General features: G+C 59.4%; 49 protein-coding genes (2 of these 49 only partly in view). 18 read left to right on the plus strand and 31 right to left on the minus strand.

Annotation, left to right across the window (positions count from 1 at the left end):
• On the minus strand, positions 1-315 hold the beginning of the coding sequence (locus L1A08_RS17245) for a tetratricopeptide repeat protein (protein ID WP_238757763.1). Its footprint begins 927 nt before the window's first position; the window shows 315 of its 1,242 coding nt (coding positions 1-315); its start codon is at positions 313-315; its stop codon lies off the left edge, out of view.
• Positions 316-601: 286 nt separating this feature from the next.
• Here L1A08_RS17245 and L1A08_RS17250 point away from each other — a divergent pair, with 286 nt between their 5' ends.
• The gene (locus tag L1A08_RS17250) at positions 602-1,414 is read left to right on the plus strand and encodes a LysM peptidoglycan-binding domain-containing protein (RefSeq protein ID WP_238757764.1); all 813 of its coding nucleotides are present in this window, start codon (positions 602-604) and stop codon (positions 1,412-1,414) included.
• Here the strand turns inward: L1A08_RS17250 and L1A08_RS17255 are convergent.
• Positions 1,362-1,904, minus strand: a complete 543-nt coding sequence (locus L1A08_RS17255) for a transposase (protein ID WP_238757765.1) — start codon at positions 1,902-1,904, stop codon at positions 1,362-1,364. The two genes, L1A08_RS17250 and L1A08_RS17255, sit on opposite strands and share 53 nt — an antisense overlap.
• Before the next feature lie 479 nt (positions 1,905-2,383).
• Between L1A08_RS17255 and L1A08_RS17260 the strand changes: the two genes are divergently transcribed.
• Positions 2,384-3,019, plus strand: a complete 636-nt coding sequence (locus L1A08_RS17260) for a helix-turn-helix domain-containing protein (protein WP_238757766.1) — start codon at positions 2,384-2,386, stop codon at positions 3,017-3,019.
• A 416-nt stretch (positions 3,020-3,435) separates the two neighbouring features.
• Here L1A08_RS17260 and atpC read toward each other — a convergent pair whose 3' ends face one another.
• The 9 genes from atpC to L1A08_RS17305 all read right to left on the minus strand — a co-directional run bounded on the left by atpC (position 3,436) and on the right by L1A08_RS17305 (position 11,369).
• Positions 3,436-3,837, minus strand: a complete 402-nt coding sequence (atpC, locus tag L1A08_RS17265; RefSeq protein ID WP_238757767.1) for an ATP synthase F1 subunit epsilon — start codon at positions 3,835-3,837, stop codon at positions 3,436-3,438.
• Positions 3,838-4,043: 206 nt separating this feature from the next.
• Complete coding sequence (atpD, locus tag L1A08_RS17270) at positions 4,044-5,492, minus strand: F0F1 ATP synthase subunit beta (RefSeq protein ID WP_238757768.1); 1,449 nt, start codon at positions 5,490-5,492, stop codon at positions 4,044-4,046.
• A 67-nt stretch (positions 5,493-5,559) separates the two neighbouring features.
• Complete coding sequence (gene atpG / locus L1A08_RS17275) at positions 5,560-6,441, minus strand: ATP synthase F1 subunit gamma (RefSeq protein ID WP_238757769.1); 882 nt, start codon at positions 6,439-6,441, stop codon at positions 5,560-5,562.
• A gap of 71 nt (positions 6,442-6,512) precedes the next feature.
• Complete coding sequence (atpA, locus tag L1A08_RS17280; protein ID WP_238757770.1) at positions 6,513-8,060, minus strand: F0F1 ATP synthase subunit alpha; 1,548 nt, start codon at positions 8,058-8,060, stop codon at positions 6,513-6,515.
• Positions 8,011-8,655 (minus strand): ATP synthase F1 subunit delta, encoded by a 645-nt coding sequence (gene atpH / locus L1A08_RS17285; RefSeq protein WP_238757771.1) that lies wholly within the window; start codon positions 8,653-8,655, stop codon positions 8,011-8,013. Before atpH ends, atpA begins: the two co-directional genes overlap by 50 nt.
• An 80-nt stretch (positions 8,656-8,735) precedes the next feature.
• On the minus strand, positions 8,736-9,443 hold the full coding sequence (gene atpF, locus L1A08_RS17290) for a F0F1 ATP synthase subunit B (RefSeq protein WP_238757828.1): 708 nt from the start codon (positions 9,441-9,443) through the stop codon (positions 8,736-8,738).
• Between the two features lie 83 nt (positions 9,444-9,526).
• Complete coding sequence (atpE, locus tag L1A08_RS17295; protein WP_238757829.1) at positions 9,527-9,739, minus strand: ATP synthase F0 subunit C; 213 nt, start codon at positions 9,737-9,739, stop codon at positions 9,527-9,529.
• Positions 9,740-9,884: 145 nt separating this feature from the next.
• Positions 9,885-10,817: a F0F1 ATP synthase subunit A gene (gene atpB / locus L1A08_RS17300; protein WP_238757772.1), complete on the minus strand. Its 933-nt coding sequence runs from the start codon at positions 10,815-10,817 to the stop codon at positions 9,885-9,887.
• Positions 10,818-10,919: 102 nt separating this feature from the next.
• Positions 10,920-11,369 carry a hypothetical protein gene (locus L1A08_RS17305; RefSeq protein ID WP_238757773.1) on the minus strand — a complete coding sequence of 150 codons (450 nt, stop codon included), beginning with the start codon at positions 11,367-11,369 and terminating at the stop codon, positions 10,920-10,922.
• A gap of 333 nt (positions 11,370-11,702) precedes the next feature.
• Between L1A08_RS17305 and L1A08_RS17310 the strand changes: the two genes are divergently transcribed.
• Together L1A08_RS17310 and L1A08_RS17315 are read left to right on the plus strand one after the other, a co-directional pair.
• On the plus strand, positions 11,703-12,587 hold the full coding sequence (locus tag L1A08_RS17310; RefSeq protein ID WP_238757774.1) for a hypothetical protein: 885 nt from the start codon (positions 11,703-11,705) through the stop codon (positions 12,585-12,587).
• Positions 12,588-12,765: 178 nt separating this feature from the next.
• Complete coding sequence (locus tag L1A08_RS17315; RefSeq protein WP_238757775.1) at positions 12,766-14,157, plus strand: DUF1501 domain-containing protein; 1,392 nt, start codon at positions 12,766-12,768, stop codon at positions 14,155-14,157.
• Positions 14,158-14,407: 250 nt separating this feature from the next.
• Here the strand turns inward: L1A08_RS17315 and trpB are convergent, their stop codons facing one another.
• Positions 14,408-15,637 (minus strand): tryptophan synthase subunit beta, encoded by a 1,230-nt coding sequence (gene trpB / locus L1A08_RS17320; RefSeq protein WP_238757776.1) that lies wholly within the window; start codon positions 15,635-15,637, stop codon positions 14,408-14,410.
• A gap of 237 nt (positions 15,638-15,874) precedes the next feature.
• Between trpB and L1A08_RS17325 the strand changes: the two genes are divergently transcribed.
• Complete coding sequence (locus L1A08_RS17325; protein WP_238757777.1) at positions 15,875-17,857, plus strand: ATP-dependent DNA helicase; 1,983 nt, start codon at positions 15,875-15,877, stop codon at positions 17,855-17,857.
• A 10-nt stretch (positions 17,858-17,867) separates the two neighbouring features.
• Here the strand turns inward: L1A08_RS17325 and L1A08_RS17330 are convergent, their stop codons facing one another.
• Positions 17,868-18,854: a cupin-like domain-containing protein gene (locus L1A08_RS17330; protein ID WP_238757778.1), complete on the minus strand. Its 987-nt coding sequence runs from the start codon at positions 18,852-18,854 to the stop codon at positions 17,868-17,870.
• 824 nt (positions 18,855-19,678) lie between these two features.
• Positions 19,679-20,794, minus strand: a complete 1,116-nt coding sequence (gene hpnH, locus L1A08_RS17335) for an adenosyl-hopene transferase HpnH (protein ID WP_238757779.1) — start codon at positions 20,792-20,794, stop codon at positions 19,679-19,681.
• Between the two features lie 461 nt (positions 20,795-21,255).
• On the opposite strand from hpnH, the gene csrA reads away from it, so the two are divergent.
• The gene (gene csrA / locus L1A08_RS17340) at positions 21,256-21,456 is read left to right on the plus strand and encodes a carbon storage regulator CsrA (RefSeq protein ID WP_238757780.1); all 201 of its coding nucleotides are present in this window, start codon (positions 21,256-21,258) and stop codon (positions 21,454-21,456) included.
• A 42-nt stretch (positions 21,457-21,498) separates the two neighbouring features.
• On the opposite strand, the gene moaC is transcribed toward csrA, so the two are convergent.
• The gene (moaC, locus tag L1A08_RS17345) at positions 21,499-22,026 is read right to left on the minus strand and encodes a cyclic pyranopterin monophosphate synthase MoaC (protein WP_238757781.1); all 528 of its coding nucleotides are present in this window, start codon (positions 22,024-22,026) and stop codon (positions 21,499-21,501) included.
• Positions 22,016-23,737, minus strand: coding sequence for an ArnT family glycosyltransferase (locus tag L1A08_RS17350; protein WP_238757782.1), 1,722 nt, complete (start codon positions 23,735-23,737; stop codon positions 22,016-22,018). Before L1A08_RS17350 ends, moaC begins: the two co-directional genes overlap by 11 nt.
• A gap of 303 nt (positions 23,738-24,040) precedes the next feature.
• Between L1A08_RS17350 and L1A08_RS17355 the strand changes: the two genes are divergently transcribed.
• Positions 24,041-25,420, plus strand: coding sequence for a lactate utilization protein B (locus tag L1A08_RS17355; protein ID WP_238757783.1), 1,380 nt, complete (start codon positions 24,041-24,043; stop codon positions 25,418-25,420).
• Positions 25,421-25,904: 484 nt separating this feature from the next.
• Here the strand turns inward: L1A08_RS17355 and L1A08_RS17360 are convergent, their stop codons facing one another.
• A complete protein-coding gene (locus tag L1A08_RS17360) occupies positions 25,905-27,071 on the minus strand; it encodes a glycosyltransferase family 4 protein (protein WP_238757784.1) in 1,167 nt (388 codons plus the stop codon).
• A 314-nt stretch (positions 27,072-27,385) separates the two neighbouring features.
• Between L1A08_RS17360 and L1A08_RS17365 the strand changes: the two genes are divergently transcribed.
• From L1A08_RS17365 to L1A08_RS17380, 4 genes are all read left to right on the plus strand, one after another.
• Positions 27,386-28,444, plus strand: a complete 1,059-nt coding sequence (locus L1A08_RS17365; protein WP_238757785.1) for a Gfo/Idh/MocA family protein — start codon at positions 27,386-27,388, stop codon at positions 28,442-28,444.
• A gap of 318 nt (positions 28,445-28,762) precedes the next feature.
• Positions 28,763-29,401 (plus strand): OmpH family outer membrane protein, encoded by a 639-nt coding sequence (locus L1A08_RS17370; protein ID WP_238757786.1) that lies wholly within the window; start codon positions 28,763-28,765, stop codon positions 29,399-29,401.
• Positions 29,402-29,544: 143 nt separating this feature from the next.
• On the plus strand, positions 29,545-30,417 hold the full coding sequence (lpxC, locus tag L1A08_RS17375; RefSeq protein ID WP_238757787.1) for a UDP-3-O-acyl-N-acetylglucosamine deacetylase: 873 nt from the start codon (positions 29,545-29,547) through the stop codon (positions 30,415-30,417).
• A 76-nt stretch (positions 30,418-30,493) separates the two neighbouring features.
• Positions 30,494-31,549: a Gfo/Idh/MocA family oxidoreductase gene (locus L1A08_RS17380; RefSeq protein WP_238757788.1), complete on the plus strand. Its 1,056-nt coding sequence runs from the start codon at positions 30,494-30,496 to the stop codon at positions 31,547-31,549.
• An 889-nt stretch (positions 31,550-32,438) separates the two neighbouring features.
• Here L1A08_RS17380 and L1A08_RS17385 read toward each other — a convergent pair.
• The 4 genes from L1A08_RS17385 to L1A08_RS17400 all read right to left on the minus strand — a co-directional run bounded on the left by L1A08_RS17385 (position 32,439) and on the right by L1A08_RS17400 (position 38,632).
• Positions 32,439-33,647 (minus strand): inositol-3-phosphate synthase, encoded by a 1,209-nt coding sequence (locus tag L1A08_RS17385; RefSeq protein WP_238757789.1) that lies wholly within the window; start codon positions 33,645-33,647, stop codon positions 32,439-32,441.
• Between the two features lie 80 nt (positions 33,648-33,727).
• Positions 33,728-35,710 carry a phospho-sugar mutase gene (locus L1A08_RS17390; RefSeq protein ID WP_238757790.1) on the minus strand — a complete coding sequence of 661 codons (1,983 nt, stop codon included), beginning with the start codon at positions 35,708-35,710 and terminating at the stop codon, positions 33,728-33,730.
• 63 nt (positions 35,711-35,773) lie between these two features.
• Positions 35,774-36,502, minus strand: coding sequence for a Bax inhibitor-1/YccA family protein (locus tag L1A08_RS17395; RefSeq protein WP_238757791.1), 729 nt, complete (start codon positions 36,500-36,502; stop codon positions 35,774-35,776).
• Positions 36,503-37,321: 819 nt separating this feature from the next.
• A complete protein-coding gene (locus L1A08_RS17400) occupies positions 37,322-38,632 on the minus strand; it encodes a glycoside hydrolase family 15 protein (protein ID WP_238757792.1) in 1,311 nt (436 codons plus the stop codon).
• Between the two features lie 195 nt (positions 38,633-38,827).
• Between L1A08_RS17400 and L1A08_RS17405 the strand changes: the two genes are divergently transcribed.
• Both L1A08_RS17405 and L1A08_RS17410 read left to right on the plus strand, forming a co-directional pair.
• A complete protein-coding gene (locus tag L1A08_RS17405; protein ID WP_238757793.1) occupies positions 38,828-39,058 on the plus strand; it encodes a hypothetical protein in 231 nt (76 codons plus the stop codon).
• A 21-nt stretch (positions 39,059-39,079) separates the two neighbouring features.
• On the plus strand, positions 39,080-39,718 hold the full coding sequence (locus L1A08_RS17410) for a hypothetical protein (RefSeq protein ID WP_238757794.1): 639 nt from the start codon (positions 39,080-39,082) through the stop codon (positions 39,716-39,718).
• Positions 39,719-39,734: 16 nt separating this feature from the next.
• Here L1A08_RS17410 and L1A08_RS17415 read toward each other — a convergent pair whose 3' ends face one another.
• The gene (locus L1A08_RS17415) at positions 39,735-40,649 is read right to left on the minus strand and encodes a formylglycine-generating enzyme family protein (protein ID WP_238757795.1); all 915 of its coding nucleotides are present in this window, start codon (positions 40,647-40,649) and stop codon (positions 39,735-39,737) included.
• A 125-nt stretch (positions 40,650-40,774) separates the two neighbouring features.
• Here L1A08_RS17415 and L1A08_RS17420 point away from each other — a divergent pair, with 125 nt between their 5' ends.
• The 3 genes from L1A08_RS17420 (at position 40,775) to L1A08_RS17430 (ending at position 44,209) form a co-directional block, all read left to right on the plus strand.
• Positions 40,775-41,272: a 3-hydroxyacyl-ACP dehydratase FabZ family protein gene (locus tag L1A08_RS17420; RefSeq protein WP_238757796.1), complete on the plus strand. Its 498-nt coding sequence runs from the start codon at positions 40,775-40,777 to the stop codon at positions 41,270-41,272.
• A gap of 77 nt (positions 41,273-41,349) precedes the next feature.
• Positions 41,350-42,756, plus strand: a complete 1,407-nt coding sequence (locus tag L1A08_RS17425; RefSeq protein ID WP_238757797.1) for a sulfatase family protein — start codon at positions 41,350-41,352, stop codon at positions 42,754-42,756.
• A 136-nt stretch (positions 42,757-42,892) separates the two neighbouring features.
• Complete coding sequence (locus tag L1A08_RS17430; protein WP_238757798.1) at positions 42,893-44,209, plus strand: NAD(P)/FAD-dependent oxidoreductase; 1,317 nt, start codon at positions 42,893-42,895, stop codon at positions 44,207-44,209.
• A gap of 479 nt (positions 44,210-44,688) precedes the next feature.
• Here L1A08_RS17430 and L1A08_RS17435 read toward each other — a convergent pair whose 3' ends face one another.
• From L1A08_RS17435 to L1A08_RS17450, 4 genes are all read right to left on the minus strand, one after another.
• Complete coding sequence (locus tag L1A08_RS17435) at positions 44,689-46,197, minus strand: aldehyde dehydrogenase family protein (RefSeq protein ID WP_238757799.1); 1,509 nt, start codon at positions 46,195-46,197, stop codon at positions 44,689-44,691.
• A gap of 162 nt (positions 46,198-46,359) precedes the next feature.
• Complete coding sequence (locus L1A08_RS17440) at positions 46,360-46,524, minus strand: hypothetical protein (RefSeq protein WP_238757800.1); 165 nt, start codon at positions 46,522-46,524, stop codon at positions 46,360-46,362.
• Between the two features lie 136 nt (positions 46,525-46,660).
• The gene (locus L1A08_RS17445) at positions 46,661-46,828 is read right to left on the minus strand and encodes a hypothetical protein (protein ID WP_238757801.1); all 168 of its coding nucleotides are present in this window, start codon (positions 46,826-46,828) and stop codon (positions 46,661-46,663) included.
• Between the two features lie 118 nt (positions 46,829-46,946).
• Positions 46,947-48,635, minus strand: a complete 1,689-nt coding sequence (locus L1A08_RS17450) for a tetratricopeptide repeat protein (protein ID WP_238757802.1) — start codon at positions 48,633-48,635, stop codon at positions 46,947-46,949.
• Between the two features lie 176 nt (positions 48,636-48,811).
• On the opposite strand from L1A08_RS17450, the gene L1A08_RS17455 reads away from it, so the two are divergent.
• A complete protein-coding gene (locus L1A08_RS17455) occupies positions 48,812-49,750 on the plus strand; it encodes a leucine-rich repeat domain-containing protein (RefSeq protein ID WP_238757803.1) in 939 nt (312 codons plus the stop codon).
• Positions 49,751-49,758: 8 nt separating this feature from the next.
• On the opposite strand, the gene L1A08_RS17460 is transcribed toward L1A08_RS17455, so the two are convergent.
• Complete coding sequence (locus tag L1A08_RS17460; RefSeq protein WP_238757804.1) at positions 49,759-51,285, minus strand: FAD-dependent oxidoreductase; 1,527 nt, start codon at positions 51,283-51,285, stop codon at positions 49,759-49,761.
• Positions 51,286-51,686: 401 nt separating this feature from the next.
• Between L1A08_RS17460 and polA the strand changes: the two genes are divergently transcribed.
• Positions 51,687-54,467, plus strand: a complete 2,781-nt coding sequence (gene polA, locus L1A08_RS17465) for a DNA polymerase I (protein WP_238757805.1) — start codon at positions 51,687-51,689, stop codon at positions 54,465-54,467.
• A 219-nt stretch (positions 54,468-54,686) separates the two neighbouring features.
• Here polA and L1A08_RS17470 read toward each other — a convergent pair whose 3' ends face one another.
• The 4 genes from L1A08_RS17470 to L1A08_RS17485 form a co-directional block, all read right to left on the minus strand.
• Entirely contained in the window at positions 54,687-54,911 is a 225-nt protein-coding gene (locus L1A08_RS17470) for a DUF5989 family protein (RefSeq protein ID WP_238757806.1), read from the minus strand.
• Between the two features lie 6 nt (positions 54,912-54,917).
• Positions 54,918-55,328 carry an SxtJ family membrane protein gene (locus tag L1A08_RS17475; protein ID WP_238757807.1) on the minus strand — a complete coding sequence of 137 codons (411 nt, stop codon included), beginning with the start codon at positions 55,326-55,328 and terminating at the stop codon, positions 54,918-54,920.
• Positions 55,329-55,332: 4 nt separating this feature from the next.
• Positions 55,333-57,099 (minus strand): carbamoyltransferase family protein, encoded by a 1,767-nt coding sequence (locus L1A08_RS17480; protein ID WP_238757808.1) that lies wholly within the window; start codon positions 57,097-57,099, stop codon positions 55,333-55,335.
• Positions 57,100-57,185: 86 nt separating this feature from the next.
• Positions 57,186-57,671, minus strand: the end of a protein-coding gene (locus L1A08_RS17485; RefSeq protein ID WP_238757809.1) for an arylsulfatase B. It continues 900 nt past the right edge of the window; the window shows 486 of its 1,386 coding nt (coding positions 901-1,386); its start codon lies off the right edge, out of view; it ends in the stop codon at positions 57,186-57,188.

Here is a 57,671-nt window from a genome sequence, read left to right on the forward strand (position 1 = left end):
CGTCTGCTGCCCGAGTCTGTCGTAACTCACGGAGAGATCGTCGTAGAGCGGAAGACGCAGTTCCGTTTCGGGCGGGAGCTTTTCGAGTCGTTGCAGGCGATCGGCGATTCGCCATTCGTCATAAGCCCGGGAGTGAACCGGCATGAACCCGATCACCGCTTCATGCACGCCCGGCATGCGGGCCCGCTCTTCGGCCAGTGTATCGTGATCCCAGCGACAGGCGTGGGCGGTTGATGCTGTCAGCGACAGGCAAAATACGCCGCAACTGAAAAGCAGAAACGAGAGACCAAAACGGTCCGAAACGCGATGGGACATGGTTTCCTTCCTCAGACGGGGGGATCTATCGATCATGCTGATTCAGCGCACGGGTGTCAATCACAATCCAACAGGAGGTGAGGAGTTGTCGCTGGGACTTGAACAACCGGCACGATCGTCAGGATGTCTGCAGAGCGAGCCGCAGAACGCGTTCATTCCGTTCGTTCGCACCGATCTTCGGCGGGCAGGTTTCGGAGGTCCGGTCGCATTGATGACGTGTGCGCGGACAGCCGATTGAAGAAGAGAATCGTTCCGTTGTTTCGCAGTTCTGAATGTTGTCCCTGTTATGCCTCGCGAACAGAAAGTCGGCCTCACGATGATCATCATGATCGTCGGTTTTGCCGGAGCGTTCTGCTTCCGCAAGCCGACTGAGGATCAGGCTGCGCCCCCCGAGTTGCAGCGGGAAGGGATGATCAACGAACAGATCGCCGAGTTCCGCACGCGACCCTATCTGCCGGGGCTCGATCAACAGCGGGAACAGGCCGCCCCTGCTCAGGACGATCCTCTTCGCCAGCAGCTGGCCGCCTGGAACCTCGAAGCCGAACGCGATCCGCAGAGTCCGCTGCCGGCACCGATTGGCATGCTGATTCCGGTCGATACGCCCGGGGCGGAACGTCCGGCCAGACGGCCAGCACCGACTCCGCCCGCTCCGATGCAGACCGTTTCGCGCGACGAGCCGACTGTTCCCGAGCCTCAGGAACCAGCGACCGCGACACATACGGTGCAGCCGGGAGAGACACTGAGCGGAATCGCTTACCAGTACTATGGCTCGGCCTCCAAATATCTCGCGCTGTACGAACTGAACCGGGATGTGCTTTCCAGCCCCAACGATCTTCGACCGGGGATGACGCTGAAGATTCCGACCAAATCGTCGAAGACTTCCCAGCCGGAAGAAGTGCGGGAAGCGAAGACACCTCCCGCGCCTCAGGTCTCCCAGCAGAATACGGCTCAGGGCCGCTTCATCGTCGATACCTGGCAGGAGCCCGCAGCAGAGCCGAACGTGGAACCTGCCGAAAGCATGTTCGTCCCTGCTCGGACGAATCCGTTCAATCAGGCACGCGGCGAGAGCCCGTACTGGGGAACGCCGACTTATCGCTGACAGCGCCCGCCTTCGGGCCGCGATCTCTCTGCGAGACCTTCAAGTCAGGTCGACACGGCTGGACTCCTCGAGCCTCTCCGTCGCGCGGCCGAGAAGCACCGGCGTGAGGACTGGAGTCCGCCGGCTGCCACGGCTTCTGTGTTCTACGTTTCCCGGAGCGATCCCGTACCCGATCGCCCTCGCGGGGATCCTGCTTCGGGTCGAGCGGAACGTACGGAGAACGTCGGAGGAGAATCTCGCGAATCCGCCAGAGCTGGCCCTGTTTCCGCCAGCGGTCGAAGTACGTGTAGCACGTTTCCCAGGCGGGAAAATCGTGGGGCAGCATCCGCCACGTGCAACCGGTGCTCCAGCGATAGTTGATGGCGTTGATCACTTCCCGCAGATCCGTACTCCGTCTGCGGCCGCGTGACTGCGATTCTTCGACCAGCGGGCTGATCAGTTGCCAGCGGGCATTCGTGATGTCGCTGGGATAAGACTTACGTCGAGACATAATTACAACTCCAACACCGGTCGATCGTCCCGACCAGCGGCTGTGAATCCAGGATCAAATGGCATCCCTGCCGGCCAATTCCGTCGGTTCTGTTCTCTACTGTCGTTGACCGGCTACGCCGAACCCTCGCCCGGCGGGGTCTGCCTCAGTCGTTCCATTTCCGGTTTCATCCACCGTCGGCAGAGTTCCGTCATCGGAATCTGATTCCGAGCCGCCTCGTGACGGATCGCCCGCCAGTCTGAGACGGGGATGAAAATGGAAATCTGCTTGCGCGCTTCGCTCCGACCTGCCACCACTTCGTCACCCACTGCTCAGCCCTCCTCGTTCCGCTGAAACCCATTGACAAAGATATCGTATCAGTGTACAGATGTTAGAACTGGTAGAGAGTGGCTGTCAATAAAAACTTTACATTTGTATACAAATTGGCAGGGGCCAGCGGATTTTTCTTTGAGATCGCGTCAATTGACGGATGGTGAGCAATGGAAGACAACAAAGCTGGACAAAGTCAGACAGATCCAGACAGGCTGCTCTGGTCGAGGATCGAGCGCTATTGCGTCGAGCATGGCTGGACGATCAGTCGGCTGGCCGAAGAATCGGGCGTGTCGCGGGCGACGCTGCATCAGTGGCAGCAGAAAGGCCGCTGCAAACCGCGCAATACAACGCTTTACAAGTTGGCGAATGCTCTTTCCGTTTCGCCAGCCGTCCTGAAGAGTGAAGCGGCGGGGACAGAAGTCCGTGCGCCGGAACCGCTGCTGGATAACAGCTGGAATCCCCTCTGGCCTCCGCTGCCGGGCGAGCTGATGTCGGCTGACTTGCAGCGGGAGTTCGACCGGCAAACGAACGGGACCATTGAAGATGTCTGCAGGGAGCGACCGGAATTGTTCGCCGGCTGGTCGGAGAATGAATGGGATGAGCTGTTCAGCACCTTCGGCGTCGGCGGCGAGCTGAATGAGGACGGCGTGCGGATGCAGGCGGAGTTCATCAACCGAAAGCGGGAAACGCTCTATCAGGTGCAGATCCTGCTGGAAACGCATCTCGCCGACGCGGCTCGTGCAGTGATTCAATCGCTTTACGACTCTGTGCAATGCGCCACCGACGACGCAGCACAACAGTAGGACCGGTTTCCAGCCAGCCGGAGGTGATGATCTGGCAGGTCGCCGTTGTCATTGTTTCGAGCGGATGGCACAACCGCGTGCGTCTCAGTGGCGTAGCCCCAGGAGGTTCGTGTTCCACGTTACGCGAGAAACTGTCTCGGTGCATCTACAGAGAGACTGATCATCGTTCTTTCAACGAGCAACAGAGCATTCTCACGCTTCTCCTGCAGTCGAAGCGTGAATTTGCTCGAGCCTCTTCCTGTGACTTCGTCAGCCGGACGTGCACGTCCGGGCCATCCGTTGAACGCTGTCAACGTGAGTGGATGAGGTCAAACGCATGCTGGAGGGACGGCTTTTGAGCAGGCACGCCTCTTGCCGCACAGGAATGTCTGCGCCGCCCTGTCGGAGGGCGTCATCATTCAAGAGCAGGGCGGCGTTTATCGCTTGAGGATGGCGAGCAGGCGGCGGTTGCGTTCGAGGTCCTGATCCTTGGCGGTCTGCTCGGCAGCCGTGGTGACGGAACGGTTCAGGGCTTCGTTGAACGCGGCTTCGACTTTCGCAGTTTCGAAGGAGCCGAGTTCCTGAGCACGGTTGGTCAGCAGGGTCACGGCATGCCCTTTCACCTGGGCGAAACCGCCTTCGATGAAGTAACGATGCAGACCGGTTTGCGTCTGCACCTGGAGTTCACCGGTGCCGAGACGTCCGACCATGGGAGCGCGACCGGGGAGGATCCCGATCTGGCCATCTTCCAGCGGGAACTGCAACGATGTCGCGACCGTGCTGAGCAGGGTCTTCTCCGGCGTGACAACGGTCAGTTCGATGGTATTGGCTGCAATCATGGGAACAGTCTACTAATGCTTGCTGGCTTGACGGGCCGGTCGATTCACCACTTGGCGTGCTCGCGGCCGATGGGGCCGCGACAAGGTTCGGTTTCAAAAACACACATCCATTGAAACGGACGTCGTCTCATGGTGCTACAGCAGTGTTTCGCCGGATGTGTGTTAAACGTCTTGTGCCGGTCCACGGCAACGAATCTTCGGGTCGCTTACTGCTGTTCAGCCATCTTCTTGGCCTGCTCGGCAGCTTCCTGAACACCCCCGACGTACAGGAAGGCCTGCTCCGGCAGGTGGTCCCAGGTTCCGTCGCAAATCTGCTCGAAGCTTTCGATCGTTTCCTGCAGCGGGGTAATCTTACCCGGCTTGCCGGTAAACGGTTCGGCCACGAGGAACGGCTGCGACAGGAAGCGTTCGATGCGGCGTGCCCGGTGCACGATCAGTTTGTCTTCTTCGCTCAGTTCTTCGACACCGAGAATCGCGATGATGTCCTGCAGTTCGCGATAACGCTGAAGGATCTGCTGAACACGCTGAGCGACGGCGTAGTGCCGTTCGCCGACATACTGCGGGTCGAGAATTCGGCTCGAAGAGGCCAGCGGGTCGATGGCCGGGTAAATCCCCTTCTCGGAGATCTTACGTTCGAGGTAAATGAAGGCATCCAGGTGGGCAAACGCCGTGGCTGGAGCGGGGTCGGTCGGGTCGTCGGCCGGCACGTACACGGCCTGCACCGAAGTAATGGCTCCACGCTTGGTCGAAGTAATTCGTTCCTGCAGAGCTCCCAGTTCGGTGCTCAGCGTCGGCTGGTAACCGACGGCACTCGGCATACGTCCCAGAAGTGCGGACACTTCCGAACCGGCCTGCGAGAAGCGGAAGATGTTGTCGACGAAGAGCAGGGTGTCGGTTCCGGTCGTATCGCGGAACCATTCAGCCATCGTCAGGGCAGACAGAGCGACACGCAGACGGGCTCCCGGTGGTTCGTTCATCTGACCGAAGACCATGCAGGTCTGTTCGATGACGGAACGACCGGTGTTGCCGATCTCCGCTTCCTGCATTTCCAGCCAGAGGTCGTTTCCTTCACGAGTGCGTTCACCGACACCAGCGAAGACGGAGTAACCCCCGTGAGCGGAGGCGATACGGGCGATCATCTCGGTCAGAATAACGGTCTTGCCGAGTCCGGCTCCTCCGAACAGACCCGCCTTACCGCCACGCACGAATGGCGTGAGCAGGTCGACCACTTTGATCCCGGTTTCGAAGAGCTCGGTCTTTGAACTCAGGTTTTCCAGAGCGGGAGCATCGCGGTGAATCGGCCAGCGTTCTTCGGTTTCGACCGGACCGCGACCATCGATCGCGTCGCCGAGCACGTTGAAGACCCGTCCCAGAGTTCCCTTTCCAACGGGCACCGAAACCGGAGCTCCGGTATCGGCGACATCCATGCCGCGAACCATCCCCTCGGTCGAGCCGAGAGCGACGCAGCGGACACGTCCACCACCCAGGTGCTGCTGAACTTCCCCGGTGACGTGAATGTGAAGGCCCTTCACCTGCTGGTCGACGAGGAGCGCGTTGTAAATATCGGGAAGCGAATCAGCAGCGAACTCGGCATCAAAGGTAGAGCCGATGATTTGAGTCACCTTGCCGATGTTCTGGGCCGTTGCGGTTGCCATGAAAAAACCTCGAAAGTTTCTGATCAAACTGTCTGTAAATGTCTTCGTCCGCGGTGAGAGCCTGCTCTTATTCGAGAGCCGCTGCTCCGCCGATAATTTCGCTCAATTCCGATGTGATCTGCGACTGGCGGGCCCGGTTGTACCGCGTCGAGAGCGATCCGATCATTTCGTCGGCGTTCTCCGTCGCGCCCTTCATGGCGACCATCCGGGCGATCTGCTCGCTCACCGCTGCGTCGAGGAAGCACTTGAAAAGCTTCGCCTTGAAGGCTGCCGGCACGATCTCTTCCAGGATCGCTTCGGCACTCGGCAGGAACTCGTAATCCACCGAGCGAGTCTTCGTGTCTTCCGTGTCAGTTCCAGCGGTCAGGTTCTCGAACGGGAGCAGGGTTTCGCGAACCGCGTATTGTCGAGAGATCGACTGGAACTGGGTGTAAACAACGTCGATTCGATCGACGGCTCCACTGGTGTAGAGTTCTGCGAACCGGCTGGCCAGTTCGTCAACTTCTTCGAAGGACGGCTTGTCTTCAAAGTGAGTGAAGGCTCGTTCGATCGGTTTGCCTTCGAACTTGAAATACGCCAGACCTCGTTTGCCGGAGACTTCGAGAACCACATTGCGGCGATCGCGATTCAGTTCCCGCAACCGTTGACCGGCCAGACGCAGCACGGCTGAGTTGTAGCCGCCGCAGAGCCCGCGATTGGAAGTGAGGACGAGCACGAGCACGCGTTCTTCCGAATCGCGACGTTCAAGCAGCGGATGCGAGAAGGACAGGTCAGCGGCGGCGAGGTCGCCGACGATCTCTGCGATCTTCTCTGTGTAAGCTCTCGCTTCGGCTGCGCGGTCCATCGCCTTTTTAAAACGGGCGGTGGCAATCAGCTCCATCGTCCGCGTAATCTTGCGGATGTTCTTGACGGCCTTGAGCCGTTTGATAATTGCGCGTGCTTTAGCCATGAATCAAAGCAATCCGAATTGTTTCGGGTCAGGCCGCGTCCCGATGGACGCGGCGACGTTTCTGCCAGTGGTTACGCCGTGACGAGGCTGCCGGATTCGGAGTTCTCGAACAACTTGTGAACCTGGTTCCACCACTCCTTCAGAGCCGAAGTGAGCATGGAGGCGGTTTCATCGTCGAGTGCCTGCGTTTCCACGATCCGCTGCCGGACTTCCGACTTCTGTTCGGCCATGAACTGCAGCATGTTCTTTTCCGCCTCCGGAACCCGGGAGACAGGAACCTTGTCGAAGTAGCCCTTGCTACCAGCGAAGATCGACATTACCTGATCTTCGACTTCCATCGGCCGATACTGAGGCTGCTTAAGCAGTTCGACCATGCGGTATCCGCGGTCGAGCTGAGCCTGAGTCGCTTTGTCTAGTTCGGTCCCCAGCTGAGCGAATGCTTCCAGTTCACGGAAGGCCGCCAGGTCGAGCTTCAGACTACCGGCCACTTTCTTCATGGCCTTGATCTGAGCATTACCACCGACGCGGGACACACTGATCCCGACGTTAATGGCGGGACGGACACCGGAGAAGAACAGGTCCGGTTCGAGGTAGATCTGGCCGTCGGTAATCGAAATCACGTTGGTCGGAATGTACGCCGACACTTCCCCTTCGAGCGTTTCGATGATCGGCAGAGCGGTCATCGAGCCGCCGCCGAGTTCATCGGACAGCTTTGCGGAACGTTCAAGCAGACGGCTGTGGCAGTAGAACACGTCCCCAGGGTAGGCTTCGCGACCCGGCGGGCGACGCATCAGCAGCGACAGTTCGCGGTAAGCGACGGCCTGCTTGGAAAGGTCATCGTAAACGACCAGGGTATGCTTGCCGTTGTACATGAAGAACTCGGCCATGGCAGCACCGGCGTAAGGCGCGATGTACTGCATTGAAGCCGGATCGGACGAGGCGGCCGAAACGACGATCGTGTAGTCCATGGCACCGTGTTCGGTGAGGACGTCGACAACGCCGGCGATTGAAGCGGCACGCTGACCGCAACCGACATAGACGCAGATGACGTCCTTGCCCTTCTGGTTCAGAATGGCGTCGATAGCGACGGCGGTCTTACCGGTTTTCCGGTCGCCGATGATCAGTTCGCGCTGACCACGTCCGATGGGAGTCATGGCGTCGACAGCTTTGATCCCGGTCTGAAGCGGCTGCTTCACGGGCTGACGATCGACGACACCCGGAGCGGCTGTTTCCAGAGGTCGCGAATCGCCGGAGACGATCGGCCCCTTGCCGTCGAGCGGGTTGCCCAGTGGGTCGACAACACGGCCGACCATCGCATCCCCAACGGGAACGGACAGCAGGGCGCCGAGTGATTTGACCTCATCGCCTTCGTTGATCTTCAGGTAATCCCCAAGGACCACGATCCCGACGGAGTTCTCTTCCAGGTTGAAGACGAACCCGTTGACGCCGCCGGCAAATTCGACCATTTCACCGGCCATGGCCCCAGTCAGGCCGTAGCAACGGGCGATGCCGTCGCCGACCTCGGTGACAATGCCGACTTCACGCGTTTCGAGCTGGGAACCGAAGTTCTCAACTTCCTTCTGAATGACTGAAGCGATTTCGTCCGCTTTGAATTTCATTGACATACCTCTGGCGAAGTTGGCTTCGGAGCTGGCCGAGCCGGTTTCTGAGGGAACTATCGTAAACGGTATCGCCGACCTGAATAACCAGGCCCCCCAGCAGCGAGGGATCGATCTCCACCTGGAGGACCGGTTCGGCAGCTAAAAAGTTGGCAAGATGCTGCCTGATCTGTTCGAGCTTGTCGTCGGGAATCGAGGTCGCGGAGCGAACCGTGACTTTCCGTCGGCCTGCGCGCTGCATCTGCTCGTCGGCACAGACATCGAAAATTACGCGGACCAGATCGAGTCGTTCGTGGTGAGCCAGCACTTTCAGGAAGCTGGCGAACACCTGCGAAGCGTGTGGGAACACGGTGCGCTCGAGCAGTCCGATTTTGGCTTCGACGGGTACCATCGGAGAGACGAGCTTACGTTCGAACTCGGGATGGGGGTCGAGAATATCGTGAATGAAGGAGCGGAATTCGTCCACGCGGCCGTCGCCGGAAGGCTCGCCGCTGGCATCGAGAAAACCATCGGCGTAAACCTGTGCGATCGCCTTCATGCTGGGATCTTCCAGCACGTTGGGAACGCGAACACGCTTGTCGGTCGAATCGATCATGCCGCTATTTCATCTCGAAGTTCATCAGATCGCAGAACACCCAGCCCGGCATTCGGGAGGTGTCTGCAGAATATCACGCACTACCTGTTGAGCTGAGCGAGCGATTCGTCGATCAGCCGGTTCCGGTCCTCGTCGGTCAGGGTCCGCCCAATTACGTGCTCGGTGGCGGTGGCCACCTGACCGGTCATGGTCTGGAACAGATCGTTGAGTGCCTGATCCCGAGCGCGATTGATTTCCTCAATGGCGCGGTTCTTGGTGGCATCGGCTTCCTTCTGGGCGGACGCGATGATCTCGGTCTTCGTATGCTCGGCATCGCGGCGGGCTTCCGCCAGGATTTCACGAACTTCGTCCTGAACCGATTCCAGTTTCTTGGCCCGTTCGGCGAGCATGGCTTCCGAACTGACGCGGGCGGCCTCTGCATCTTCGATATTCTTGCGAATATTCTCTTCACGAGCGTCGAGAGCCGCGATGACCGGACCCCAGGCGAACTTCGTCAGCACGCCCAGCAGGACCAGGAAGACCACGAACGTGTAGATCGAGAGATCCGTTCGCCAGTCACCCGGTTCGAAGACTTCAGGTTCGTGAGCCGGGTCGCCGACATGAGCATGATCACCATGCCCGTGGGCGTGGTCACCAACTTCGTGAGTGTGATCGGGATCAGCCACGCCTTCGTGACCATCCGTAGGATCGCCAGCGTGCGTGCCTGGGGCAGGATGTTCCACATCAAATGCGGAAACCGACCCGGACATCAGGCAAATCATCGCGACCAGAGTCGCCATGTAAGACATCAGCTTCACGAAATCACCTCACCCTCGAAGGCCAACCATCACGAAATCAGTCCGTCCGACGGTTCTCGAACCATCCTTGTCAATTACTTACCGACGAACAGAGCCGCGAAGCCCAGACCTTCGATCAGAGCGGCTGCAATGATCATCGCGGTCTGAATCTTACCGGCCAGTTCCGGCTGACGAGCCATGCTCTCGACGGCCGAGCCGCCGATGCGACCGATACCGATCGCTGCACCCAGAACGATCAGACCAGCACCGAGCTGAGGAATGGCGAACGTAGCGCCTTCCTGAGCCATGACCGGAGTCGCCATGATCATCACACCACAAACCGCCATTACAGTCCGAACAGCTTTCAACACAGCCGTCTCTCCTCGTTTAACCTAGAGAACATCTCAAATACAGGCAATTTCCGTCTCGACGAGCGAGCAGATTACACAGGAATCAGTGTTCGTGAATTGACTGCCCGATAAACAGGGCCGACAGCATTGTGAACACATACGCTTGAATGAAGCAGACCAGAATTTCCAGAGCACTCAGAGCGGTCGCTCCAATGATCCCGAAGATCGCTCCAGTGTACCAGTAACCGGTTCCGGCGACCGCAACGACGGCTCCCAGAACTCCCGCCAGCACCATGTGGCCAGCGACCATGTTTCCAAAAAGTCGAATCGCCAGCACGCAGTGCTTGATCAGGGTGCCGAGGACTTCGATGAGGAAGATCAGCAGCTTCAGCGGAGCAAGAATAACCGGCAGATCAATATGCGGCAGGAAGTGCATCACATAGCCACCCGGGCCCAGATGCTTCACGCCGGCGATTAAACCAATACCAAATGTCACGAGAGCGAGAACCGCGGTTACTTCGATCGCGCTGGTTACGGTGCCGAGCCCCGGCACCATTCCAATCAGATTGCAGAGCAGAACGAAGAAGAAGGCGGTCAGCAGATACGGGACGAATTTTTCGGCGTCGTGGTCGCCAATGGCGGGCCGGGCGATTTCATCGCGAACGTAGCCGACAAAAGCTTCCAGCAGATTATGACGGCGACCAACCGGACGATTGAGGTTGTTGCCGCGACGGGCCAGCCAGATAAACGTGGCAGCCACGATGAAGGCGACAAGCAATTCGACGATCATGAATCGCGAAATGCAGAACCCGGACTCGGCCTGATACAGATTCTTCAGCTCGCCAAACGGCTGAGGAATGATGATCTTGCCGGAGAGGTCGTGATTGAATTGCTCGATGGAGACATCCGGGTGAGCATCGTGCAGAAACTGCAGACTCTCCGGGACATCTTCATACGACTCCCAGTCCCGCGTCCAGATGAACTTGGGGACTTCGAAGTAGTAGCCATCTTTTACGTGCAGGACCGGACTGGCCATGAATAACTCGCTCGACACAGACCCCGCTCGAACCAAGCGGCGAAACAGAGTCACGTGGATGAAATCGATTCTGCAGAAACTCGCAGACTGCTGCGCGGACCGCTAGCGGTCCCAGCGGCGAACCAGACGAACAGACAATATAGTTTCCACAATTAACGTCAACAGATAGGCACAGACAAAAGCCTGAAAAATGCGATGCTCATGCAGTTGGGGGAAGTACAGCCCCACCACCACCGCTCCGGCCAAAGGACCCAGGGTCCGCAGCAGGATCGACTGCAGGCTTCCGGCGAACGGATTGCCTTGTCGACAGGCTCTTTCCTGGGCCACCAAAGCCAGGAAGCCGAACGCGACACAGATGGCGGCGGCCAGATAAAACGGCCCCTGCGCAGCTGCGCCGAAAAATTCCTTCCAGATCAAGCCCGCGAAGAGCAAGCCAGGGACCATGCAGATCAAGAATGTGAGTGCTTCTCGCATTCCACTGAACGGACGGAAAAGGATTCGTTCGGAGATGTCGGTCGCAGTGTTCTGCTTTGACATCGGGCAGGCCATCATGACAGCAGCCGCTGCGGAAATCTCCCCCGGGAATGCGTCAACTTGTCGCAATCCGGCGAATTTGTCCGAGATCCGCCGTTACAGAGCACGTGGAATTGACGATGTCCATTAACGAAGTCTGTCTCTGATCGTTCCCGGGAGACTCGCGAAAACCCCTGAGGAGCGGGTTCCCCTGCTGCGGATTCAGGGATAAGATGTTAAAGTTCGCTGATGCGATGACTTCAATTCCGCCTGATCGGGCCAGAATCAGGTGGTGACTGCGAATCCGGCGGGAACCTCGCATCATTCCGTCCAGTCTGCTCGGATCATCTTTTTTCAGTCCCGGGAGCATTCATGTCGAATACCGATTCGACTGCACTGCCGCTGCCACAGTCCGCTGATGGCACGCCCCGGAGAGTCCGCCGCGCTCGCCCGCAGGAGAGAAGCGTCCCCGTCGAATCGGCTCCGGCTTCGCAGTCCACGGAAGGGGAGCAGAGCGACGACGGTTTCTCGCTTCAGGATCTTCACCGACGAATCTGGCGTGCGATCCATTCCGCCGTCGCAGCCGGTTATGGCCTGTCGTTGTTGATCCATAGTCTGCTCCTGCTTGTGATGTCGCTGGTCATCGTGTCCGATTTTGTTCAGGAGACGTACATCGATTCATCAATGTCGGAACCGCAGGATGGCGTCGCGTTCGACGCCGTGGCGGATCTGAAGTTCGATATGCCCGAGGGGGCGATGTCGTCGCTCGATTCGCTGGAGACGGCGATGAATCTCGAAGTGCTCGACGACTCTCCCAATCCCGTGATGCAGGGCGTTGAGAACTCGGTGGAATCATTGTTCAACGATGGGAGCAGTGGAGAACAGGGGAACGGCGGGGCGTCGTTCCTGGTTCCGGAGAACACGAAGGTCTTCGCCAAGGGGAGTTTCACCGCGTGGACGGTTCCGAATGATCCGACTCCCGGAGAAGATTACAGCATCGTCATCCTTGTTCGACTGCCCGATCGCGTGAAGCGGTACCGGGCCAGCGATCTTTCTGGCCTGGTTGTCGGAACCGATGGCTACCGGCAGGCGATTCCAGGTCCGGCCGAACGTCGCGGCAATGTCTTTCTGCCCATTCAGGATCGGCACGCTCAGTTGATCGTCAAGGTTCCCGGCGGCGCCTCACGGGTTCGCGACCGAATCGAGATTCGCTCGCTCACACTGAAAGAAGAGCAGACGCTGGAAATCGAGTTCTAGCGTCCCGATTCCCGTTCATCGCGGTGCCTGCCTGCACAGCGCCACTCGCGTAGACATCCCGTTGGGGAGGCAAGCTCTCTCTGGTTGCATTTGGATATCAGCGATCTTTGATCTGATGGCCCCCTTTGCTAGACTGCAGGCCACGTTCGCGCAATCGATTTGTCTTCGAGGGCCTGCAATGCGGAATGGAACAACTTTCTCGGCCGATGCCGGCGGTCTGCTGTCGCGGCGGCATATGCTTCGGATTGGCGGGTTGGCCCCACTCGGGTTGACTCTGCCGTCGCTGCTCGGCTCGACCCAGTCCACTGCCGCTGAGAACCGTGGCTCGACGTTCGGGCGGGCGAAGCGGTGTCTGATGCTCTACATGTGGGGCGGCCCCGCGCATCAGGATACGTTCGACCTGAAGCCGCATGCGGTGTCGGAGTATCGCGGCGAGTTTCAGCCGATTCCGACGAACGTGCCGGGGATTGAGCTCTGCGAGCACTTCTCGGCTCTCTCCCGTCACGCCGACAAGATGCATCTCATCCGCTCGGTCACGCATTCGGACAACAATCATTCGACCAGCGCCCACTGGATGCTGACCGGCTTCAAGCATGCCCGGTCGGCGGAGAACTTCGGGGCGTCGCAGAGCGACTTTCCGCATATCGGTTCCGTGCTGAGCAAATTCGCCCCTAACCCAACGCTGCCGACGTTTGTCGCCCTGCCCGAGTTGATTGCCACTACGGCGGGGGCCGTGACGCCGGGGCAGGGAGGCGGAATTCTCGGCAAGAAGTACGATCCGTTCCGCATCGACCAGCATCCCGATGAGCCCGACTTTGAGGTGCCGAATCTGACGCTGCCTGATGGCATCGCCCGTCAACGGCAGTCGACTCGACTTTCGCTGCTGGAAGACTTCGATCAGATGCGGCGGGATCTCGATCACGCCATCGCTCAACCCGAGTTGACGGCGTTCCAGCGGCAGGCGATTGAGCTGATCAGTTCGCCGGCTGCCTACGAGGCGTTTGATCTGCAGGCGGAATCAGCCGAGATGCGGAGCCGGTATGGAGCGGGGACATTCGGGCAGAGTCTGCTGCTGGCCCGCCGGCTGCTGGAGTCGGGGGTGAAGCTGGTGACGGTCTACTGGCATCGCGATCAGCCGGGCGTCGATACGACCTGGGACACGCATTCGCAGAACTTCAAAGGGTTGAAGGATCGTCTGATTCCGCAGGTCGACCAGCCGATCGCCGCTTTGATGGAGGATCTGCAGCTGCGGGGCCTGCTGGATGACACGCTCGTCTTCTGGAACAGCGAGTTCGGTCGCACGCCGAAGATCAACGCGCGAGCCGGGCGGGATCACTGGGGGAAATGCAATACCGTGTGGATGGCCGGCGGCGGTGTGCGCGGCGGGGGCGTTTACGGGGCCTCCGACAAGTTTGGCTCGGCTCCGGAAGAGAATCCAGTCTCCCCGGCCGATCTGTCCGCGACGGTGTATCACCTGCTGGGGCTGGCACCGGAAACAACGATCCACGATCAGCTCGATCGCCCGTTCCCGATCTCGGATGGTCGGGTGTTGAAACCGATCCTGACGTAGGGTCGGCTGGCCTCCGAACAGGATGGTACAGAGATTCATCTCTGTATTGCGCAGCAACGGGAGGCCTGTCTTCAGCGACCGAGTGTTTTTAACGCACTCTGAGTGATCGCGTTCGAGAGACCTGCGGAAGCGTTTTCCCAGCCGTTTGTCGCTTCACGACTCAGAGATGAATCTCTGAGTCATCCGGCCGTTCATCTGGAGTCGCGCTTATTCAGCGGCAAGATGCCGCCGCTACGTTTAGGGGCTGCCCCTAAATGTCTTTGCCGAGCAGGCGGGCGACTTCGTTGACGTCTTTGTCGCCGCGGCCGGAGAGGCAGACGGCGATGACGTCATCTTTGCTCCGCTGGCCGGCGATTTTCATGACGTAGGCCAGGGCGTGGGACGATTCGACGGCTGGGAGGATGCCTTCGAGTTGAGCCGTCTTCTGGAAGGCGTCGAGGGCTTCGTCGTCGCTGATGGAGGTGTACTCAACGCGGCCGGTGTCTTTCCAGTAGCTGTGTTCCGGGCCGACGCCGGGGTAGTCGAGACCGGCGGAGATGGAGTGGACATCCTGCGTCTGCCCGTCGTCGTCCTGCATCACGTAGCTGTAACTGCCGTGGAGAATGCCCGGCTGGCCATAAGTGAGCGGGCTGGCGTGGTCGCCGGGGTTGGAACCGCGTCCGCCGGCTTCGACGCCGGTCAGTTTCACGCCGTCGTCTTCCACAAACGGGTAGAACATGCCAGCCGCATTGGAGCCGCCGCCGACGCAGGCGATGACTTCATCGGGCAGCTTGCCGGTCATTTCGAGGCACTGAGCCCGGGTTTCGGTGCCGATGACCGCCTGGAAATCGCGGACGATCTTCGGGAACGGATGCGGTCCGACGACGGAGCCGAGGATGTAATGGGTGTCGCCGACGCTCGACATCCAGTCGCGCATCGCTTCGTTCACGGCATCGCGTAGAGTGCGGGATCCTGAAGTGACTGGGCGGACTTCGGCTCCCATCGCCTTCATTTTGAAGACGTTCAGGGCCTGCCGGCGGATATCTTCTTCGCCCATGTAAACGACGCAGGGGAGTCCGAAACGGGCACAGGCGGTGGCGGAGGCGACGCCGTGCTGGCCGGCCCCGGTTTCGGCGATGACACGGGTTTTGCCCATCCGCTTGGTCAGCAGGGCCTGGCCCATTGTGTTGTTGATCTTGTGCGCCCCGGTGTGGTTCAGGTCTTCCCGCTTGAGGTAGATCTTTGCGCCGCCGCAGTGTTCAGTGAGGCGTTCAGCGAAGTAGAGCGGGTTGGGGCGTCCGACGTAGGTGTTGAGCAGCCGGGTCAGTTCCGCCTGAAAAACCGGGTCTTTCTTGGCCTTTTCGTACTCGGCGTCGAGCTCATCGAGGGCGTACATCAGCGTTTCCGGCACGAAGCGGCGGCCGAAGGGGCCGAAGCGGCCGTGCTCATCGGGAACGTTTCGTGAGGCAGGTCCGAGTGTGGCAGGCGTGGATTGTGACATCGTTCGATATTTCCCGGAGAAGACTCAAAGAGTCTGAAAGTTCGTACGTCAGGCGTCCCGCGGGCCAGTGAACCAGCGGGCATCGGTTCATGATACTCAAATTGCCCGGCCGGAACAGGGAGCAAGTTGGACCGGCGCGGCAGATTGCCGCAGTGGGGGCCGGGAACATGGCGGTGGACCGGAGATGCCGCGCATCGGTTCGGGGCAGTTGCTATGATTCTGCCCTGAGAGGAAGTAATGGCTGAACATGATCAATTGACCGCTGAACAGATCCTGGGTCCGAAGGGGCGGATCGCTGCGCGTCTCAAAAGTTATGAAGCTCGTCCGCAGCAGCTGGAGATGGCTGAGGCGGTAGAAAAGGCGATCGCGAGCAAAACGCATCTGATCGCCGAGGCGGGGACGGGGACCGGGAAGAGTTTTGCGTATCTGGTGCCGGCGATTTTGTCGGTGTTGAATCAGACGACAACGCAGGGAGCTGAGAAGAAGCGGGTCGTGGTGTCGACGCACACGATCAGCCTGCAGGAGCAGCTGATTCAGAAGGATATCCCTTTTCTGAATGCGGTGCTGCCGGTCGAATTTTCCGCCGTGCTGGTGAAGGGGCGATCGAATTACATCTCGCTCCGCCGGCTGCAGGGGGCGATGCAGAAGTCGATCTCGCTCTTCCCCCGCGATGAGGAAATGCAGCAGCTGCAGACGCTGAGCGGCTGGTCAAAGAAAACGAACGATGGCAGTCTGGCCGATCTCGGGTTTCGTCCGCTGCCGCAGGTCTGGGAAGAGGCCCGCAGCGAGCATGGCAACTGCCTCGGGCGAAAGTGTCCGACGTACGATGCCTGCCACTATTACAAGGCCCGCCGTCGCGTCTGGAATGCCGATCTGCTGGTGGTGAATCACGCGCTCTTCTTCTCGGATTTGGCGCTGCGACGGGAAGGAGCTTCGATTCTTCCGGATTACGAGGCGGTCATTTTCGATGAAGCGCACACGCTCGAAGCGGTGGCGTCGGATCATCTTGGGGATGCGATCGCCAATACGCAGCTCAACTATCTGCTGACGAAGCTGTACAACGACCGCGCCAACAAGGGGCTGCTGGTGGCTCATGATTTTCGAGCCGGTCAGAAGCAGGTGGGGCGGCTGTATCTGCTGGCCGACGAGTTCTTCGCTCAGATGGAGCACTGGCTCTCGCAGCACGCCGGGAAGAACGGGCGGATTCGCAAGCCGGTCGAGATGAGCGATGCCCTCTCCCCGGAACTGAAGCGGCTCGGCAGCATGATCTGCGAGTTCGCTGAAGAGCTGGAGAAAGAAGAGGAACGGATCGAGCTCAACGCGGCTGCGGATCGACTGTTCGCGATGTCGAATTCGATTCGCAACTGGCTGGAGCAGCAGTCGGGCGATTCGGTCTACTGGGGCGAGATCAACCGGGGCAAGCAGACACGGATCAAGCTGATCTCCGCCCCGGTCGAAATTGGCGAGGTGCTTCGCGAGGAACTGTTCAACAAGATACCCTCGGCGATTCTGACGTCCGCGACGATGGCGGTGGGCGATCAGTCGTTTCAGTTCGTGAAGAATCGGATTGGTCTGAGTGGCGGCGACGAACTACAGGTCGGCAGTCCGTTCGATTACAGGAAGCAGGTGAAGCTGATCCTCTGCCGGCGGATGCCCGATCCGAGTCAGGAAGCGAAGGCGTATGAAGCGGCGGTTGTGGAGCGGCTCAAAAAGTATCTGCTGCAGACCCGGGGGCGGGCGTTTGTGCTCTTCACGAGTTACTGGATGCTCAACGAGTGTGCCCGGCAGATTGCGCCGTGGTGCGGCGAGCATGGTCTGACGCTGTATTGTCAGGGCAAGGACATGTCGCGGTCGCTGCTGCTGGAGCGGTTCAAGAAGGACAAAGCCGGGGTGCTGTTCGGCTCGGACAGTTTCTGGCAGGGGGTCGACGTGCCGGGCGATGCGCTGCAGAACGTGATCATCACGCGGCTGCCGTTCAGTGTGCCCGATCATCCTTTGCTGGAAGCGCGGGTGGAGCGGATTAAGCGTCGCGGCGGCAATCCGTTCATGGAGTACCAGGTGCCGGAAGCGGTCATCAAGCTGAAGCAGGGCTTCGGGCGGCTGATCCGTTCAAAGGATGACACCGGCCAGGTGGTGATTCTCGACCCGCGAATTCAGACCAAGCACTACGGCAAGCTGTTTCTGGACAGCCTGCCGGAATGCGAGGTGATTGTCGAATAGGCAGCCGGGTTCAAACGCCCATCAGGACGGCGTTTTCTTCCTCGAAGGTTTCCGGCTGTTCGCCGTCGAGCATACGCCAGCCCTTTTCGGTGCTCGGATCGACAATGAACCGCTTGCGGTAGCTGAATGGTTCTTCCGTTTTCTTGCCGATGAGCCGCGTTGTCAAATTCGAGCCGCGAGCGACGATTTCCTTGCAACGAGCCGTGAGGCCGTCCGGGCTGATTGAACGGCATTCGCAGCCGAACTTCTGGCGGAGCAGTCGGTTGGCCCGATGGACGTTCAACCGGCGTTGAGCCCGCGGGTTGCGGTGTTCGGTCGAGAGCGACACGTTGAGGCCTTCGAGGTTGCTCACGCGGTGCGGCGTGTTCTGTGGCCAGGTGATGAGCTGACCCGGTTTGACGTCGAACGAGAGGGCGTAGTCTTCGAACCAGGAGTGGTACGGCATGTCCTCGGCCATTTCGCCGACGATGAGTCGCTCGATGTTTTTCGGGGCGACGAACCGGGGATCGAACGGCGGATACACCCAGACCCGTTTTTCACCCCGCAGGTGCCAGAGCATGTTGACGGGCAGGTCGATGTGGTAATAGACCATCGCGTGTGGCGACGAGATGAGAATATTGCCGGACCGGTGCTGGGCTTTGAATCGCGGGTTGCTGGCTTCGAGTTCGTTGTAGACGTCGTCGATGAGTTTGCGATATTCGTCGTGGAATTTCGTGATGGCGATCACGTTCAGCCAGAGTTGACCATTGCGGACGGCGTCGAGCAGTTCCATTGCGGTGAGGTCGCCCCGTTCGCCGACCATCCACTCAAACTTGTTGGCATCGCGGCCCATGGCGGCGATGGTGAGATAGTCGGAAGGGTGCCGATCGATCAGGTCGGCCAGGGCTTCGTCGGAGAAGAGGCCGGTCGAATGGATTTTGTGCTTCGCGACGAGAATCGCCTCTTCGAGCACTTCGAATTGTTCCGGGGTCCACTGGTCGAGATAGGTCTGCGGCATCGCGATGTCTTCCGGCAGTTGGGAACGATGTGGTTGAGTATGTCCTTCAACCCTAGCTCGCCGGAGAGACGGTGGTGAACGCGGACAGAAGATTCGAGCCGAGCTCGGTCGGGTGCAGCCGGGGAATCGTTACAGATGGTTCAAGTGGAACGGACGCAGGTTCAGGGTGTTCCGATCTTTTGAGGCACAACGCAGAGCTTCCCGGGTGGCCCCGAAAGACTCTTTCGGGGCGGCGCAGCCGTGGGAGGATGGAGTTGGGCGGATCTGTTGGTGAGAGACTTCATTCCCAGATGGCGCAGGGATGTTTTGAATTTCTGCCCACGTCAAACGGCGTTCTCCTACGGCTTCGCCGCCCAGATAGCGGAGCTATCACGGCCACCTCGGAAGAGGGCGACACTGTAGAGAGCAGGGTCTGGATGCTGCTCCACGCGGGTGACCTGCTTCCTGTGACTGCGTCACTCAGACGCACGCGTCTGAGCCAACCCTGTTGTGTGACGTAAATCTTCCCGGGTGGCCCCGAAAGATTCTTTCGGGGCGGCGCAGCCGTGGGAGGATGGGATTGGACGGGTTGTTGGTGAGAGACTTCATTCCCAGATGACGAAGGGATGTTCTGAATTTCTACCGACGTTAAACGGTGGTCTCCTACGGCTTCGCCGCACTGATCGCGGAGCTATTGCGGCCACCCCGGAGTGAGCTGGATTGCTAAGGACAAGCCGCTTGTGGCTTGTCCTTTATGAAGACTCTTTGCGGCCTTGCGTCTTTACGTGAATCTCCCGACTGCTGGACGAGCCAGCAGAGGGGACCTGATTGGTCGGCGTGTGAGATCAGTGGACTTCGAGAGCGACCAGATTCTCCGGAGCGGGAGCCGGGGAGCCGGAGGCGATTTCCATGCGGGAAACCGGTTCGGCGGCGGGGGCTTCGGTCGGCTTTGCTCCGAAGAGCGTCAGCTGAGCCGTTTTCCAGAAGCCTTTCCAGGTGGTGAAGGTCTGCTGGACGGCGGTTGCTTCGTAGCCGGAGTGGACCATGCAGTTCGCACAATGCGGATTCCCACTGGCCCGTCCGTAGTTGTCCCAGCTGGTCAGTTCCATCAGTTCCTGGAAGCTGCCGACGTGTCCCTCGTCGAGGAGATAACAGGGTTTCTGCCAGCCGAACAGGTTGTAGGTCGGGTTGCCCCAAGGCGTGCATTCGAGATCCCAGCGGCCTTTCAGGAACTCCAGAAACAGGGGGCTCTGGTTGAAGTGCCACGCCCGGTTCACCTGCGAGAAGACCCGCTGAAACAGGGAAACGGTCTGCTCGCGGGGCAGGAAGTTCTCCTGATCGGGAGCCTTTTCGTATTCGTAGCCGGGAGAAACCATCATGCCCTCAACACCCAGTTCGGTGAGAACGTCGAACATCTCGCGGATCTTTTCCGGGCTGGCGTCACGGAAGAAGGTGCTGTTCGTGGTGACGCGGAAGCCGGCTTCGACCGCTTTTTTGATGGCTCGAATTGCGATGTCGTAGACGCCGTCGCGGCAGACTGATCGGTCGTGGTCGGCTCCGACGCCGTCGATATGCACCGAGAACGACAGATAAGGACTCGGCTTGAACTTATGCAGATGCTTTTCGAGCAGCAGGCCGTTCGTGCAGAGGTAGATGTATTTCTTGCGAGCGACGAGGCCGGCGACGATTTCGTCCATCTTCGAGTGCAGCAGCGGCTCGCCACCGGGGATGGAGACAATCGGGGCGCCACATTCTTCAACCGCCTGGAAGCACTGCTCGGGCGTCAGTTCACGGCGGAGGACATCGACCGGGTGCTGAATCTTCCCGCAGCCTGCACAGGCGAGATTGCAGCGGAACAGCGGCTCGAGCATCAGCACGAGCGGATAGCGGTTCCGGCCGCGAAGCCGTTGCGTGAGAACGTATCGGGAAACGGTCCACATCTGTGAAATGGGGACACCCATTGTGACCTCCTGTCGGGGGATTCGAGAACGCGGGATCGCCGCGTGCGAAACTGCGATTCTTGCAGGTGCGGTGCAGGGTAGCAGAAACCCCCGAACACGGATAGCCCGCCTTGAGCCCCTAAGCTCTTTCTGAGACTGAGGTTATTGCGCAAAAGAAGGGGTGGCTTTCTGCGGGTGGGGACCGGATAATTGGAATAAGTTGATCCGGCGGTCTGGGAAACCGTTTACGTTCCAATACGCAGATCCGCTACAGGTGGCCGCAAATCGACACTGACGTCTATTCTGAAAAAGATTCCTCAACATTCCGCTGCAAGCAGAGTTTATGCTTGAGCATCTTTGGAGTCACCGACGGGGAGGAATCGCAACGATGCGTGCCCCGTTCGCAACAGGAACATGCACCACTTGAAGGATGGCCGGTTCCGGATGTTATCCGGGGCGACGGCGCATTTCGGGGATGAGAAATGCTGGTACTCAGTAGAAAACAGGATGAGAAGATCATTATCGGTGACAACATCTCGCTGATGGTGATCTCGATTCAGGGCGACAAGGTCCGTCTGGGCATCGAAGCGCCCAAAGACGTGAGCATTCATCGCCAGGAAGTCTACGAAGCGATCAAACGCAAAGAAATCGAGCAGCAGGAAGATTCCGTTCACGACGCCTGAGGCACTCTCGTGCTCTCTGGCGGTCGGCTTGCGGATCCTGTTTCAGGGTTTCCCGGCCGATGATCGTTGCGGATCTTCACTCACTCCTGCGGCGCCCTGCCGCAGGAAATGACCGCTGCGGCCTCCCTCCTTTTCCACCAGCCCGATATCGCTGATCGTCATTTCACGGTCAACCGCTTTGCACATATCGTAAATGGTCAGTGCGGCGACCGAGACTGCGGTCAGAGCTTCCATCTCCACGCCGGTTTTCGCGGAGACTGAAACCTCGGCGGCAATTCGGATGCGATCCGGAGAGACCGCTTCGATCTCGATGCGTGTCGATTCGAGCGGCAGGACGTGGCAGAGCGGAATCAGCTCGGCTGTCCGTTTCGACGCCATGATCCCCGCCAGTCGGGCCACTTCGAACACATCGCCTTTGCCGAAGCCGCGCTGCAGAATGCGCTCCAGCGTCGCCGGCTGCATCTGCACGAAGCCCTCCGCGACTGCGCGGCGTTTCGTGACCGCTTTCTCGCCGACATCGACCATGCGGCTCGCGCCGGACTCATCAAAGTGAGTCAGTTCATCGCTCATCGGCATCAACTCCAACATACAGAGACGCCACGCGTCGGCCTTTAAAGATTCCGCAGCCACCCGCGCGGACTTCCACCTCGGCCGTCCGGCTGCTGTCGCGATAGTTCTCGGGGATATCGGCTTTGCGGTTGAAGATGATCAGATACTCCGGCACCACCTCTTCGCCTCCGCTCCACGGCTGCAGCTGCCAGTTCATTTTGCGAATGACCGGAACCTGCTTGCGAAGATCGTCGAGCTGAAACTGATGCAAAACCGGCATCACGTGAACCGTCGCTCCAGTCGGAATGATCTCCGCGCTGTCTTGCCAGAACTCTCGCGTGAGACTGTCCTGCCAGTAGGTCGCTTCGAACCCGAGCGACTCCGCTCCAGTCGTCCCTCCGGCCAGAAGATTGTAATAACTGAGCTGACAGGGATGAGTGGCCATCACGCCGATCGCCTGAAGCAGCATCCCAGCCGAAAGCAGAATCGCCACTTTCTTTTCGGAGAACTTTGCGCTGAGCAAGGTCCACAGCCAGGAGCCGCCGCGACCGATGAAGATCGCCCCGAGCGGGAAAACGGTGAGAAACAACCGGCTGCCATCGTAGACGGCTGCTCCGGTGGAAAAGAGGAGCAGCGGAATCAGCATCGCGATCAGCACGAGGGTGAGTCGGGCATCGCGAAACCGGTGGCGCGCTTCGACCCACAATCCCAGGAAGCCAAGCGCAAGCAGCCCGACCGGGATGGTCACCAGCGACATCACCCAGGGATAATGCCAGGGCGTTTCGACATCTTTGAAGACCTGCCCCATGTACCAGTTGTTGAGCGTGACCCGATCGGTCGCACTTCCGAGAAACTCCTGCAGATGGCCGATCGGATCGAGCCAGAGCCAGGGCCAGCCAAGGAAGAAAACGACATTCGCCGTCACGCCGCAGACAAGCAACGGCAACACCGCCCGTTGTCGCCCGTAGAAGAGTCCCCAGGCGATGATGCCGGGAATGATGAGAAAGCCCTGAATCTTGGTCAGCATTGCCAGACCCATGTAGACGCCGGGAATCAGGCCGGCTTTCCAGGTCCACTGCGGTGACGGTTCGGCTGCGGTTTCGGTTTTGGTTTCGGTTTCAGGAGTGTCCGGGCGGCCGAAGTATCTCGACCACGAATGAGCCGTGCAGAGAACCGCCAGCGTGACGAACAGATTCACACTCGTTTCGAGCGAGGCAATATGGGCATGAGCAAACACCCGCGGCATCAATAGCAGCGAAGCCGCCGCGATCCAGCCCGCAGCCGTTCCGAACCACGTCCCAGCCGTCGCTCCGACCAGAAACACAGTCAGCCCGAACATCACCGCTGACCCGGTGCGAGCAGCGGCGGTGACATCGACGGAAGTGGCGGCGTGCGGCGGAAAGAGGCCCGACCAGACATGATGGGCGACGCCGAGCACCAGACGACCCAGCGGGGGATGATCCGGCAGATACGGAATCCCGGATTCCCCGCCGAAGACTTCCTTCACATTGACCGGATCGATCAGAAAAACGCCGTACGCCCGAAAGGCCTCGACCTGCAGCACGCCCTGCTGAACATTGAACGACTCATCAACCGTAATCCCCGGCCCAGACCCGAGTTGCGGATACGTACCGGACGGATCAATTGTGAGAATCACCAGCAGCGTGGCCAGCAGTCCGAGAATGACCCCTCCACTCCAGCGAGCATTCAGACATCGGCGGAGATGTTGCATAATCAGTCGAATCGATCTGTGGGGGTAGCCGCGGTTGCTCCGCGACCGGGACCGACGGAGTCGGCAAGAGGTCTTTGTTCAGTGCTTCGAAAGCAGGAGTCAGCCCAGGCGGCATCACCTCTCGTGGCTGCGCTACCCCGGTGGAATCAGTCGGGGCTCCCCTTTCTGTAACCCTGCACATTCAGGTGGCGGTGGATAACGGGTCCCCTTAGTCTATAATGATTCGGAAGTCAGTTCGAGTACCGCTCGTTCTCACGAATCAATTTGCCGCTCCTCTAATCGCTCGCCGCTGACAGTGTTTTCATGATCGCGAAAAAACATCCGCAGGCTGCCGCTGAATTTGTCGCCAACATCGATCGGGCCCACTGGCACGATCAGGCTCTCTGGTTCGTCCGTGAAAAACGGGACCGGATGGCCCATTCGCTGCCCGAATGGGAAACGCTCCGGCAGACCGCGACTGAGATCAAGGACTACGTCCTGTCTCACGCCGATGAGGTCCTGCTCGAGTTCGCCACAAACGCCGAAAAGCTGGGCGCGACGGTCCACTGGGCTCGCGATGCCGCCGAGCATAATCAGATCGTGCTCGACATCATCCGCAAGCACGATGCGAAGAAGATCGTCAAAAGCAAATCGATGCTGACCGAGGAATGCGGTCTCAACCAGTTCCTCGAGCGGCACGATCTCGACGTGGTCGATACCGACCTCGGGGAGCGGATCGTTCAGCTGCGGAAAGAGCATCCCAGTCACATCGTGCTGCCGGCCATTCACATTAAGAAAGAAGAAGTCGGCGAGTGTTTTCACGAACACCTCGGCACGGAAGAAGGCGCCTCCGATCCGAAGTATCTGGCGGAAGCCGCCCGTCAGCATCTGCGTGAAAAGTTTCTGCAGGCCGATATCGGCATCACCGGCGTGAACTTCGCGATCGCGGAAACCGGCGGGTTTGTCGTCTGCACCAATGAAGGGAATGCTGACCTCGGAGTTTCGTTGCCGAAGGTTCACATTGCCTGCATGGGGATTGAGAAACTGGTCCCGCGAGCAGCCGATCTCGGTGTGTTCCTGCGACTGCTGGCCCGCTCGGCGACCGGGCAGCCGATTACGACTTACTCGTCTCACTTCAACGGGCCGCGCGATGACGACTCCGAGATGCACATCATTCTGGTCGACAACGGACGCAGCAATCTGATTGGCGATCCCGAGTTCCGGAACTCGCTGAAGTGTATCCGTTGCGGAGCCTGCATGAATACCTGCCCGGTTTACCGACGCAGCGGCGGACACAGCTATCACGCGACCGTGCCGGGACCGATCGGATCGATTCTGAATCCGGCTCGCGACCCGAAGAAGTTCGCGAGCCTGCCGCACGCCTGCAGCCTCTGCGGCTCCTGCACCGACGTCTGCCCGGTGAAGATTGATCTGCACCATCAGCTTTACACCTGGCGGAATAAACTCGTGCTTCGCAACCTGCTGCCGGCTGGTAAACGGTTCTCGATGAAAGCCGCCAGTTTCATGATGCAACGCCCCTGGCTGTTCAAAACGGTCGGCAGCATCGGTCGCTGGAAACTCCGCGTGATGCCCCGTTTCATGAAGTACAACTCGCTGCTCAATCCCTGGGGCCGCCAGCGGGAACTGCCGCCCGCTCCGAAGAAATCGTTCCGAGCCGAGTATCGGCAACGAGCCGGGAAGTAGTGACACCCCGCGTCGGTGCATGCCCGGGTGGCCTGTCTGAAGGGCGGGTGACGAAGTCACAAGAGGACTCACCGTCCGCGTGGAGGTCTTTGAAGTCGCCCGGTCAAGAGCAGGACGACCCGGATGGCGCGTCCTCTTGTCGCTGGGGATGCGGGATTTAAGACTCAAAGGGTTTTGAACAGATGACGCAACAACCCGTCCACTTCAAGTTGCGAGGCGAATCATGTCCCTTCGCCCCCTTCAGGGGGAGAAGGTGCCCGAAGGGCGGATGAGGGGGCGGTCAACCAGCGATACTCCATAGAAATGAGAATCAACGGCCCGTGGAGCATGTCACCCGCATTCCCCCTCACCCTAACCCTCTCCCCCGCACGGGGGCGAGGGAACTTGCTTACCGGTGCTCCCCCTCAGAGTCGTTCCTTGAAAACCCTCTGACCAATAGATCCCGCGTCCCACGCGACCCGGCCATTTTTGGCCGGGCCACCCTTCAAGAAGCTGCTTTTTCTGTCAGCACCTGCTCATAGACCTCGCGGATCTCTCGGGACATCGTCTGGTGCCGAAAGCGGTCGGTGAAGCGGTCCCGGCCGGTGGAGCCGAATTGTTCTCGCCGTTCCGGACTTCGCGCGAGTTCGATCAATGCCTGACTCAGAGCCGGGAAATCGTTGCGGGGAATCAGGCAGCCGGTTTCATTCGGAATGACGACTTCGCGGGCTCCGTCGATATCGAAACTGACGACCGGCTTGCGGGCGATCAACCCCTGTGGAAGTACGCGGGCGAGTCCTTCCCACTGGCTGGTGTGCGCGACGATGTCCATCCCCTGCAGCAGTCGCGGAATCTCGGCGGGCGGAACGAGTCCGGTGAAGACGAAATGCTGTTCGAGGCCGAGACTGCGAATCTGATTCTCATACTGTTCCCGCAGGATGCCATCCCCCACGAACAGAAAGCGGACCTGCGAACATTCGCGAATCACCTCGGCTGCCACGGCAATGAGGGCATCGTGTCCCTTGAGCGGAAACAGCCGGCCGATCTTGCCGATCACGACGTGCTCGTCGGTCAGTCCCCATTCCCGGCGAAGTTCATCACGATGCACCGGCTCCTGGAGAAACGGTTCGACATCGAAGCCGCTGTAGACGGTCGTGTATTGTTCCGGGCGCCCGATCCCGGCGGCGAGATACTGCTCGGTCATCGCATCGGCCACGCTGATGTAATGATCGGTCCAGGGGACCGCCATCCGCTCGGCTCGACGATACGTTCGATAGAGCAGCGGATGCTGGCCGTAATGAAAGGCGGCTCCGTGAATCGTATGCACACAGAGAAGCCGGACGGCTGCAGCGGCTTTGCGACCGAGGATGCCCGCTTTCGAACTGTGCGTGTGCACGATGTCGGGCTTCAATTCGCGAAGGACGCATTTCAACTCCCGATAAGCGAGCCATTCGTGTTTCGGACTGATGCTGCGGCGAAGCGGATCGACTTCAATCAGCCGGCAGCCGGACGCCCGAGCCCGATCCATCAGCGAACCTTCCGGACCGGTCGTGGGGCCGGTGATCAGCGTCACATCATCGCCGTAGTCCGTCAGATGATCTTCGACGGTGTGCAACGTGTTTTCCTGAGCCCCGCCGATGATCAGCCGGGTGATGATGTGCGCGATCTTCAAAGTCTGGTCCTGCAAGTCGATGTCAGTGCGGCTTCATTGTTCAGGATCGCTCTCCGATACGCAAATCTGTCCGTGACAATGACGCAGTGGGGTCGACGGCCGAATGGAAGAATCCTCGCAACTGCAACAACCGGAAAAACCGATGCGGCAGTCTTGCGGGTTAGAGCGAAGTGGTGGTCGATTCTGTCTCGAAATGCCGGGCGGTGTTGGTTCGACGTTGCATTTCGGAGTCGCTCTGCCTTAGATGAACGGCACTACTCCGGGAGAACCTGTGCTCCCGCTGCGTCTGTTCTGTTAGAAGGTTTCATGGTTCCGTGAAGAAGTCTGTTCGAATCGGTTTGATTGGTGCCGGCCGCAACACGTGTCGGAAGCACATCCCCGGGTTTCGCGAGATTCCGGATGTCGAGCTGGTGAGCGTCTGCAACAGCCACCCGGAATCGACGGCGCAAGTCGCGGCCAAGCATCAGATTCTGCGAACCTGCGAGAACTGGAAGCAGGTAGTGGAGGATGCTGGCGTCGATGCCATTGTGATCGGCACCTGGCCGAATCTGCATTGTGAAATCACCTGTGCGGCTCTCGAAGCGGGCAAACACGTCCTGACCGAAGCGCGGATGGCCCGCAATTTGGAGGAAGCCCGACGGATGCAGAGCTGTGCCACGAAGCACCCGGAACAGATTGCGATGGTCGTTCCCAGTCCATTCGGACTGCGACATGGGGCCTACATTCGCGAACTGATTGACCACCGATTCCTCGGCGATCTGCGCGAGGTGAATGTCGCCGGGGTCGACGACTCGTTCTGGGATACCTCGCAGTTTCTGCACCCTCGACAGGACCAGAATTTCAGCGGGAAGAACGTACTCTCCCTCGGAATTTTGCACGAGACATTGAGCCGGTGGATTCCTCGAACCACGCGCGTGCTGGCTCAGGCAACGCTGTTTGAACCGGAGCGGCCCGTTGAAGGAGCGGCGGAACTGGCCCGGGTGACGGTTCCCGATCATCTGGCCGTGCTCAGTCAGATTGAAGGCGGCGCCCGCGGGATCTATCACATCAGCGCGATGACCATGTTCGGACCAGGCCATCACATCCACCTGCATGGATCGGAAGGGGCGATCAAGGTTCACTTTGATCCGCAATCGGATCGTGAAACCGTGCAATGCGGGCGGCTCGGAGATGATCATCTGACAACGCTGGAGCTTTCTCCGGAACAGGAGGGGCGGTGGCAGGTCGAAGCCGATTTCATCGCCGCGATTCGAGGCGAACAGCCGGTCCAGCTGAATGATTTCAGGACCGCTTTGGAATACATGGCCTTCACCGAAGCGGTGCACGAAAGCTGGACGACCGACAAACCGGTCGACGTTCCAGCCGTCGAGTAGCGATGCCTGCCTGGAGGCTCTAACTCTCCGAAACGGTCGTTTCTTCCGCTTCTTCCTGAAGCCGCCAGCATCGCGTTCAGCGGTTGGAATTCTTGGCGAAATTACATTCAGATTTTTGTTCACACTCGTCTTGACGCGTCTCGGGGAACCTGCGACAGTCCGGCCCTTACCCGAGCTCATAATCCGTCATAAGGACTTTGGCGGCGTCGTTGAGCCGGGACGTTGATGACCTCGTGCATGGAGCACGTATTCTTCAGCTAAACTCACAGACCCCAAGACGGTCTCAACGTTTAGACGACTAGCAAAGGAGTGCCTGACGTGAAACGATTCACTCTCTTGACCCTGTGTCTGGGAATGATGCTGTCCCTGTCCCCTCGCGTGACGAGCGCCGCTGAAGGTCAGCCGGCTGCCGGACAGAAAAAATCGGTCGGTTTGATCGATATGGCTTACTTGTTCAAGGAATACAAGAAGTTCGCCGATCTGCGTGATCAGCTGCGAAACGACATCAAAGGCAGCGACGACAAAGCCAAGCAGATGGGCGAACAGCTGCAGGCTCTGCAGAAGACCCTGAAAGACGGCACCTACAAAGAAGGTACTCCGGAGTACCAGAAGATCGAAGCCCAGCTGATCGCTCAGTCGACTCAGTTCGAAGCTTTCCGCAAGACGCAGCAGCGTGAGTATCTTCGTCGCGAGTCGAAGATTTACAAAGACATCTACATGGAAGTGGTCGAAGCCGTCGGTCAGTACGCCTCGTACTACCAGTACGATGTTATCATCCGCTTCAGCCGCGATGGCGTTGGCGAAACCGACAACGCTCAGGAACTGATCCAGAACATGAACCGTCAGGTCGTGTGGCACAATCAGGGCATCGACATCACCGAAGCTGTCCTGAAGTACCTCAACTCGAAGTACACCCCGACCGCTGCCGCTCCTGCTGGCGACACCACCACCAAGTAGTTGGTGCAGCCACCGGTCTCTGACCGTCACGGTCAATCTGTGAGTTCATGACGAGGACATCTTTAAGCGAGTCGATACTGTTCCCACGTATCGACTCGCTTTTTTCATTCCCAGCCGCCTCCCGGAAGTCAGGAGCGAGATTCATGCCCGGTCGATTCCAGCAGACGATATCCCGCTCCACGTCCGTAAAAGGATTCGGGCTGTTCACGAATGCGGATGTCTGTGTCACGTTCCAGCCAGCTGGCGAAAATCATGGCATCGTTTTTCAACGCGTCGATCTTCCGGGGCAGCCGAAAATCAAAGGCTGTATCACCAACATCGCCGCCGAAGAACGACGCACGAAGCTGCTCGAAGGATCCGCGTCTGTCGAAATGGTGGAGCATGTGCTCGCCGCCCTGGCTGGACTGCGGATCGACAACTGCCTGATTCAGGTGGACGCCCCCGAACTGCCGGGTTGCGATGGATCGGCGTTGCCGTACGCGGCGGCGCTGCTCGATGGCGAGCCGGTTCAACAGGCGGCTCGCCGAAAAATGGTCGTGCTGAAAGAGAACAGTGTTCTCGAAGATGAGGATGCGGTCATTACCGCCGGCCCCTACTTCAGTGGACTGCGACTCAGTTACGACCTCAACTACGGAGCCGACTCGGTGATTCCGGCTCAGCTGGCGGATTTCTCCATCGATCCGGTGACGTTCGCATCCAGCATCGCCGGGGCTCGCACATTTGTGCTGGAAAAAGAAATCGTTTACCTGCGAAGCCGGGGCTACGGAGAGAAGGTGTCGACCTCGGACCTGCTGGTTTATGGTCAGGACGGGCCGGTCGACAACGAACTGCGTGCCCACAACGAATGCGCCCGGCACAAGCTGCTCGACTGCCTGGGCGATCTATCCCTCTGCGGCTGCGATGTGCAGGGGCACATTCGCGCCTTCCGCAGCGGGCATCGACACAATCATCAGCTGGCCAGACTGGTTTACGATCTGGCTCAAAAGAAGACATCCGCTGTAGAGCGGGCCGCATAGGCCGGGGCGACCGCTTTCCGACACCACATCCTCATGGCTTCCTGGCTGAACGACGAGATTTGAGGGAGAGTATATTATGGGTCAACTGAAACCAATTCGTATGGCTGTCATTGGCGTCGGCGCTTTGGGGCGTCATCACGCCCGTATTCTGGCCGGGATGCAGGGAGTCGATCTGGTCGCCGTCGCCGATCCGAATGCGGCTCAGGCACAGGCCGTCGCCGAACAGCATCAGACTGACTGGGTCACCGACTACACCGAGATCCTCGATCAGGTCGATGCTGTCTCGCTGGTCGCTCCCACGTTCCTGCATTACGAAATCGCAGCCGACTGCCTGGCACGCGGAAAAGACATTCTGGTCGAGAAGCCCCTGACCGCCGATGTTCCTCAGGCGCAGAAGCTGACCGAACTCTCGCTCGATCACGACTGTATTCTTCAAGTCGGACACATTGAACGGTTCAATCCCGCGTTCGAAGTTCTCTGCGATTCGATCACTTCAGTGCCGCGATACATTCGAGCCGAGCGGCTCAGCCCGTTCCCGTTCCGTTCGCTCGACATCGGAGCCGTGCACGATCTGATGATTCACGATATCGAACTCGTGCTGCATCTGACCGGTTCGATGCCCACTCTGGTGGAGTCGTTCGGTTCCCGGTTGATGGGAGCACACGAAGACACCGTGCAGACTCGCCTGCATTTCGCCGGCGGCTGTATTGCCGATATCACGGCGAGCCGCGTCAATCCGGAACCGCGTCGCTGCATCAGCGTCTGGACGAACACGGAGAACATTTCGGCTGACCTGCAGACGCGGTCCGTTTCGATTCACCGTCCGACGTCGAAGCTGCTCAACGGGCCGGCGATGGAAGACCGGATGCGAGCCGGTGAAGATGTTACCGAACTCAAGACCCGCGTCTTCAGCGAGTTCATTGAAACGGAAACCGTTCAGGCTTCGGCCGAGGACGCATTGACCGCTGAGCTGCAGGAATTCACCGAATGTGTCCGCAGCCGTCAGCAGCCGCGAGTCGATGGCAAGGAAGGCACAATGGCCGTGCAGACCGCCGAACGTGTCTTGCAGTCGATGCTAAAAAACTGCGTCAACCACCGCGCCAAAGCTGCCGGCGAAGCCCGCGCGGCGTAGAGTCGACTCCCGGAACGACAAGATGCCGCCGCGACAAGTCCTCACTCGGAGTGGCCCTGATAGCTGTGCGATCAGGGCGGCGCAGCCGGGGGAGAATGCCCCTGCTGCGTTCCTCAACTTGCGGCGTTCCCGTTGTCTTGGGGGTGACCACATCGTCTGTTGATGGCAACGTCCAATCCCGTACTCCGACGGCTTCGCCGCCCCGAAAGAATCTTTCGGGGCCACCCCTGTTTGTGGTCGCGTTGGGGAACAACCGTCGCTGAAGACAAGCCTCCTGTTGCTGCGCAATACAGAGATGAATCTTTGTACCATCCTTACGGAATCCGGCGGGCAACTCGCATCCGGGTGGCCCTGATAGCTGTGCTATCAGGGCGGCGGAGCCGTGGGAGAATGCCGTTGGGCGAGGGTGTCGATTCCGTGCTGCTTCGTCTTCTGCGTGAGCGATGTCCCTCACCAGGACCTCGGGTCCAATCCCGTACTCCGACGGCTTCGCCGCCCCGAAAGAATCTTTCGGGGCCACCCCTGTTGTGGTCGCTTTGGAGAAGAACCGCCTCTGAAGACAAGCCTCCTGTTGCTGCGCAATACAGAAATGAATCTCTGTACCATCCTTACGGAATCCGGCGGGCGACTCGCATCCGGGGGGCCCTGATAGCTGTGCTATCAGGGCGGCGGAGCCGTGGGAGAATGCCGTTGGGCGAGGGTGTCGATTCCGTGCTGCTTCGTCTTCTGCGTGAGCGATGTCCCTCACCAGGAACTCGGGTCCAATCCCGTGCTCCGACGGCTTCGCCGCCCCGAAAGAATCTTTCGGGGCCACCCCTGATGGTGATTCGCGAGCGTGGGCATGCCACCCTCCGGCGCGCTATTAACAGAGAGGCGTCGCGACGAGTTGTTACTCGATCGTATCGACGACCCATTGTTGCAGCATTTCAAACTGCTGGGCGAACTCGGGGGAGCAGCTGCCCATGGGGCTTTTGAAGAAGCAGGCCAGGTGTTCCTGGATGCCGGCGTTGCCACGGCTGCGTTCGAATTGTGTCAGTCGCACGAGATCGAGCACCAGCGGGGCAGCCAGAATCGAGTCACAGCCCTGCCAGGTAAACTGCATTGTCATTGGCGTATTCAGGAAGCCCTGGAAGTGGATGTGGTCCCAGGCAGTTTTCCAGTCGCCGAGCGATTCGATGTACTCGATCGACACCAGAGACTGCGGTTTGTAGCCCAGAATTTCGGTCAGCAGATGATCCTTCGAGCGGACCTTGGTCTGCTTGTTGATCGGGTCGTTCAGCACGACGCCGTCCATATTGCCGAAGATGTTGTGACCGACCCAGCTCTGCACGCGCAGGTTTCGGGCGGCGAACATCGGAGCAAGCACCGACTTCAACAGTGTCTCACCGGTTTTGCCGTCGCGACCGCAGTGCAGCGACCCGGTTTCCTCCGCCAGTTCGATGAGAGCGGGCAAGTCGGCTCCGATCGACGGGGTGAAGTTCACGAACGAACAACCGGCCTGAAACGCGGCGATCGCATACAGCGAGCTGGCCGGCAGGGGAGACGCTTCACTCGCTTCGAGCAGTTCACCGAGCTCATTCCAGGTATCGGGAATGACCGTCAGATCGACCGGGGGTTCCGTCGAAGCCAGGTTGACGACGATCACGTGTTCCAGATCGTGTTTGTTCTGGAAGTCTTCGAGATCGGTCTGAATGCGCTCGACGGCCGCAGCTGGCGATTCGCCGTGCGATTCTCGGGTTCGAGCCGAGGACAGGGCTTCGATCGTGCTGCCGACATTGATCAGCGTCCCGGGCTGGACGTTCTTGTCGTACTCGGCAAGCAGATCGTCGACCTGATCGAGCAGTTCCGGCGTGAAGATGCGGGACTTCTGATAGAGCTCCCGGGCCGCTTCCGCGTAGGAGAAGTCGCGGATCTCGTGGCCGCCGACGATGAAGGTGTCCCAGTCGGCGAGCGGGAGTTCGTCAAACAATGGCAGCGAGGTGACGAGCCCGGTCTGGGGAGCGACACCCTTCTGCAATCCTGCGAGACCGACCGCGACGGTGGTCGAAACTCCGCCCCAGGCACCAATAAACCAGATTCCCGTTTTCTTCTTCGTCATGTTCAGTTTTCAATTGCGTCGTGGAGACTGGGGAGGGAAGAGGTGAGGGGGAGGCTCTCAACTATTCATTATTCGCCGGATTACCTCTGACCGACAAGGGTCGCCAGCTGGACTTCGATCCAATGCATCAGGTCGTTCTGCACGGCTGCGTAAACGTCTTTGGTCGCTTCCTTGACCTCATCAAGTGACTTATCGCCCACCTGGCTGCTCACGAACATGTAGAACTTGATCTTCGGCTCGGTGCCGGACGGACGAACCGCAATGCGGACCGAACGCTCACCCGGAGCAGAGGTGAAGAACAGCAGATTTCCGCTCGGCTGGGGCAGCTCTTCGCTCTTCTGATTGCCCGGCAGATTGCGGACTTCGTGCTGTCCGTAGTCCTTCACTGTTGCCAGTTGAATGCCGCCCAGTTCGGTCGGCGGGCTGGTGCGGAAGGCCTGCATCAAAGCATCGATCTGAGCTTTCCCGCTGGAGCCGGTGCAGACCTGCGACTTCTGCCCTTCGAGGAAGAAGCCGAGTTCGGCGTAGAGTTCATCGAGCCGGTCGAGCAGACTCTTGCCATCCTGCTGAAGTTCAGCGGCAGCTTCGCAGAGGTACAGCGACGCGATCCCGGCGTCTTTGTCGCGGGCGTAGGTTCCGGCGAGGAAGCCGAGCGACTCTTCGGCTCCGAACACGAACTTGTCCGGTCCACCGGCGTCCATCGCTTCGCCAATGTATTTGAAGCCGACAAGCAGATTGTCGATGACCTTGAGGCCGTGACTCTCGGCGATTGCACCGATCAGCGGAGTTGTGACCATCGTCTCGACCACAAAGTGATCGGAAGAGAGCGTGCCATTCTTCGCCCGCTGGCGGCAGATGTAATCGACGAGCAGGGAGCCGATCTGGTTGCCGGTGAGGTGAGTCCAGTCGCCCTGTTTGTTCTTCACGCAGACGCCCAGCCGGTCGGCATCGGGATCAGAAGCGAGAATGACGGTGGAGCCGAGCTCGTTGGCCTTTTCGATCGATTCGCGGAAGACTTCGGTCCGCTCCGGGTTCGGCATGTGCTCATCGACGTTGGGGAAGTTGCCGTTCTGTTCCCGCTGGCATTCGAGGATATGCACGCCTTTGAAGCCGGCTTTGGTCAGAATGTCGTAGCAGGCCGTTTCGCCGACCCCGTGCAGCGGGGTGTAAATGGCGTTCAACTCGCGTTGATCGCTCAGCGACATGGCGAGCACGGCGTCGTGATAGGCGTTGTCGATCTCGGAACCGATGGGGACGATTCGCTCGCTCTTGACGGCTTCGTCGAAGTCGACCATCGGGATTTCGCCGGCGTCGTACACGCAGTCGACAATTCCCTTGTCGTGTGGCGGCAGAACCTGTCCGCCGGTGTTCCAGTAAGCTTTGAATCCGTTGTCAGCCGGCGGATTGTGAGAAGCCGAGATCATCGCTCCGACATCGCAGTTCAGATGCCGCACTGAGAAGGACAGTTCCGGCGTCGAACGAGGTTCGGTGAAGTAGTAAACCTTGAGCCCGTGAGCCGCCAGAACACTGGCGGTGATCTTGGCGAATTCGGGAGACCGGTTTCGCGTATCACAGGCGACGACAGCGTTGCCGGTTTGGGGGATGCCCGACTTCTTCAGATAGGTCGCCAGCCCGTGAGCCGATTCGGCAATCGTGCGGGGATTCATGGTCGCGGAGCCGAAATCGGACATTGGTCCGCGGCGGCCGCCGGTGCCGAACGCGATCACTTCCCAGAACAGGGCGTCGACCTTGCCGAAGTCGCCCGACTCGATCAGATCGCAGATGCCCGGAACGTACTCGGCGTACTGCGGCTGGGTCAGCCAGCGTTCCACGTTCTCGCGGGCGCCTTCGGTGAGTTCATGATTGGCAGCCGCCTTCTTGACGGATTCGAGGCATTTGTCAGTGCGGGAAGCATTCATCTCGATCAGCTTTTCCTGCGGCGTGGAAGAACGGGAAGCGTGAGCCGGAAACGTTTCCGCCACTGTACCAAAGCGGCTCCCTGACTTCGACCGAATGACCGGAGCCGGCGAAAGTTCGGCCGGCGGCGAAGTCAGTTTCCTCACGAAAAAAGCCTCCAGACCGGATGATCTGAAGGCTTATCAGGTGTTTCACGCGATTAGAGGGGATCAGTCGTCACCCTGCAGAGCGATCACGACGCGGATCATGTACCAGAACATCAGGGCGACCGAAGCGAACAGAGCCAGGGCGGCACCGACGTGCTGATCGGTCCGGTAATGATGCAGCACGTTCGACGTGTCGTACAGAATGTAGCCGGCACTCAGGCCCACCATGGCGACGCTGAACCAGAAGCCGAGCGTGATTCCGCCGAACAGGACGGCAATCACAATGGCTCCCAGAGCCAGCATGCTGGCCAGGAACAGGAAGCCCCGCAGGAACGAGAAGTCGGCTCCGGTGAACATCACGAATGCCGTCAGGCCGCCGAAGACAACCAGCGTCAGAAATCCGGCCTGAGCCAAAATTTCCGGCTGTTCGAGCAGCAGAACAACATAAGAGATGAGCGGCACGAAAATGACGGCTTGCGCCACGGTGTAGAGCATCAGGCCCGCGTACTGGGTCGTCAGCGAGGTGCTGCGGGTGGCCCACCATTCGGCCAGCCAGCTGACGCCGATGAACAGGCCGAGAACGATCAGCCACTGACCGCCGACCATCATGTTCAACAGCGGGTCGTGGATTGCGGGGGTGTTGACGAAGATGTACAGCAGACCGGCAAAGACAGCGATCGCGCCGGCCAAGTGAGCGTAGGTCCGGCGGAGAAAAGCGGCCCGGTCCTCGCGAACGGCATCGATCGCGAACGGACTGGACTGCTCCATTTCGAACTCATTCGCGTAGCTCATAGAACGTTCCTCACAAAGTCTCTTTTACGGGATGCACGGCCGGAACAGCCGCACGATAGGGTGGGTGCGAAATCCTGAATATTGTATCGCCATCCTCCCTCGGCAGGAAAACAATATCCGTGAAATTTTGACCACTCCGGGGAAATGTCTCCCTCGGGGCCGGAGGATGGAAATCGATCTCACGCAAAGACGCCAGGCCGCAAAGGGGGGGGGGGCAACAAGACCTCTCATCGAGCATCAACTTCCGTAGGGATGGCCCAGACGAGTGCGTCTGGGTGACGCAGTCACAAGAAGTCGGTCACCAGCGTAATCACTCGGGTCTCTGACCCTGATCCATATTGGCACCAGGTTCAGTACACAATCGTAATCGACAGCGGGTGGCCCGTCCGTTACGGACGGGTGACGAAGTCACAAGAGGCTGCGCCATGGACGAGATTTCTTCGAAACCGGATGATGTCAATTCCTAAGACGCGGATGGCGCAGCCTCTTGTCGCTGGCGCGACTCGCCCGCTCAGGCGGACGGGCCACCCGTCCAATCTTGATGCGTAGGGGATCGCCGTCAGGCAGATTCCAGCAAAGGCGCGTTCCATGCGGAAATACGCTCGCACGTGTTCCACCCTGTCAGCGAATCCCAACCCGAAGCGTGAGCGAGGGCGCAGCGGACGCTGAACGTCAGCCAGAACCGCGTCAATAACATCTCGCGCCGAACGAAGATCGAGTCGATGAACACCTTCTTCTTGTGGCGTTGCCACCCAGACGCATGCGTCTGGGCCATCCCTGCCGTTTCGGGTTGGGAGGGGTTCGACGCGAGGGGTTAGCTTACTCGACTCCGATGGAGTGTTTCATCCAGGCGACGGATTGCAGCAGGTTGGCTTGAGTCCACAGGAGTGGGGTGATGTCGTTCGGGACGTACTTGCCGTGCTCCATGTAGTACGACTCGGGGCACTTCAGGGCTCCGTAGCGGCTGTCTTCCGGGGTGAGTTGTGACAGGGCCCGCTGGAAGTATTTCATCTGCTCCTTGAGGTCGGCTTCGTTGCCTGACTCGGCGTAGCGGCGGCCGTAGATGACCGAGATGATCGGATCGAAGATGCACCACTGGGCTTCCTGGCCGGGGATCAGCAGGGCATCTCGTTCGGCCTGGTTATCGCTGAAATCGTCGGTCCGCTTTTCGGGAGAGAGCTTTTCCTTGTAGTCGGCACACCAGTAGGAATCGCCCAGATACCGGCGGATGCCGAACTCGCCCTGCAGGTGGGTTTTTACGTTGTTCAGAATCGTGTCGGCCATTTCGCCCTTCACGATTTGCAGGGGCTCAATCAGGAAGAGCAGGGCGGCGTCGTACTTCCGGTTCTTCTGCGGATCGTTCTGGATGCACTCATATGGCAGGATCGCATTCAGGGCGTGCCGGCCGCGGGTGATGGCGTCTTCCAGCACGTCGACCCGTTCGCAGGATTTCATGTCTTCCGGGAAGAGCTCGGGGCGTTCGTCGTACAGCTGGCTGAACTCCAGCAGACCAGCCGTGGCGGTGCCGATGCTCGAGGCGGCGATCTTGCGGACTTCTTCCCAGTGTCCGCTGTCTTCGTCTTCCCAGAACTGGATGGCATGCAGCGTGCGCACGAACAGGCCGAGAAGTTCCATCTGTTCGCTGGTCGGTTCCAGATCGTGAACGCGAATCAGCCGGCAGAAGACCCAGAGAAAGTAGCCGAGGGCGTCGTTTTGTGCGTGAGCCCACTGCTGATCGAGTTCGGCCAGTCCTTCGCCGCCGAAGCGAATGTGTGGCCGCTGCATCGGGTCGTTCGGATCGCTGGTTCCGTCGATGATCCTGTCGAACCGGTGCCGATACTGAATGAAGTAGTTGGCCAGTGTTTTCAGGCAGTTGACGGCTTTGTCGACCTGTCCACCAGCGTAGAGTCCGTACGAAACGAGGACGTTGTCGCGGACCCAGCAGTTGGAGTAGCCTGTGTACTCGGTGTCTTCCTGCAGAGCCAGAGCAGCCGGGAAGAGGTGATTGCTCAACTGGGGGAATTCCAGCGTGCCCGCCTGCATGAGGATCGCCTCGAGTTTCTGCAGGTCTTCCGGGGAGTAGGACTCTTTGAGAAACGGTTGAATGGCAGAGGCTTGAGCGGTCGGCATGAGCAGCGGATCCTTCACGAAACGGTTTGTCCGAGGTCTCTTCGCATCCTAGCTCAGCCCCTGCGGCGACTCAACGGCGGTTTGGCCGTTCGGGTCGGTTCCTTTCGCATCCAGAAATGCCGATCAGAACATTGCCGCCACCTGTTTCGATGGATACTCTGAAGGGGCCCCTGATCACCTCCTGGAGAACGTCCTGTGACGAGCACCGCGAAAGTCCTCTCCGTTCTCGTCTGTACCAGCGTATTCGCCACGCTGGGATTGACCGCCGGATATCTCGTTACCGAGTCGATTCCGAGAGCCGACGGGACGATCCTGCTCGTCAGTTACCTCATCGCCCCCGCCGTTGGGGCCCTGGCTGGCTTCGTGCTTTCGATTTCGACGATCCGGACGTTCGATCCGGATGGGTTTACTCCGCCGAAGAACTAATCATTTCGAGAGCCCTTGGATATGAACGCGCAGAAACCTGCTAAGTGGCGATTCCTGACTCGACTCCTCGGAATTCTTCTCGGGCTGGCCGTCCTGGTGGCATTATGTGACGCGTTTTTTCCATTCTTCCTGCGCTCCGGTGTAGTTTTTTCCGGCTACCGATGGACCGTGTATCCGACTGGAAACAGTGTGGATGACAGCAGTTCGGCACAAGAGGGACTGGCCTATGACGGAAACATCAAGGTGCTCTCACTGATCTATTACGAGCAACTGGCAAGCGTAGACAGAGAACAAGTTGGCGAAGCCTATTGCCACGTATTGCTCGACCTCCCACCGGAAGGCGTTTTGCGGATCACAGGCGGCGGGGGGTCGGATGTGGCCAACTTCGACAACTATAAGAAGGCCAATCTTCTACTTCCGGGAGACGACGGCGAATCACCACTGAAGATTGAAGTCAGGGTCCGCGTTCGTTTCTCTGATGGTCAAGTCGTGGTGAACGTGGGAGACCAGACCGCCCAGATTACTGTGGCATCAGGTAACGTCCTCACTGTTCGAATTGGAGCTGATGGCCGCATACTTGAATCAGACCGCTTCGTGGAGCATATTCCGCATGAGCTCAGCTCCGAAGATGTTGCACGAATCGTCGTTACGAATGAATGACGCAGGAACGACATTCCTATTCATTTGAAGGGTTCACCGCTTCTGGGCGACTTTGTTCGACAACCGGTTCCATCACCACTCGAAACCCGTGTGAGTTTCCTCTCCGTGAGGGGAGAATGTTGTCGCGAAACGACGCGCTGGCGGCTTTGAAGGCGTGTCCGCCGCCGCGGAGGACTTTGGCGTCTTCCAGCGGAACGTCCGGGCCGGTTGGGTCCTCGATCGGATTGTCGGGGCCCGACTGTTCGAGGCATTCGGCGTAGTAGCCTTCGGTGTGCCAGTCGCTGCACCATTCGAGCACGTTGCCGTGCATGTCGAACAGTCCCCACGGATTCGGCGGGTAAGAGCCGACAGGCATCGGGTGTCCCACATCGCCGAGAAAGTTTGCCAGCTTCGGATCGTGGACGTCGCCGTACGAGAACCTCGTGGTGGTGCCGGCCCGGCAGGCGTATTCCCACTCCGCTTCGGTCGGGAGACGGTACGTTCGACCAGCCGCGACTTCTTCAGGCAGGCGGGAGAGCTCTTCGCAGAAACGATGAGCTTCGTACCAGTTCACGAATTCCACCGGAAGCTGGTCGGTGTCGTAGCGGCTGACGGCGTCCGCACCGCGGCCCCCGGGCGAAAATTCACTGGGATTCTCGCCGGTGACCGCTTCGTACTGAGCCTGCGTCACTTCGAACTGCCCCAGCCAGAATGACTCTGTGATTTCCACCGGATGCGCGGGCTTCTCGTCCCGTTCGGCAAGCAAATCCCCGTCGAGGGCTCCCATGGTGAAGGTTCCCGCCGGAATTTCGACGAACCGCATGCCGACCGAGTTCGTGACCGTCGGCACATCGGGCAGCGGGGGCTTCTCCTGTGCACAGCCGGCGAGCACTGCCAGCAGACCGGACAGAAAAATTCCGGGAACAGAATGGAGAAACGAGCATTCGCACATGATTCGCATTTTCCTCGATAAGGACTTATTCTATTCTTTGGCGATCCATTCACGAATCCTCCGACGGCTAAGATTTCAGCCGTCCAGAACCCCCATTAACGGGCATGCAGAAAGGAGCCGCGGTCATGCCGCCTCGTCCTCTCTTCGACATCGAACAATTCGACTACAGCAACCCGCTGTATACTCTGGACGAAATCCGTAAGGTCAACCCTCAGCGGCACGAGATGGAGCAGCTGACGGCGGTCGTCCACGTGGATGAGGAGAACGACAGCGTCGTCGGCTTCAAAGACGTGACCGAGAACGAGTTCTGGTGCACCGGACACATGCCGGGGTTCCCGCTCATGCCGGGCGTTGTTCTCTGTGAATGTGCGGCTCAGCTGGCCGGCTTCTATGCCCGGAAATACGATCTGCTGGGCGGAGATTATCTCGGCTTCGGGGGGATGGATGACGTCCGCTTCCGGGCTCCAGTTTACCCCAACTCTCGGCTCATTCTCGCCGCTGTGACGCGAAACGTTCGTTTCCGCAAGCGGGCGGAATTCGAGTTCCAGGGGTTCGTCAACGGCCAGATGGTCTTCAGCGGCCATATGATCGGCGTATCGATCAATCGCGGAACCGGTCTGTAGGACCGATCCCCGTAAAGGAATCCCGTCGTTCGGCAGGACGCCATTCCTCAGTCATCTCGTCTGATCTGGAGTAAATTATGGTCCTGTCCCGATTGTGGATGCTTGTCGCTGCGCTTTTTCTCGCCGGAATGGCCGATCTGAACGCAGCCGAGAAGCCGGAAAATCGACCGAATGTCGTCCTGCTGATGTGCGACGATCTCGGCTATGGAGATCTGACCTGCTTCAATGCCGAATCTCCGATCAAAACCCCGCACATTTGCGAGATGGCGGCTGCCGGACTGAAGTTCACCCGCTTCTACGCGGCGGCTCCGGTTTGCAGTCCGACGCGAGGATCCTGCCTCACCGGGCGACATCCTCATCGTTATGGCATCTATTACGCCAACACCGGCCACATGCTGCCCGGGGAGATTACGCTGCCGGAACTTCTCCGGGACGCCGGCTACACGACCGGTCACTTCGGCAAATGGCATCTGGGAACGCTGACGACGGAAGTTCCGGACGCCAATCGGGGCGGGCCGAAGAATCCGCAGCTTTTCGCCCCGCCGCAGGAGCACGGCTACGACGTCTGCTTCGTGACCGAATCGAAGGTGCCTACGTACGATCCGATGATCGCACCCAAACGGGCCAACAAAACCAGCTGGGACCCCCTGCAGAAAGGGGACCCGACGGTCGCCTACGGAACCCGCTACTGGAATGAGAAGGGAGAGGAAGTCACCGACAATCTCTCCGGCGATGATTCTCGCGTCATGATGGACCGGGCCATCCCTTTCATTCAGGCAGCCGTGGAGAATGAACGGCCATTTCTGGCGACGATCTGGTTTCACGCTCCCCATCTTCCTGTGGTGGCTGACCGGAAGTATGGCGAGATCTATCCGGGGCTGAAGAATCATCCGCGGAACTATTATGGCTGCATCAGTGCGGTTGATGAGCAGGTCGGACGATTGCGGCAGAAGCTGCGTGAATTCGGTGTCGCGGAGAACACGATGGTCTGGTTCTGCTCCGACAACGGCCCGGAAGGAAACGACAGATCCCCGGGACTGGCGGGTGGGCTGAAGGGGCGGAAGCGATCGCTGTATGAAGGCGGGATTCGTGTTCCGGGGATCCTGGAATGGCCCGCCGTGGTGCAGTCCGGAACAGAAACCGATGTTCCGGCGGTGACCAGTGACTATCTGCCGACGATTCTGGACGTGCTCGGCCTCACACTGCCGGAGGATCGCCCGTACGACGGCATCTCTCTGCTGCCGGTCATTCGCGGCGAGGTGGCGGCGCGGGGCGTGCCGATCGGCTTTCAGTCGAAAAACCAGATCGCACTGACAGGCGATCACTACAAGCTCTACTCAGGCAATTCCGGGAAGACGTGGGAATTGTACGATCTGATCCAGGACCCGGGCGAGCAGCAGGACCTGGCCGCCGAGGAACCGGAAATTGTCCAACGAATGCAAGAGGCGGCCCTCAAATGGGTTGCGTCATGTGAGAAGGAATAGTCGTTCAGACAACTATTTTTGAAGAACGTGCTTGGATCCTGCCGATTGAAGGATAAGATAGTACGGATCGGTTCGGACACGGCTCGATTTTCCGCAGGACGCCCATTGCTGGTCTTCCAAAAAACAGGCTGAAGATATGATTCAAATTGCTCCCAGTACTCAATGTCCCTATATGAATACGCCGGTTCAGGATCAGTACGATGTGCTGGTCCTCGGCGGTGGTCCCGGCGGCGCGACTTGTGCGGCTCTGCTGGCCGAAGGAGGCAAACGGGTCCTGTTGCTCGAGCGGGGGCTGACGCCGCGCTTTCATGTCGGCGAGTCGCTGTTACCGAAGTGCTATCCCACGCTGCAGAGGCTTGGTCTGCTGGAAACGATGAAGCAATCGGCCTTTCCGAAGAAGTACAGCGTGCAGTTCGTGACCGAAATGGGCAAAGTCACCAGGCCGTTCTACTTCGACGACTATATTCCGCACGAATCGTCTCAGACCTGGCAGGTGGAACGAGGCGACTTCGACGCTCTGCTGCTCGGCAAGGCCGCCGAGTTTGGAGCCGATGTTCGAACCAATGCCCAGGTGATGGATGTGCTGTTCGAAGGGAAACGCGCAGTCGGAGCGAAAGTCAGACTCAAGAACGCCGATGCGGGCGATGACGTCCGCGAGATTCGAGCCGATCTCGTTGTCGACGCCTCGGGGCAGTCGGCCGTGATCGCAACGCGGCTGGGCGTGAAAAAATCCGATCCTCTGCTTAAGAAGGGGACCATCTGGGGCTACTTCGAGAACGCGGTTCGCGACGAAGGCCGCGATGAGGGAGCCACGCTCATCATGCAGACGGCCGGGAAGAGTTCCTGGTTCTGGTACATTCCCCTGTCGAACAACATTGTCAGCGTCGGCTGCACCGGCAGCATGAAATATATGTTCTCCGGAGACGGCTCCACTCCCGCGGACGTCTTCCAGCGTGAACTTGCCAAGTGCCCCGAAATGCAGCGTCGACTCGAGCCGGCGACGCAGTACGGGGAGTTCAAAACGACGAAGGATTTCTCGTATCGAGCCCAGCAGACCGTTGGCGAAGGCTGGGTCCTTATCGGCGACGCCTTCGGGTTTATCGATCCGGTTTATTCCTCGGGCGTGCTGCTGGCGATGGCCTCGGCGGAAATGGCGGCCGATGCGATTCTGGACGGATATCAGAAGAACGACCTGTCGCCGGAGCAACTCGGCCGCTGGAATGACAATTACACGGCCGGTCTGGAGAACTTCAAGCGGCTCGTGTACGCATTCTATGCCCCTGATTTCAGCTTCGCCGAGTTCTTCAAAGAATACCCGGACTACCGCAACCACATGATCGACATTCTCATGGGCGACGTCTTCAAGCCGGGCGTCGACGAGATCTTCGACAAGATGGGCGACGTCGTTCCGCCTTCGGATATTGAAGCAGAATCGGAAACGGTGATCGCGTAACTGCTTTCCGAGAAGGGTGCCCCACCGTCTGTTGATTGGACGCCCCATCCCATACTCCGACGGCTGCGCCGCCCCGAAAGAATCTTTCGGGGCCACCCCTCAACCACGCTTACACCACATTTGCACGGGGCTATTTGCACGAGGCTTGCCGGATGGCTCAGACGCGTGCGTCTGAGTGGCGGAGCCACAAGAGGTCGCTGACCGGCGGGTTTCGTCTATTCGGCCAGTCTCTCATGAAGCCGTTCGCCAACACTTCTCCAGCGAAAAACAGCTTCTTCCTGTGACTTCGTCACCCAGACGTGCACGTCTGGGCCATCCCGATCCGGGCGTGATGAACTATTGACGTCCCATCCCGTCCTCCGACGGCTGCGCTGCCCTGAAAGAATCTTTTGGGGCCACCTCTGTGTTGATCGAACAATGAAAAAGAGCCGGCGTCGTTGCTGACGTCGGCTCTTTTTTGTCTGACCACTGAAGTCCGCTTACAGGTGGACGGTCACAGCTTTGGTCTGGGTGTAGTTGCGGATTGCTTCGTAGCCCATTTCGCGGCCCCAGCCCGACTGCTTGTAGCCGCCGAACGGAAGCGAGGAATCGAAGACGTTGTAGCAGTTCACCCACACGGTGCCGGCTTTGAGGCGGCGGGCGATCTTGTGGCCCAGACTGATATCGCGAGTCCAGACGGCGGCGGCCAGTCCGTACTGCGTATCGTTGGCCGAGTCGACGAGCTCATCGAGATCGTCGAACGGAACCGCGGCGACGACCGGGCCGAAGATCTCCTCGCGGATGACCTTCATGTCTTTCTGCGTATCGACGAGCACAGTCGGCTCAATGAAGTACCCGCGATCGCCGGTCTTCTTACCGCCAACCACGGCCCGGGCTCCTTCTTCGAGACCGGACTCGAGATAGCCGCAGACGCGATTGTGCTGAATCTGCGAAACCATCGGTCCCATGTCGGTGTCCGGGTGCATCCCCGGGCCAACGCGGATCTGCGAAGCGGCTTCTGAGATGCCTTCGACGACGCGGTCAAACTGCTTCTTGTGCACAAACAGACGCGAGCCGGCACAGCAGCACTGACCATGGTTGAAGAAGATGGCGTTGGCAGCCCCCGGGATCGCCTGTTCGATGTCGGCGTCCGGCAGAATAATGTTCGGGCTTTTGCCGCCGAGTTCGAGCGTGATCTTCTTCAGATTCGTTTCGCCAGCTGCTTTGACGATCAGTTTGCCCACTTCAGTGGACCCGGTGAAGGCGATCTTGTCGACATCGGGATGAGCGGACAGAGCAGCTCCGGCGGTTTCGCCGTAACCGGTGATGATATTCACAACGCCCGGCGGGAAGCCGACTTCCTGAATCAGCTGTCCGAGACGAATCGCGGACATGGGCGTTTCTTCGGCCACTTTCAGGACAATCGTGCAGCCGGCCGCGAGAGCGGGAGCGAGCTTCCAGGCCGCCATGAGCAGCGGGAAGTTCCAGGGAATGATCTGTCCGACGACGCCGACCGGTTCCTGCAGCGTGTATGAATGGAACTCTTCTCCCGGCATATAGGGAACCGACAGGGACATGGTGTTCCCCTCGATCTTTGTCGCCCAGCCGGCCATATAGCGGAACATGTCGATGGCCAGGGTGACATCGCCACCAAGAGCGGCGGCTTTCGGTTTGCCGTTATCGAGTGCTTCGATCTCGGCGAACTCTTCCATGTGCTGTTCCAGCAGATCGCCAAGCTTCCACAGCAGTTTGCCACGTTCCGACGGCGTGGTGCGTGACCAGGGGCCGGTGTCAAAGGCCTTGCGGGCAGCCGCCACGGCGCGTTGAACGTCTTCGCTGTCGCCCTCAGCGACAGTGGCGATGACATCTTCGCTGGCCGGGTTGATCACGTCGAACCGCTTGCCGGAAGCGGCTTCAACCCAGTCCCCGTTGATGAGAAGTTTGTGTTGTTGTTTGAGGAACTGCTCGGTGGCCGAACTGGCGCTGGGAGCTTCCAGTGTAGTGGACATGATCGTCTCTCAATCGTTTGTGGGTTGAAGAGGGAGAAATGCTCCCGCTGTGAGCGCGGAAGTCGCCATCGACGGTTGCGTACCGTCGACGCTGGACTTCCATCATTATCCGCTGATCGGTTCGCGATGCAAACTTCAACGGGAAATTCGACCGTTCGACGCTTACTGCACCGTGCCCTCGTTCGTCACGTCGGCTGCGTCGACACCATCGCCATGGGGATTCACGTCGGCGGCCTCCTGGCCACCCCCACAACCCAGCGTCACGCCGAGCAGCAGAACCGAAAGACAGCAAAGAGTTCCCAGGCGGCTGAAAAACGAATTGATCATGACAGAGGCATCCTCGCAGAAATGACAGAAATCGGGCCTCGATCGGCAAACCTGCACGAATCGACCCAACAATATATCTCGATGCTACGAGGTCGTGTTGATTTGTCAATCAATCCGTCCGAGAGCTCCGGAAGCCTCAGTAAACATTCCCGTCATCCCGGTCGGTGCCGGGATCGCCGACCGGCTCGGGGCCATCATCGACCGGTCCCGGCGAAGGGTCGCGATTCTCGCAGCCCGTCGTGAGAAAGAGGAAACTCGCCATCAGACCGCACAGCAGGGTTTTCGATTCGAAGAACTTGAACATGATGCGAACTTTCGCAGAGAGGCCGAGGATTCGATTGCCACGAGGACGTGGAGTTCACGCCTGATGAAACACCAGCTTCGATGCTATGACAGGCCAGTTCGAAGTCAACGGGGCTTCTCTACGACGTGGACGTCAGATCGTTCCGCAGGTCAGCAATCACGCGTGACCAGTCGCCCCAGGCCGGCTGACGATACAATCGCATTGAAGGGTACCAGGGCGAGTCACTCCGGTTGAGGTGCCACCGCCAGTCGGGAAGCCAGGGCAGCAATGCCCAGGTCGGTCGCCCCATGGCTCCGGCCAGATGAGCGACCGCGGTGTCGACGGTGATGATGAGATCCAGCTGGTCGAGCAGGGCAGCAGTCTCGGCGAAGTTCGTTAGCGGAGGCGATGAAGTTTGCATGGACGCCGGCCAGCCGGAGAGTTCGTCACCCGTCGCGTCAATCTGCAAGCTCACCCATTCCACGCCGCTGATTTCGGCCAGCGGAAGCAACGTCTCCAATGCCAGCGAGCGAACATGATCCTGCGCCTGAGCCGCGTTGCCGCGCCAGCAGAGACCAATTTTCCGATCGGCTCCCGTCGACTGCCCGGCATTGCCAGCAGGTTGACTCATCGAAGCCGGGGCCTGCAGATAGGGGGCAGCCATCCCGATCTCATCGATGCTTAAGGAGAATCGGGCTCCACTGCTCATCAGCGGGAACTGGAAATCGGCTTGCGGCAGCGGATCGTCTTCCGAAAGAAACCGGTCCGCAAGCGGGAGGCCGTTCACGCGGGAGCCATTGAACAGACGCAGCATTTCGGCGGGAACACGGAAAATGGTCACGGCTTCGGACCGCTCGCGAATCAGCGGCAGAAAGCGGGCGAACATCAGGATGTCGCCGTAACCCTGATCGCAGGCAATGAGCAGTTTTTTCCCGGGAATCGGCTCGCCATCCCAGAGCGGCAACTGCTGCAGATCGTCCTGCTGAGGGATCAGTCGCAGGCGATTCTCGTAGTCCGTCCAGCCCTCCTGATACCGCTCGGTCAACAGGAGTGTACTCCCCCGATTGAACGCCGCGAGCGTCAGTTCAGGATTCAACGCAATCGCCTTGCTGAACGAGTCGATGGCTTCGTCACACCGGTGTGCGCTTCGCTGAGCGATCCCAAGATTGTTAAGGATCTCGGCTGACTTCGGGGCCTGCTGATGCGCCTGCTCGGCTGCTCGAATCGCATCCTCGATACGCCCGACGTGTTCGTACAGAAACGACAGGTTCGAGAGAAGCGCCATGTTGTCCGGCTGGCAGGCAAGCACGTCCTCGCTGAGCGTGATCGCCTGGACATAATCGTGCTGCTGAGCCGCCACGTAGGCGAGCTGGGTTTTCCACTCAATCTGAGTTTCTGCGGAGAGCGTGCCCGTTTCGAGCAGCTGGCCGATCTCCCGTGCGGCTTCGTTCCACTGTTCGGTCGAAACGAGGGACTGCATCCAGTCCTGGCGACACTGCAGATCATCGGGCAGCAGACGGACCGCTTCGCGATAGCACTTTTCAGCTTCGCGGCGATAGTTCATTTCCCACAGCAGCTTCCCGAGGTTCTGCCACGCCTGGGGATAATCCTGATTGGCCTTCAACGCCCCTTGAAAGGCCTTGACAGCTTCCTGCCGCTTGCCGAGCGACTGGTAGGCGACGCCGAGATTGTTGTGCAGATCGGCAATCTCCGGGTGACGCTCGACAATCGGCTGGAGATGCTCGACCGCCTGGGCGGCATCTCCCTTCTGCAGGAGCAGGGTGCCGAGCAGATAGCCGACGTTATCATCGGGTGTGGAGTCCAGCATTTTGCGGTACATCTTCTCAGCGGTTTGCAAATCGCCGTGTTGATGTGCCTCAGTGGCTTGCGAGAGTTGTTGATCTCGTGAAGAATCGCCCATAGTCATTCGGATCGCCTGCAGATTGTTTGTCGCCGTTGATTCGTATCTCGCCCGCATTCTAATTCATCGGGAAGTTCTCACAAATGCTGCGTTCCGCCGCTCCCGCATCTCTTCTTGTTCTCGCCCTTCTGTTGCTCACGCCCGGTTGCGACTCGGCTCCGAATGAGCAATCCGATTCGGCATCGCCTTCAGAACCGGCTCCGATGCCGGTGGCCAAAGCGATCGACGGAACCCCAGAGATCTCTATCGCCACGCTGCGGAAGCGGCTCGGTGCGAATTCTCAGGCAGAGTTTCAGAAGGCTGGCGGCCGCATCATCGCCGCGAACCTGGCTCGCTCCGGCGTGACCGATCTGGAACCGCTCAAAGGACTTCCGTTGAAGTACCTCGACCTCACCCTGCTGTCGATCGACGATCTTTCACCCCTCGCAGGGATGCCGCTGGAAGAACTGTTTCTGGAAGGGACACAGGTCACCGATCTGTCGCCGCTGAAAGGGATGCCGCTGCGGGTGTTGCGACTGGAACACACGCCAGTAAAGGACATTTCTCCACTGGCCGGCATGGAGCTCAATCGACTCGGCCTGTTTGATACCCAGGTGGAAGACATTTCGGTCGTCAAGGACATGCCGCTGGAGACGTTATGGCTGACCGAGACCCCCGTTAAGGACATTTCCGTCCTCAAGGGGAAGGTGATCGTGAGTCTCGATATCGAAAAGACATCCATTTCGGATCTGTCACCGCTGACGGGCAATCAGGAACTCAAGCGGCTCAACATCGCACACTCAGAGGTCACCGATCTGCGTCCGCTCGGAGGACTCCGTCTGGAACGTCTGATCTTCACACCGGAGAAAATCCAGCAGGGCATGGACGTCGCCCGCACGATGCTTTCACTCCGCGAGATCGGTCGCTCGTTCGAAACCATGATGGAACCTGCCCAGTTCTGGGCCACGGAAATGTCGAGTAGTCCTCCTGCTCCCGAGTCGACCTCAACTCCGGTTCCTGAGGGGACATCCGCTGGGGAGTGAGATCGGGACTACTGTGCCGACCCTGCTGGATTCTTCTGTTCCAGATCTGTCGACGGCGGCCCATAGAGGCGTTTCCCACAGGCGTTGAAGCGTCCGCCGTGAACCGGGCAGTCCCAGGTCTGTTCGGCTGCGTTCCAGTGGACGACGCCTCCCTTATGGGTACAGATGGGACTGGAACGATGTTCGCAGCCCTGCCGGTCGCGGCAGATCGCCACGAACTCGCCATCGACCTTGCCGACCTTACCCTCGCCGGGGTAAAGCGAATCAGGATCGATTTCGTCGGCGGGCAGGATGCGTTCTGAATAACTTCGCGCGGCCGCCACGTGCTCTGTCGCCAGGTTCTTGAGGCCATTCAGACCGAACCGAGCGGGCGAGAGTTCGTCCTGCAGCGGTGTGCGGCGTCCCTGAATCTGGTCGGCAATCAGCCATCCGGCAGCGGTCCCCCAGGTCAGTCCGACCCCACTAAGCCCCGTGGCGATCCAGATGTAATCGTGGCCAGGGACTTTTCCGATAATCGGCAACCCATCGACGGGCTCGAACAGCTCGGCACTCCACCGCGAGATGATGTTCTCGACCTGGTATCGCCGGTAAACATAGTCTTCCAGTTTCTGCATCGCCTTCAGCGGGTCGCCGTCCCCGGTATGGTGATCGCAGCCCCCGATCAACAGAACGCCGGGATCATCGTCGGAGGCGTGTCGCGTGTAGAAATAGGGTGATCCATTATCCCAGTAGAGGGCATCTTCCGGGGGATTACTGACACGAGCCGCGATCACGTAACTCTGATGCGGCGGGATCTGGGCATCGATCCGCAGTGGCGGCGTCATGTTGAAATGCACCGCGGTAACCAGCTGATTGAACGCGACCGATCCTGAATCGGCCCGCAGCGTACGATCATTGGAATCGAACGAGGGTTTGATGAACGTTCCTTCAAAGATTTTTCCGCCTGCTTCCGTCACGATCTCGGCGAGACGTTTCAGGTAGCCAAGGCAGTGCATGCGACCGAAGTTCTCCATGCGATACCCGCAGGCGGCATAGGGGAGCGGAAGAGACTGTTCCAGCCATTCGACATCCAGACCAATCCGGGCGGCGGCTTCGAACTCACTCCGCATCTCGTCCCGGTCTTCGGCGTACTCCGAATAGTAATAAGCGGGCACACGCTTGAAGTGCGCCTGGCCGCCACTACGGGATTCGATGGAGCGAATCGCAGTCTGCCGCAGACCGATGTATTGCTGTGCCTTATCGGTACCGAGTCGCTTGAGAAGGGCATGCGGACCCATTTCCGGATCGGCATCGACATGTCCGCTGCTGCCTCCCGTCGTCCCGGCTCCAATGACTGAAGCCTCAAGAACGGCCACTTTCATGCCCCGGGCGAGCAATTCCAGAGCGGTCGACAGCCCCGTAATGCCACCCCCGATAATCGCCACATCGACCGAAAGATCCTCGTCGAGCGTCGGATATCTCTGCTCCAGTGGAACCCAGTCGGGAATATTTGCCTGCTGCCAGTAGGAATGATGGATGCTTTTGATGTCGCTCATTGCCCAAGCCCTTCCTCTAAACGTAATTGACGTCCTCGCAGGACGCGGCTGCAGGCGCAGTTTGCCTGCGGTTCTGACAAACTGGCTAACTTCCGCAAACCATGTGCCGTTTCCGCCAGGGGCAATATCCGCGTTTCAGCGCCTCTTTGTGCTGCTGGGGCCGTGCTGAGTGTTCTGTCTCTACATCCCTGCAGACAGCGGAGAGAGCAGTTCGGACGTTCATGATCCAGCAACCCGATTCATCGAAGTTTCTGAAGACTCCCTCTGGCGAGACTGGTCACTACAATGGTCCGACGTTGAGGTCAGGACCTGTTCGGAGTAAGTTCGCTCGTTCTGACTGCTGAACCGACTTGCCGTTCTGAACGTTTTCCGCTCTCTCTCTGATTGCCATCGGCTCTGCTATGCCTGAAACGGTCTACATCATCGACACCTTTTCGCTCATGTTTCAGGTGTTTCACGCCATTCCGCCGATGACGGGACCGGCCGGACAGCCGACGAATGCCGTCTTCGGCTTCACCCGCGATCTGTTCATGATCCTCCGGAAGAAGCCCGGCTATCTGCTCTGTGCTCTCGATTCTCCCGGTCCCGGATTGCGGTCCGACTGGTACCCCGACTACAAAGCGCAACGTAAGGAGATGCCGGAGGATCTCGCCCCGCAGATTCCGATGATCACCGAGGTCATCGAAGGCTTCGGGATTCCAGCCGTCACTCACGCCGGCTGGGAAGCGGATGATGTCATCGCGACCGTGACCCGCCAGGCCGAAGCCGCCGGGATGGAGGTCTGCATCGTCTCGACCGATAAGGACTGCCGACAGCTGCTCAATGAACACGTCAAAATGTTCAACTGCCGCAAAGGAGAATACTTCGGTCCACCCGAGTTGATGGAGACGTGGAACATCCGTCCGGAGCAGGTGATCGATTTCCAGGCGCTGGTCGGCGATTCGGTCGATAACGTCCCCGGCGTGCCGCTCGTCGGGCCGAAGAAAGCGACCGCACTGCTCGAACAGTTTGGCGATCTGGAGGGCGTGCTCGCCAATGCCGAGAAGGCTCCGGGGAAGAAGCTGCGCGAGAATCTGGTCACCTACGCCGATCAGGCCCGCATCAGCAAGAAGCTCGTCACGCTGAGCACCGAACTCCCGCTCGACTTCAATCTCGAAACTGCCCGTGTCGGCAACTTCGATGTCGATGCCCTGCAGCAGATGTTCCTCGATTTCGGCTTCCGCAAATTCCGCGACGATCTCTATGACCTCGCCGGACTCGGTGACGGGGACGTTCCGCAGGATATTCCACCTGCGAAGAAAGTGGGCCAGCGGTCGCTGTTTGATGCCGCAGGCAACGCGGCTCCTTCAACGTGGCGAGCCGAGGTGAAACCGATTGAGAGCAGTCACGACTGGGTTCTCATCCGCGACGAGGACGAGTTCACCGAGTTGATTACTCTGCTCGGTCAGGCCAAAGAGATCTGTATCGATCTGGAAACGACCGGGCTCGACGCGATGCGGGCGGAGATTGTCGGCTGGGCCGTCAGCATCGATCCGGCGACCGGGTACTACATCCCCGTCAAAGGGCCGGCGGGTCAGTTCACGCTCGATCCGCAACAGGTTCTCGACGCCTTCCGTCCGCTGCTGGTCGACCCCGACATCGCGATCAGCAATCAGAACATCAAATACGACCTGCTCGTCTGGAAGCGGCTCGGCATCGAAGTTGTGAACATCGGCATGGACTCGATGGTGGGGCATTATCTGCTCGACGCCGGGGCTCGCAGTCACGGTCTCGATTCGATGGCCGATGAGTTTCTGAAGCACCGTATGATTCCGATCAAGGATCTCATCGGCACGGGCAAATCGCAGAAACGGATGGATGAGATCGACGTCGAACAGGTCGCCGAGTACGCCGCCGAAGATGCGTGCATCTCGCTTCGGCTCTGTCATCTCATCCGCAGCCAGCTTGAAGAGCAGAACCTGTGGACACTCTACACCGAGCTGGAGCGCCCGCTGATTCCGATTCTGGCTCAGATGGAATTCGACGGTATTCGGGTCGATGACCGGGAGCTGTTCGAACAGAGTCGTCAGGGCGAGGTTCGCATCAATGAACTGCTCGAAGAGCTGAAGGAACAGGCGGGCCGTGAGTTCAATCCCGACTCCCCCAAGCAGCTGCGGGAAGTCCTGTTCGATGAGATCGGCCTGCCGGTGCAGAAGCGAACGAAAACCGGGCCGAGCACCGATCAGTCCGTGCTTGAGAAACTGGCGCTGATGCATCCGCTGCCGGCGAAGATCATGGAGTATCGGCAGCTGGCCAAGCTGAAGGGGACGTATCTCGACGCACTTCCGAAACTGATCCATCCCGAAACGGGTCGCATTCACGCTTCGTTCAATCAGGTGGTCGCCGCGACGGGGCGGCTCAGTTCCAGCGATCCGAACCTGCAGAACATCCCGATCCGCACCGCCGAAGGCCGCCGGATTCGCAAGGCATTCATCCCCGGGGAACCCGGCTGGAAACTCCTCTGCTGCGACTACTCCCAGATCGAACTCCGCATGCTGGCCCACTTCAGTGGAGACGAGGCGCTGCGGGAAGCGTTCCAGACCGGCATGGACATTCACACGGCTGTCGCCTGCGAAGTCTTTGAAGTCGATGAAGAACACGTCGATTCCGATATGCGTCGCGTCGCCAAGGCCGTGAACTTCGGCGTCATCTACGGGCAAAGTCCGTTCGGTCTCGCCGCGGCTCTCAACATTCCGCATGAGCAGGCGGCTGAGTTCATCAACAATTACTTCGACCGCTATCCGGGTGTTGAGAACTTCATTCACAGCACCCTCGAAGAATGTCATCGAGCCGGGTACGTCTACACGGTTCTCGGCCGCCGCCGCCCGATCACCGGGATCAAGAACGTGACCGGCCGCAACCGCAACATGCCGGAACGCACGGCGATTAACACCGTGATCCAGGGCTCAGCGGCTGACCTGATTAAACAGGCGATGATCAACATCCACAACCGCCTGCAGTCTTCCGACCTGCAAAGCCGCATGCTGCTGCAGATCCACGACGAACTCGTCTTCGAAGCCCCGGTCGGAGAGCTGGAAGAACTGTCTCAACTCGTGAAGACCGAGATGGAAGCCGCGATGGAACTCGATGTCCCTCTTCTCGTCGACATGAAGCACGGCGACAACTGGCTGGACGCGAAGTAGGGTGAGGGTCCACTCCCGTGGTGTGAGTCTGCAGGCTGGGATAGCCGTCCGGGTTATTCCCGACGCACCAGCAATTGGACGGGGCGCGCCAGCGACACGAGGCAGCGCACTCCGCGAATTATCTGGGGAAATCATCTGGTCTTTGTCGATCCAGAGTCCATGACAACCATGCCCACGGCGAGCGTGGGCATGGCACCCGTTTCAGGCGGCATCCGTTGCTTAGAACAGTGGGTAGATGAACGGGGCAATCGACGTCGTGCTCAGCCAGACGGTGAATCCGATCAGGGCGAGGCTGAGCAGGATCGGGATCATCCACCAGGCTTTGTGTTCGCGGAGAAACAGAGCGAACTCGGCGATCAGTCCCGGGTCGGAGCCGGCGGCTGCGCGTTCGAAGTCAGAACCAGCCAGCGGCTGATTGTCCGGGATCGACGGCGGAATGGCCATGAGATGTCAGAACTGACGAAAGTAATCTTCCGCTCGCTGTGGCCGGGTCGATTTGTTCCAGTAACTCTCGGCAGTCGATTCGAACGAACGCTGCAGAGGGTCCCCAAGCCGCCAGCGGCGATAAAGCCCGATGGGCGTGACAAGACTATAGTACACTATGGCCATGAGAAAATGCGAGATGAAAAATCCGATCGGAGCCGCGATTGCCATCCAGCACAGGTAGAGTGGCCGGATCACCTGCGGGCGAAACATGGCAATCAACGCCAGTAGACCGGAGATCGCCGTGAGGCCGGTCAGCGTCGACGGGTCCGCATTCAGTCCCCAGGCGAGCAGCAACGCGAACGGAAACTGCAGCAGAGCGAAGACCCGCAGGTCCCGCTCCGAACGGGGTTCGATCGCAGTTCGGAAGGAAGTCATTCGCTCAGTCCTCTCCCAGTGGTTCTCGATCGATGTGAGAACGATCGCGGGTGACTGCAGGCTGTTCCTCTTTGAGCAGAATCCGGTTTCCGATAATGAGGGCGTCCATCTCGGTTCGCAGAAAACATCGGCAGGCTTCAGCCGGGGTGCAGACAATCGGTTCGCCCCGCACATTGAAGCTCGTGTTGATCAGCACCGGGCAGCCGGTCTGGCGATGAAACTCCTCCAGCAGTCCCGCGAATCGAGGATTGCGCCCGGCATCAACAGTCTGCACGCGAGCGGAGCCGTCGACATGAGTGATCGCCGGGAGATCGGATCGAACCTGAGTCGTCAGCAGCATGTAAGGGCTTGCGGAAATCCCGTCCATTTCGAAGTGATCCCCCGCATGCTCGGCGAGCACGGCAGGAGCGAAGGGGCGGAATGATTCGCGGAACTTGATCTTCTGGTTCATCCGCGACTGCATCTGCGGATCGCGCGGGTCGCCGAGAATGCTGCGATTGCCGAGCGCTCGCGGACCGAATTCCATGCGTCCCTGAAACCACCCGACGACTTTGCCGGCGGACAGCAGGGCGGCGGTTTGCTGCAACAGTTCGGCATCCTCTCCAACCGTTCGAAAGACGGCTCCCGCTGCTCGCAGTGAGTTTTCGATCTGACTTTCGGTGAACGCCGGGCCTAGCAGCGATCCGCGCATGGTGTCGGTTGCTCGTGGTTCTCGGGGCTTGTCGAGCAGTTGATGCCAGATCAGCAGGGCTGCTCCCAGAGCTCCCCCGGCATCGCCGGCTGCCGGTTGAATCCAGAGGTCTTCAAACGGGCCTTCGCGAAGCAGCCGTCCATTGGCGACGCAGTTGAGGGCGACCCCGCCGGCGAGGCAGAGCCGCTTCTGGCCGGTCAGCCGATGCACGTGGTGAGCCATCTTGAGCAGCACGTCTTCGGTTACGAGTTGAATCGAGGCGGCGACGTCCTTGTAATGCTGCGTAAGTTCTCCTTCGGACTTCCGTTTCGGCTGGCCAAACAGGTGTTCGAAGCGGCGGTTGATCATTGTCAGTCCACTGCAGTAGTTGAAGTGCCGCATGTCGAGCCGAAGTGATCCATCGGGTTTGACGTCGACGAGTTTCTGTCGGATGCGGTCGGCTAAGACCGGCTTTCCGTAGGGAGCCAGGCCCATCAGTTTGTATTCGCCCGAGTCGACTTTGAAGCCGCAGTATTGGGTGAAGGCCGAATACAGCAGGCCGAGCGAATGCGGAAATCGGAGTTCATTCGTCAGTTCGATCCGGCTTCCCTGCCCCGAGCCGAAACTGGCGGTCGCCCACTCGCCGACGCCATCGACTGTCAGAATCGCAGCTTCGTCGAAGGGCGAGGGGAAGAACGCACTGGCGGCGTGGGCTTCGTGATGCCCGGCGAAAGCGACCCGCTTCTGAAAGCGCTGTCCGAGTTCGCGACGGATGATGCGGGAAACGTGCAGCTTCTCTTTCAACCAGAGTGGAATCGCTGTCGCGAAGGAGCGGTAACCGCGAGGAGCAACGGCCAGATAGGTCTGCAGCAGCCGATCGAACTTGAGCAGCGGTTTCTCGTATAAGCCCACATAGTCGAGCTCGTTGTCGGCCAGACCGGCTTCCGTGAGACAGTACTCGATCGCCTGCCGAGGAAAGCCGTTCTCGTGTTTGCGGCGGGTGAAGCGTTCTTCCTGAGCGGCGGCAATGAGTTCGCCATCGATCACGAGAGCCGCGGCGGAATCGTGATAGAAGCCAGAGATGCCGAGAATGGCTGTCATGAGAGATTGCTACGATGGATGGCGCGGCCTCGTATCACTGACGCAACCCGGCGGTCAGGACAGCCGGGCCACGCCGTGTGGGTTGATCAATTGAACTCTCCCCAGACGGCCGGGACGGTGAAATCATCGGGAGCGCGGTTGGGCGGGATGTTCGGTTCGTGGGCCTGAGAAGCGAGATCGGCGAGCTGTTTCTTCAGACGTTCGAAGATGCGCGGCCGCCTGGCCGAGACGTCGTTCTCTTCGGAGGGATCCTCCTCGATGTTGAACAGTTCCCAGACATTCTGGCCGGGGTCTGCGGTCGTGTTCGAGGTGACATCGCCGTTATGCACGACCTTCCAGGGACCGGAACGCAGCGCCCCGTGGAACGGCGTTGTATTGTGCAGAATGTATTCGTGCGGCGACTCGGCTCCATCGGCAATCGCCGGCCAGGCGTCGCGGCCATCGAGGGGCTTCTCCTGTTCAAGCGACGCTCCGGCGAGTTTCAGGAAGGTCGGGTACAGGTCGACAATATGCAGAGCCGCGTTGACTTCCCCACCCGCCGGCAGCCTGTTCTCCCAGACCATCACGGCGGG

This window comes from Rubinisphaera margarita (genome assembly GCF_022267515.1).
Lineage (GTDB): Bacteria > Planctomycetota > Planctomycetia > Planctomycetales > Planctomycetaceae > Rubinisphaera > Rubinisphaera margarita.

What these genes read in the sequence shown, in the direction of transcription:
- L1A08_RS17250 (WP_238757764.1), top strand. Translation starts at nt 602, where the DNA reads ATGCCTCGCGAACAGAAAGTCGGCCTCACGATGATCATCATGATCGTC.
- L1A08_RS17255 (WP_238757765.1), bottom strand. Translation starts at nt 1,904, where the DNA reads ATGTCTCGACGTAAGTCTTATCCCAGCGACATCACGAATGCCCGCTGG.
- L1A08_RS17260 (WP_238757766.1), top strand. Translation starts at nt 2,384, where the DNA reads ATGGAAGACAACAAAGCTGGACAAAGTCAGACAGATCCAGACAGGCTG.
- atpC (WP_238757767.1), bottom strand. Translation starts at nt 3,837, where the DNA reads ATGATTGCAGCCAATACCATCGAACTGACCGTTGTCACGCCGGAGAAG.
- atpD (WP_238757768.1), bottom strand. Translation starts at nt 5,492, where the DNA reads ATGGCAACCGCAACGGCCCAGAACATCGGCAAGGTGACTCAAATCATC.
- atpG (WP_238757769.1), bottom strand. Translation starts at nt 6,441, where the DNA reads ATGGCTAAAGCACGCGCAATTATCAAACGGCTCAAGGCCGTCAAGAAC.
- atpA (WP_238757770.1), bottom strand. Translation starts at nt 8,060, where the DNA reads ATGAAATTCAAAGCGGACGAAATCGCTTCAGTCATTCAGAAGGAAGTT.
- atpH (WP_238757771.1), bottom strand. Translation starts at nt 8,655, where the DNA reads ATGATCGATTCGACCGACAAGCGTGTTCGCGTTCCCAACGTGCTGGAA.
- atpF (WP_238757828.1), bottom strand. Translation starts at nt 9,443, where the DNA reads ATGTCTTACATGGCGACTCTGGTCGCGATGATTTGCCTGATGTCCGGG.
- atpE (WP_238757829.1), bottom strand. Translation starts at nt 9,739, where the DNA reads ATGGCTCAGGAAGGCGCTACGTTCGCCATTCCTCAGCTCGGTGCTGGT.
- atpB (WP_238757772.1), bottom strand. Translation starts at nt 10,817, where the DNA reads ATGGCCAGTCCGGTCCTGCACGTAAAAGATGGCTACTACTTCGAAGTC.
- L1A08_RS17305 (WP_238757773.1), bottom strand. Translation starts at nt 11,369, where the DNA reads ATGATGGCCTGCCCGATGTCAAAGCAGAACACTGCGACCGACATCTCC.
- L1A08_RS17310 (WP_238757774.1), top strand. Translation starts at nt 11,703, where the DNA reads ATGTCGAATACCGATTCGACTGCACTGCCGCTGCCACAGTCCGCTGAT.
- L1A08_RS17315 (WP_238757775.1), top strand. Translation starts at nt 12,766, where the DNA reads ATGCGGAATGGAACAACTTTCTCGGCCGATGCCGGCGGTCTGCTGTCG.
- trpB (WP_238757776.1), bottom strand. Translation starts at nt 15,637, where the DNA reads ATGTCACAATCCACGCCTGCCACACTCGGACCTGCCTCACGAAACGTT.
- L1A08_RS17325 (WP_238757777.1), top strand. Translation starts at nt 15,875, where the DNA reads ATGGCTGAACATGATCAATTGACCGCTGAACAGATCCTGGGTCCGAAG.
- L1A08_RS17330 (WP_238757778.1), bottom strand. Translation starts at nt 18,854, where the DNA reads ATGCCGCAGACCTATCTCGACCAGTGGACCCCGGAACAATTCGAAGTG.
- hpnH (WP_238757779.1), bottom strand. Translation starts at nt 20,794, where the DNA reads ATGGGTGTCCCCATTTCACAGATGTGGACCGTTTCCCGATACGTTCTC.
- csrA (WP_238757780.1), top strand. Translation starts at nt 21,256, where the DNA reads ATGCTGGTACTCAGTAGAAAACAGGATGAGAAGATCATTATCGGTGAC.
- moaC (WP_238757781.1), bottom strand. Translation starts at nt 22,026, where the DNA reads ATGAGCGATGAACTGACTCACTTTGATGAGTCCGGCGCGAGCCGCATG.
- L1A08_RS17350 (WP_238757782.1), bottom strand. Translation starts at nt 23,737, where the DNA reads ATGCAACATCTCCGCCGATGTCTGAATGCTCGCTGGAGTGGAGGGGTC.
- L1A08_RS17355 (WP_238757783.1), top strand. Translation starts at nt 24,041, where the DNA reads ATGATCGCGAAAAAACATCCGCAGGCTGCCGCTGAATTTGTCGCCAAC.
- lpxC (WP_238757787.1), top strand. Translation starts at nt 29,545, where the DNA reads ATGCCCGGTCGATTCCAGCAGACGATATCCCGCTCCACGTCCGTAAAA.
- L1A08_RS17380 (WP_238757788.1), top strand. Translation starts at nt 30,494, where the DNA reads ATGGGTCAACTGAAACCAATTCGTATGGCTGTCATTGGCGTCGGCGCT.
- L1A08_RS17385 (WP_238757789.1), bottom strand. Translation starts at nt 33,647, where the DNA reads ATGACGAAGAAGAAAACGGGAATCTGGTTTATTGGTGCCTGGGGCGGA.
- L1A08_RS17395 (WP_238757791.1), bottom strand. Translation starts at nt 36,502, where the DNA reads ATGAGCTACGCGAATGAGTTCGAAATGGAGCAGTCCAGTCCGTTCGCG.
- L1A08_RS17400 (WP_238757792.1), bottom strand. Translation starts at nt 38,632, where the DNA reads ATGCCGACCGCTCAAGCCTCTGCCATTCAACCGTTTCTCAAAGAGTCC.
- L1A08_RS17410 (WP_238757794.1), top strand. Translation starts at nt 39,080, where the DNA reads ATGAACGCGCAGAAACCTGCTAAGTGGCGATTCCTGACTCGACTCCTC.
- L1A08_RS17415 (WP_238757795.1), bottom strand. Translation starts at nt 40,649, where the DNA reads ATGTGCGAATGCTCGTTTCTCCATTCTGTTCCCGGAATTTTTCTGTCC.
- L1A08_RS17420 (WP_238757796.1), top strand. Translation starts at nt 40,775, where the DNA reads ATGCCGCCTCGTCCTCTCTTCGACATCGAACAATTCGACTACAGCAAC.
- L1A08_RS17425 (WP_238757797.1), top strand. Translation starts at nt 41,350, where the DNA reads ATGGTCCTGTCCCGATTGTGGATGCTTGTCGCTGCGCTTTTTCTCGCC.
- L1A08_RS17430 (WP_238757798.1), top strand. Translation starts at nt 42,893, where the DNA reads ATGATTCAAATTGCTCCCAGTACTCAATGTCCCTATATGAATACGCCG.
- L1A08_RS17435 (WP_238757799.1), bottom strand. Translation starts at nt 46,197, where the DNA reads ATGTCCACTACACTGGAAGCTCCCAGCGCCAGTTCGGCCACCGAGCAG.
- L1A08_RS17440 (WP_238757800.1), bottom strand. Translation starts at nt 46,524, where the DNA reads ATGATCAATTCGTTTTTCAGCCGCCTGGGAACTCTTTGCTGTCTTTCG.
- L1A08_RS17445 (WP_238757801.1), bottom strand. Translation starts at nt 46,828, where the DNA reads ATGTTCAAGTTCTTCGAATCGAAAACCCTGCTGTGCGGTCTGATGGCG.
- L1A08_RS17450 (WP_238757802.1), bottom strand. Translation starts at nt 48,635, where the DNA reads ATGCTGGACTCCACACCCGATGATAACGTCGGCTATCTGCTCGGCACC.
- L1A08_RS17455 (WP_238757803.1), top strand. Translation starts at nt 48,812, where the DNA reads ATGCTGCGTTCCGCCGCTCCCGCATCTCTTCTTGTTCTCGCCCTTCTG.
- L1A08_RS17460 (WP_238757804.1), bottom strand. Translation starts at nt 51,285, where the DNA reads ATGAGCGACATCAAAAGCATCCATCATTCCTACTGGCAGCAGGCAAAT.
- polA (WP_238757805.1), top strand. Translation starts at nt 51,687, where the DNA reads ATGCCTGAAACGGTCTACATCATCGACACCTTTTCGCTCATGTTTCAG.
- L1A08_RS17470 (WP_238757806.1), bottom strand. Translation starts at nt 54,911, where the DNA reads ATGGCCATTCCGCCGTCGATCCCGGACAATCAGCCGCTGGCTGGTTCT.
- L1A08_RS17475 (WP_238757807.1), bottom strand. Translation starts at nt 55,328, where the DNA reads ATGACTTCCTTCCGAACTGCGATCGAACCCCGTTCGGAGCGGGACCTG.
- L1A08_RS17480 (WP_238757808.1), bottom strand. Translation starts at nt 57,099, where the DNA reads ATGACAGCCATTCTCGGCATCTCTGGCTTCTATCACGATTCCGCCGCG.